At 72.5% G+C, this 56,930-nt stretch carries 53 protein-coding genes, 1 pseudogene and 1 riboswitch (1 of these 55 cut by a window edge); of the genes and pseudogenes, 34 read left to right on the top strand and 20 right to left on the bottom strand.

The window, feature by feature from the left end:
- The 3 genes from ABZ858_RS32980 to ftsH form a co-directional block, all read left to right on the top strand.
- Positions 1-9 carry the 3' end of a [protein-PII] uridylyltransferase gene (locus ABZ858_RS32980; RefSeq protein ID WP_361387119.1) on the top strand. 2,454 nt of this gene lie to the left of the window's left edge, so only the last 9 of its 2,463 coding nucleotides appear in the window; its start codon lies beyond the left edge, outside the window; its stop codon occupies positions 7-9.
- A gap of 75 nt (positions 10-84) precedes the next feature.
- Entirely contained in the window at positions 85-1,632 is a 1,548-nt protein-coding gene (gene ffh, locus ABZ858_RS32975; protein ID WP_361387116.1) for a signal recognition particle protein, read from the top strand.
- A 140-nt stretch (positions 1,633-1,772) separates the two neighbouring features.
- On the top strand, positions 1,773-3,752 hold the full coding sequence (gene ftsH, locus ABZ858_RS32970) for an ATP-dependent zinc metalloprotease FtsH (RefSeq protein ID WP_361387113.1): 1,980 nt from the start codon (positions 1,773-1,775) through the stop codon (positions 3,750-3,752).
- Between the two features lie 17 nt (positions 3,753-3,769).
- Here ftsH and ABZ858_RS32965 read toward each other — a convergent pair whose 3' ends face one another.
- Positions 3,770-4,606, bottom strand: coding sequence for a methyltransferase domain-containing protein (locus ABZ858_RS32965; RefSeq protein WP_361387110.1), 837 nt, complete (start codon positions 4,604-4,606; stop codon positions 3,770-3,772).
- Positions 4,607-5,139: 533 nt separating this feature from the next.
- Between ABZ858_RS32965 and ABZ858_RS32960 the strand changes: the two genes are divergently transcribed.
- From ABZ858_RS32960 to ABZ858_RS32880, 17 genes are all read left to right on the top strand, one after another.
- The gene (locus ABZ858_RS32960; RefSeq protein WP_361387106.1) at positions 5,140-5,742 is read left to right on the top strand and encodes a hypothetical protein; all 603 of its coding nucleotides are present in this window, start codon (positions 5,140-5,142) and stop codon (positions 5,740-5,742) included.
- A 276-nt stretch (positions 5,743-6,018) separates the two neighbouring features.
- A complete protein-coding gene (rpsP, locus tag ABZ858_RS32955) occupies positions 6,019-6,432 on the top strand; it encodes a 30S ribosomal protein S16 (protein ID WP_361387103.1) in 414 nt (137 codons plus the stop codon).
- Between the two features lie 5 nt (positions 6,433-6,437).
- Positions 6,438-6,677, top strand: a complete 240-nt coding sequence (locus tag ABZ858_RS32950) for an RNA-binding protein (RefSeq protein ID WP_161180513.1) — start codon at positions 6,438-6,440, stop codon at positions 6,675-6,677.
- A 193-nt stretch (positions 6,678-6,870) separates the two neighbouring features.
- Positions 6,871-7,425 carry a ribosome maturation factor RimM gene (rimM, locus tag ABZ858_RS32945; RefSeq protein ID WP_361387100.1) on the top strand — a complete coding sequence of 185 codons (555 nt, stop codon included), beginning with the start codon at positions 6,871-6,873 and terminating at the stop codon, positions 7,423-7,425.
- On the top strand, positions 7,422-8,255 hold the full coding sequence (trmD, locus tag ABZ858_RS32940) for a tRNA (guanosine(37)-N1)-methyltransferase TrmD (protein WP_361387097.1): 834 nt from the start codon (positions 7,422-7,424) through the stop codon (positions 8,253-8,255). The genes rimM and trmD overlap by 4 nt, the downstream gene beginning before the upstream one ends.
- A gap of 134 nt (positions 8,256-8,389) precedes the next feature.
- A complete protein-coding gene (gene rplS / locus ABZ858_RS32935) occupies positions 8,390-8,740 on the top strand; it encodes a 50S ribosomal protein L19 (RefSeq protein ID WP_361387094.1) in 351 nt (116 codons plus the stop codon).
- A gap of 45 nt (positions 8,741-8,785) precedes the next feature.
- Positions 8,786-9,517, top strand: coding sequence for a signal peptidase I (lepB, locus tag ABZ858_RS32930; RefSeq protein ID WP_361387091.1), 732 nt, complete (start codon positions 8,786-8,788; stop codon positions 9,515-9,517).
- Positions 9,510-10,655: a signal peptidase I gene (gene lepB / locus ABZ858_RS32925; protein WP_361387088.1), complete on the top strand. Its 1,146-nt coding sequence runs from the start codon at positions 9,510-9,512 to the stop codon at positions 10,653-10,655. Before lepB (ABZ858_RS32930) ends, lepB (ABZ858_RS32925) begins: the two co-directional genes overlap by 8 nt.
- Complete coding sequence (gene lepB, locus ABZ858_RS32920) at positions 10,555-11,508, top strand: signal peptidase I (protein WP_361387085.1); 954 nt, start codon at positions 10,555-10,557, stop codon at positions 11,506-11,508. The genes lepB (ABZ858_RS32925) and lepB (ABZ858_RS32920) overlap by 101 nt, the downstream gene beginning before the upstream one ends.
- Positions 11,509-11,691: 183 nt before the next feature.
- On the top strand, positions 11,692-12,468 hold the full coding sequence (lepB, locus tag ABZ858_RS32915; protein WP_361387082.1) for a signal peptidase I: 777 nt from the start codon (positions 11,692-11,694) through the stop codon (positions 12,466-12,468).
- Entirely contained in the window at positions 12,458-12,952 is a 495-nt protein-coding gene (locus tag ABZ858_RS32910) for an NUDIX hydrolase (protein WP_361387079.1), read from the top strand. Before lepB (ABZ858_RS32915) ends, ABZ858_RS32910 begins: the two co-directional genes overlap by 11 nt.
- Before the next feature lie 56 nt (positions 12,953-13,008).
- On the top strand, positions 13,009-13,317 hold the full coding sequence (locus tag ABZ858_RS32905; protein WP_014675276.1) for a DUF2469 domain-containing protein: 309 nt from the start codon (positions 13,009-13,011) through the stop codon (positions 13,315-13,317).
- Positions 13,318-13,435: 118 nt separating this feature from the next.
- Positions 13,436-13,870, top strand: coding sequence for a YraN family protein (locus ABZ858_RS32900; protein WP_361387075.1), 435 nt, complete (start codon positions 13,436-13,438; stop codon positions 13,868-13,870).
- Positions 13,870-15,495: a YifB family Mg chelatase-like AAA ATPase gene (locus ABZ858_RS32895; protein ID WP_361387072.1), complete on the top strand. Its 1,626-nt coding sequence runs from the start codon at positions 13,870-13,872 to the stop codon at positions 15,493-15,495. The genes ABZ858_RS32900 and ABZ858_RS32895 overlap by 1 nt, the downstream gene beginning before the upstream one ends.
- A gap of 281 nt (positions 15,496-15,776) precedes the next feature.
- Positions 15,777-16,880: a DNA-processing protein DprA gene (dprA, locus tag ABZ858_RS32890; RefSeq protein ID WP_361387069.1), complete on the top strand. Its 1,104-nt coding sequence runs from the start codon at positions 15,777-15,779 to the stop codon at positions 16,878-16,880.
- Between the two features lie 270 nt (positions 16,881-17,150).
- Positions 17,151-17,993, top strand: a complete 843-nt coding sequence (whiG, locus tag ABZ858_RS32885) for an RNA polymerase sigma factor WhiG (RefSeq protein ID WP_361387066.1) — start codon at positions 17,151-17,153, stop codon at positions 17,991-17,993.
- Positions 17,994-18,093: 100 nt separating this feature from the next.
- Positions 18,094-18,648, top strand: coding sequence for a helix-turn-helix domain-containing protein (locus ABZ858_RS32880; protein ID WP_361387155.1), 555 nt, complete (start codon positions 18,094-18,096; stop codon positions 18,646-18,648).
- Positions 18,649-18,773: 125 nt separating this feature from the next.
- Here ABZ858_RS32880 and ABZ858_RS32875 read toward each other — a convergent pair whose 3' ends face one another.
- A complete protein-coding gene (locus ABZ858_RS32875; RefSeq protein ID WP_361387152.1) occupies positions 18,774-19,244 on the bottom strand; it encodes a M23 family metallopeptidase in 471 nt (156 codons plus the stop codon).
- 592 nt (positions 19,245-19,836) lie between these two features.
- Here ABZ858_RS32875 and rpsB point away from each other — a divergent pair.
- From rpsB to ABZ858_RS32830, 9 genes are all read left to right on the top strand, one after another.
- Positions 19,837-20,778 carry a 30S ribosomal protein S2 gene (gene rpsB, locus ABZ858_RS32870; protein ID WP_361387063.1) on the top strand — a complete coding sequence of 314 codons (942 nt, stop codon included), beginning with the start codon at positions 19,837-19,839 and terminating at the stop codon, positions 20,776-20,778.
- 178 nt (positions 20,779-20,956) lie between these two features.
- Entirely contained in the window at positions 20,957-21,793 is an 837-nt protein-coding gene (gene tsf / locus ABZ858_RS32865; RefSeq protein ID WP_361387060.1) for a translation elongation factor Ts, read from the top strand.
- A gap of 203 nt (positions 21,794-21,996) precedes the next feature.
- Positions 21,997-22,755 (top strand): UMP kinase, encoded by a 759-nt coding sequence (gene pyrH, locus ABZ858_RS32860; RefSeq protein WP_361387057.1) that lies wholly within the window; start codon positions 21,997-21,999, stop codon positions 22,753-22,755.
- Positions 22,756-22,979: 224 nt separating this feature from the next.
- Positions 22,980-23,537 (top strand): ribosome recycling factor, encoded by a 558-nt coding sequence (gene frr, locus ABZ858_RS32855; protein WP_361387054.1) that lies wholly within the window; start codon positions 22,980-22,982, stop codon positions 23,535-23,537.
- Between the two features lie 122 nt (positions 23,538-23,659).
- The gene (locus ABZ858_RS32850) at positions 23,660-24,883 is read left to right on the top strand and encodes a phosphatidate cytidylyltransferase (RefSeq protein WP_361387149.1); all 1,224 of its coding nucleotides are present in this window, start codon (positions 23,660-23,662) and stop codon (positions 24,881-24,883) included.
- A 92-nt stretch (positions 24,884-24,975) separates the two neighbouring features.
- Positions 24,976-26,082, top strand: a complete 1,107-nt coding sequence (rlmN, locus tag ABZ858_RS32845) for a 23S rRNA (adenine(2503)-C(2))-methyltransferase RlmN (protein ID WP_361387051.1) — start codon at positions 24,976-24,978, stop codon at positions 26,080-26,082.
- 83 nt (positions 26,083-26,165) lie between these two features.
- A riboswitch (TPP riboswitch) is annotated at positions 26,166-26,271 on the top strand.
- An 80-nt stretch (positions 26,272-26,351) separates the two neighbouring features.
- Positions 26,352-27,428, top strand: coding sequence for a thiamine ABC transporter substrate-binding protein (locus ABZ858_RS32840; protein ID WP_361387048.1), 1,077 nt, complete (start codon positions 26,352-26,354; stop codon positions 27,426-27,428).
- A gap of 65 nt (positions 27,429-27,493) precedes the next feature.
- The gene (locus ABZ858_RS32835; protein ID WP_361387045.1) at positions 27,494-29,095 is read left to right on the top strand and encodes an iron ABC transporter permease; all 1,602 of its coding nucleotides are present in this window, start codon (positions 27,494-27,496) and stop codon (positions 29,093-29,095) included.
- On the top strand, positions 29,096-30,115 hold the full coding sequence (locus tag ABZ858_RS32830; RefSeq protein WP_361387042.1) for an ABC transporter ATP-binding protein: 1,020 nt from the start codon (positions 29,096-29,098) through the stop codon (positions 30,113-30,115).
- Positions 30,116-30,245: 130 nt separating this feature from the next.
- Here ABZ858_RS32830 and ABZ858_RS32825 read toward each other — a convergent pair whose 3' ends face one another.
- From ABZ858_RS32825 to ABZ858_RS32800, 6 genes are all read right to left on the bottom strand, one after another.
- On the bottom strand, positions 30,246-30,998 hold the full coding sequence (locus ABZ858_RS32825; protein WP_361387146.1) for an LAETG motif-containing sortase-dependent surface protein: 753 nt from the start codon (positions 30,996-30,998) through the stop codon (positions 30,246-30,248).
- A gap of 198 nt (positions 30,999-31,196) precedes the next feature.
- Complete coding sequence (locus ABZ858_RS32820; protein WP_361387039.1) at positions 31,197-31,622, bottom strand: VOC family protein; 426 nt, start codon at positions 31,620-31,622, stop codon at positions 31,197-31,199.
- A 172-nt stretch (positions 31,623-31,794) separates the two neighbouring features.
- Complete coding sequence (locus ABZ858_RS32815) at positions 31,795-33,195, bottom strand: hypothetical protein (RefSeq protein ID WP_361387037.1); 1,401 nt, start codon at positions 33,193-33,195, stop codon at positions 31,795-31,797.
- The gene (locus tag ABZ858_RS32810) at positions 33,177-33,920 is read right to left on the bottom strand and encodes an ATP-binding cassette domain-containing protein (protein WP_361387034.1); all 744 of its coding nucleotides are present in this window, start codon (positions 33,918-33,920) and stop codon (positions 33,177-33,179) included. The genes ABZ858_RS32815 and ABZ858_RS32810 overlap by 19 nt, the downstream gene beginning before the upstream one ends.
- 258 nt (positions 33,921-34,178) lie before the next feature.
- Positions 34,179-35,558 (bottom strand): aspartate aminotransferase family protein, encoded by a 1,380-nt coding sequence (locus tag ABZ858_RS32805; RefSeq protein ID WP_361387031.1) that lies wholly within the window; start codon positions 35,556-35,558, stop codon positions 34,179-34,181.
- A complete protein-coding gene (locus ABZ858_RS32800; RefSeq protein WP_018567992.1) occupies positions 35,543-36,067 on the bottom strand; it encodes an Lrp/AsnC family transcriptional regulator in 525 nt (174 codons plus the stop codon). Before ABZ858_RS32800 ends, ABZ858_RS32805 begins: the two co-directional genes overlap by 16 nt.
- 174 nt (positions 36,068-36,241) lie before the next feature.
- Here ABZ858_RS32800 and ABZ858_RS32795 point away from each other — a divergent pair, with 174 nt between their 5' ends.
- From ABZ858_RS32795 to ABZ858_RS32780, 4 genes are all read left to right on the top strand, one after another.
- The gene (locus ABZ858_RS32795) at positions 36,242-37,681 is read left to right on the top strand and encodes a gamma-aminobutyraldehyde dehydrogenase (protein ID WP_361387028.1); all 1,440 of its coding nucleotides are present in this window, start codon (positions 36,242-36,244) and stop codon (positions 37,679-37,681) included.
- A 220-nt stretch (positions 37,682-37,901) separates the two neighbouring features.
- The gene (locus ABZ858_RS32790; protein ID WP_361387025.1) at positions 37,902-39,104 is read left to right on the top strand and encodes an extracellular solute-binding protein; all 1,203 of its coding nucleotides are present in this window, start codon (positions 37,902-37,904) and stop codon (positions 39,102-39,104) included.
- A gap of 288 nt (positions 39,105-39,392) precedes the next feature.
- A complete protein-coding gene (locus tag ABZ858_RS32785; RefSeq protein WP_361387022.1) occupies positions 39,393-40,169 on the top strand; it encodes a TauD/TfdA family dioxygenase in 777 nt (258 codons plus the stop codon).
- A gap of 88 nt (positions 40,170-40,257) precedes the next feature.
- A complete protein-coding gene (locus tag ABZ858_RS32780; protein ID WP_361387019.1) occupies positions 40,258-41,538 on the top strand; it encodes a hypothetical protein in 1,281 nt (426 codons plus the stop codon).
- A 68-nt stretch (positions 41,539-41,606) separates the two neighbouring features.
- Here ABZ858_RS32780 and ABZ858_RS32775 read toward each other — a convergent pair whose 3' ends face one another.
- The 12 genes from ABZ858_RS32775 to ABZ858_RS32720 form a co-directional block, all read right to left on the bottom strand.
- Entirely contained in the window at positions 41,607-43,130 is a 1,524-nt protein-coding gene (locus ABZ858_RS32775) for a zinc ribbon domain-containing protein (protein WP_361387016.1), read from the bottom strand.
- Positions 43,127-43,702: a phage tail protein gene (locus ABZ858_RS32770; protein ID WP_361387013.1), complete on the bottom strand. Its 576-nt coding sequence runs from the start codon at positions 43,700-43,702 to the stop codon at positions 43,127-43,129. Before ABZ858_RS32770 ends, ABZ858_RS32775 begins: the two co-directional genes overlap by 4 nt.
- Positions 43,702-45,663 (bottom strand): putative baseplate assembly protein, encoded by a 1,962-nt coding sequence (locus ABZ858_RS32765; protein WP_361387010.1) that lies wholly within the window; start codon positions 45,661-45,663, stop codon positions 43,702-43,704. The genes ABZ858_RS32770 and ABZ858_RS32765 overlap by 1 nt, the downstream gene beginning before the upstream one ends.
- On the bottom strand, positions 45,663-46,097 hold the full coding sequence (locus ABZ858_RS32760; RefSeq protein ID WP_361387007.1) for a GPW/gp25 family protein: 435 nt from the start codon (positions 46,095-46,097) through the stop codon (positions 45,663-45,665). The genes ABZ858_RS32765 and ABZ858_RS32760 overlap by 1 nt, the downstream gene beginning before the upstream one ends.
- Positions 46,098-46,158: 61 nt before the next feature.
- Positions 46,159-48,066: a VgrG-related protein gene (locus ABZ858_RS32755; protein WP_361387004.1), complete on the bottom strand. Its 1,908-nt coding sequence runs from the start codon at positions 48,064-48,066 to the stop codon at positions 46,159-46,161.
- Positions 48,066-48,791: a tail protein X gene (locus tag ABZ858_RS32750; protein WP_361387001.1), complete on the bottom strand. Its 726-nt coding sequence runs from the start codon at positions 48,789-48,791 to the stop codon at positions 48,066-48,068. The genes ABZ858_RS32755 and ABZ858_RS32750 overlap by 1 nt, the downstream gene beginning before the upstream one ends.
- A gap of 14 nt (positions 48,792-48,805) precedes the next feature.
- The gene (locus ABZ858_RS32745; RefSeq protein WP_361386998.1) at positions 48,806-49,228 is read right to left on the bottom strand and encodes a phage tail protein; all 423 of its coding nucleotides are present in this window, start codon (positions 49,226-49,228) and stop codon (positions 48,806-48,808) included.
- Positions 49,229-49,290: 62 nt separating this feature from the next.
- Positions 49,291-49,896 carry an extensin gene (locus ABZ858_RS32740; protein WP_361386995.1) on the bottom strand — a complete coding sequence of 202 codons (606 nt, stop codon included), beginning with the start codon at positions 49,894-49,896 and terminating at the stop codon, positions 49,291-49,293.
- A 3,276-nt stretch (positions 49,897-53,172) separates the two neighbouring features.
- The gene (locus ABZ858_RS32735; RefSeq protein WP_361386992.1) at positions 53,173-53,331 is read right to left on the bottom strand and encodes a DUF6760 family protein; all 159 of its coding nucleotides are present in this window, start codon (positions 53,329-53,331) and stop codon (positions 53,173-53,175) included.
- Positions 53,328-53,825, bottom strand: coding sequence for a hypothetical protein (locus ABZ858_RS32730; protein ID WP_361386989.1), 498 nt, complete (start codon positions 53,823-53,825; stop codon positions 53,328-53,330). Before ABZ858_RS32730 ends, ABZ858_RS32735 begins: the two co-directional genes overlap by 4 nt.
- Positions 53,825-54,268, bottom strand: coding sequence for a phage tail protein (locus ABZ858_RS32725; protein ID WP_037862822.1), 444 nt, complete (start codon positions 54,266-54,268; stop codon positions 53,825-53,827). The genes ABZ858_RS32730 and ABZ858_RS32725 overlap by 1 nt, the downstream gene beginning before the upstream one ends.
- A 66-nt stretch (positions 54,269-54,334) precedes the next feature.
- A complete protein-coding gene (locus ABZ858_RS32720; RefSeq protein WP_361386986.1) occupies positions 54,335-55,948 on the bottom strand; it encodes a phage tail sheath subtilisin-like domain-containing protein in 1,614 nt (537 codons plus the stop codon).
- A gap of 369 nt (positions 55,949-56,317) precedes the next feature.
- Here ABZ858_RS32720 and ABZ858_RS32715 point away from each other — a divergent pair.
- Positions 56,318-56,930: pseudogene (locus tag ABZ858_RS32715) on the top strand (peptidoglycan-binding protein); the annotation flags it as partial.

Here is a 56,930-nt window from a genome sequence, read left to right as displayed (position 1 = left end):
GGACCGTGACCCGCTCTTGCCCGGCCGGGATACTCTGGAGGGCGATTCCCACAGCCATCCCCGACCCCGAGGACCGCGAGCGCCGTGTTCGACACTCTCTCCGATCGCCTGTCAGCGACCTTCAAGAGCCTGCGCGGCAAGGGGCGCCTGAGCGAGGCGGACATCGACGCCACCGCGCGCGAGATCCGCATCGCCCTGCTCGAAGCGGACGTGGCCCTGCCGGTCGTCCGGACGTTCATCAAGAACGTCAAGGAGCGCGCCCTCGGTGCCGAGGTCTCCCGGGCCCTGAACCCGGCCCAGCAGGTTCTCAAGATCGTCAATGACGAACTCGTGACGGTGTTGGGCGGCGAGACCCGTCGGCTCCGCTTCGCCAAGCAGCCGCCGACCGTGATCATGCTGGCCGGTCTACAGGGTGCGGGCAAGACCACCCTCGCGGGCAAGCTGGGCAGCTGGCTCAAGGAGCAGGGCCACTCGCCGCTGCTGGTCGCCTGTGACCTCCAGCGGCCGAACGCCGTCAACCAGCTCAGCGTCGTCGCCGAGCGCGCCGGAGTCGCGGTCTACGCGCCCGAGCCGGGCAACGGCGTCGGCGACCCGGTCAAGGTCGCCAAGGACTCCATCGACTTCGCCCGGACCAAGGTCCACGACATCGTGATCGTGGACACCGCCGGCCGCCTCGGCATCGACACCGAGATGATGCGGCAGGCCGCGGACATCCGGGACGCCGTCTCGCCCGACGAGATCCTCTTCGTCGTCGACGCGATGATCGGCCAGGACGCGGTGAACACCGCGGAGGCGTTCCGCGACGGCGTCGGCTTCGACGGCGTGGTGCTCTCCAAGCTCGACGGCGACGCCCGCGGCGGCGCGGCCCTGTCGGTCCGGCAGATCACCGGCAAGCCGATCATGTTCGCCTCCAACGGCGAGAAGCTCGACGACTTCGACGCCTTCCACCCGGACCGGATGGCCTCCCGCATCCTCGACATGGGTGACCTGCTCACCCTGATCGAGCAGGCGGAGAAGACGTTCAGCCAGGAAGAGGCCGAGAAGATGGCCTCCAAGCTGGCGTCGAAGAAGGGTCAGGACTTCACCTTCGACGACTTCCTGTCCCAGATGGAGCAGGTCAGGAAGATGGGCAGCATCAGCAAGCTGCTCGGCATGCTGCCCGGCATGGGACAGATCAAGGACCAGATCAACAACATCGACGAGCGCGACGTGGACCGCACCGCCGCGATCATCAAGTCGATGACCCCGGCCGAGCGCCAGGAACCGACGATCATCAACGGCTCCCGCCGCGCCCGGATCGCCAAGGGCTCCGGCGTCGAGGTCAGCGCCGTCAAGAACCTGGTCGAGCGGTTCTTCGAGGCCCGCAAGATGATGTCCCGCATGGCCCAGGGCGGCATGCCCGGGATGCCGGGGCTGCCGGGCATGGGCGGCGGCGCGGGCCGCACCAAGAAGCAGCCGAAGAAGGCCAAGGGCAAGCAGCGCTCGGGCAACCCGATGAAGCGCAAGCAGCAGGAGCTGGAGGAGGTCGCGCGCCGCGCCGCCGCCGCCCAGAACGGCGGCGCCCCGGGCCTGCCGCAGCAGGGCGCCCAGGACTTCGAGCTGCCGGACGAGTTCAAGAAGTTCATGGGCTGACCCACCGCGCCCCGGACCCCGGACCGCAGGTCACTGCCCGGCCCCCGGGCCGCAGCTCACCGAGACGCCGAGGGCGCTCCCGATCACCGGGGGCGCCCTCAGCGCGTGCCGGGTTGCTCCATGTGCCGTAACGTCCAGATATGAGCAATGCCGCGCCACCACGCAAGGCCCCTGACCAGCCGTGGCGCACCGAGGGCACGCCGGACGAGCCGCCCAGGCGGCCCGGTGGCCGGCGGCCGCGCGGACGGTGGTGGGGGCTGCTCGTCACCGCGGTGGTCGTCTTCCTGCTGGCCTACGGCGGGCTGAGCTACTACAGCTCGGGCAGCGAGCCGGTCATCTCGTACACGGAGTTCAGCAGGCAGGTCGACGCCGGCAACGTCAGCAAGATCTACGCCAAGGGCGACGCCATCCAGGGGCAGCTCAAGAGCGCCCGCGACCGGCCGAGCGGCGGTGGCACGTACACCAAGTTCAAGACCCAGCGCCCGTCCTTCGCGGACGACAGGCTGTGGCAGAGCCTGAGCGGCCACCACGTCACGGTGACCGCGCAGCCGGTCGTACAGGAGCGCGGTTTCCTGGCCAACCTGCTGCTGTCGCTGCTGCCGATCCTGGTCCTGGCGGCGCTGTGGATCTTCTTCGCGCGGCGGATCGGCTCGGGTCTCGGTCCCGGCGGCCTGCTGGGCCGCAAGACACCGCCCCGGCCGGTCGAACTCCAGCCGGGCACCCAGCGCACGACCTTCGCCGACGTGGCCGGCATCGACGAGGTCAAGGGCGAGCTGGACGACGTCGTCGACTTCCTCAAGCACCCCGACGACTACCGGCGCATGGGCGCCAAGATGCCCCGCGGCGTGCTGCTCACCGGCCCGCCCGGCACCGGCAAGACCCTGCTCGCCCGGGCGGTGGCCGGCGAGGCGGGCGTGCCGTTCTTCTCCGCGTCGGCGTCCGAGTTCATCGAGATGATCGTGGGCGTGGGCGCCTCCCGGGTGCGCGAGCTGTTCGCGGAGGCCCGCAAGGTGGCCCCGTCGATCGTCTTCATCGACGAGATCGACACCATCGGCCGGGCGCGCGGCGGCGGCGCCTCGATGGGCGGGCACGACGAGCGCGAGCAGACGCTGAACCAGATCCTGACCGAGATGGACGGCTTCTCCGGCTCCGAGGGCGTGATCGTGCTGGCCGCGACCAACCGCGCCGACGTCCTGGACCCGGCCCTGACCCGGCCCGGCCGGTTCGACCGGGTGGTGAGCGTGGCGCCGCCCGACCGCGGCGGGCGCGAGGCGATCCTGCGCATCCACACCCGCCAGATCCCGCTGGCCCCCGGCGTGGACCTGACCCGGGTGGCCCGTACCACTCCGGGCATGACCGGTGCCGAACTGGCCAATCTCGCCAACGAGGCCGCCCTGCTCGCGGTCAAGCGGCGCCAGCGCGAGGTCACCCAGCTCGACTTCTCCGAGGCGCTGGAGAAGGTCCAGCTCGGCGCGGAACGCGCCCTGGTGATGCCCGAGGAGGAACGCCGGCGCACCGCGTACCACGAGAGCGGGCACGCCCTGCTCGGCATGTTGCAGCCCGGCGCCGACCCGGTCCGCAAGATCACCATCGTGCCGCGCGGCAGGGCGCTCGGCGTGACGCTGTCCACGCCGGAGTCCGACAAGTACGCGTACACCGAGGAGTACCTGCGCGGCCGGATCATCGGCGCGCTCGGCGGCATGGCGGCCGAGCACGTCGTCTACGACGTCATCACCACCGGTTCGGAGAGCGACCTGGAGCAGGTCACCAACATCGCGCGCGGGATGGTGGCCCGCTGGGGGATGAGCGAGCACCTGGGCCGGCTGTCCGCGCTGCCGAACGACGCCCAGCAGGCGTACGGGCTGTCCGCCGCGCCGCAGACCCTGGACGCCATCGACACCGAGATGCGCCGGATCGTCGACGAGTGCTACGAGGAGGCGTGCCGCAAGCTGCGCGACCACCGCCCCCAGCTGGACGCGCTGGCCGGGGCGCTGCTGGAGAACGAGACGCTGGAGGAGGCCGACGCCTACCGGGTCGCCGGCATCACCCGGCTGAAGAAGGATCTGGACGCGGCGGCCCGCGAGGCGGCCGAGGCGGCGGACCCGGGCCGGGACGGCTGACCCGGACCGCCGCCGGATCAGGGGGTGCGCGCGATCAGGTAGCGGAACACGTTGGGCATCCACACCGTGCCGTCGCGCCGCTGGTGGGCGTGGAGGGCCTCGGCCAGCTCCTTGTCCACCTGCTGCGGGTCGGTGGCGGCGATCGCCGCGTCGAACAGTCCGGTGGAGAGCATGCCGCGCACCGCGCTGTCCAGGCCGGCGTAGCCGAAGGGGCACGCCACCCGTCCCGAGCCGTCCGGGCGCAGCCCGGCGCGCCGGGCCACCTCCTCCAGGCCGTCGCGCGGGGCGGGCGGCGGCGGATCGTCGGACCGGGTCGCCACCCGCAGCACGGACGCGGCCGCGCAGCGCTCCGGCGGCCCCCAGCCGGCCAGTACCACGGGCGCCCCGCGCTCGGCCAGCGCCGCCGCCGCGGCGAGTGCCCCGGCCGCCTCCTCCGTGTCGTCCCCCAGGCCCCCGAGCGGTTCGAAGGCGGTCACCAGGGTGTACGGGGGCGTGCCCTGGCCGGCCGCGTCGCGCGGCGCGCCCTGGACGAGCCGGGCCTCGGCCCGCGCGCGGGTGTCCCACGCCTCGGGCAGCAGCCGCCGCCGGGCGAGGGCGAGCCGTTCGGGGCAGGAGTCGACACCGGTGACCGCCGCCCCCCTGGCGGCCGCCATGAGCAGGGCGAGCCCGGAGCCGCAGCCCAGGGCGAGCAGCCGGGTGCCCGGGCCCGCGTCCAGTCGCTCGTGGACGGCCTCGTAGAGCGGCACCAGCATCCGCTCCTGGATCTCGGACCAGTCACGCGCGCGTGCACGCCGGTCCACCCGGGGCGCCGGCCCCGCGTGAGACGCGTGCCGGCGCACGAGCGTAGGTGTCATGGATAAGCGCCCCAATCCGCCGAGAGTTGCCGCTGTGCCGATTCCGTGACCCCCGTGGCCGTGCGCGCGCACTTCCGTATGCCAGGTAACTCCCCGCTCCCCATCGCGTCCAGGGGTCGTGGGGGCCTGTTCGTCCGTTCCGGGTGAATCGGGGCCGGATTTCACCTGCGTGAAACCCGGCCGCGTCAGGAGGGCGCCGCCGCCGGGGCGGGGCGGTGCGGGACACCGGTGACGCGCCCGGTAACGTCACGGTCGTCGCACCCGCTCGCCGAGGGGAAGTCTTCCGCCGGGCAAGCGGCCGAAACGTCTCCTGTACACCGCGCGCACTCATGTGAACCGGCGCGCGTGAAGGGCGTACACGCCGGGGCGTACGCGGGGCTACGCACCACCTTGGTACGAGCTGTGAGGACTTTTCCGCAGATCAGCGCACCCGCCCTCGTCAGGACGCATCAGCGGCAACTGACGGGTACGTGCAAATTATTTGGGATGCCCCGGAATAGGAACACAGGGGCACCCCCGCTCGTTGTCATTACGTGAGCACGACACAGACACCTCCTGTACTCGCCGCGGAGCTGGCGCAGGCGTGGGCCGACATTCAGCGGTACCACCCCGAGCTGCCGGACCTCGCCGCCCCCGAGTCCCTGATCGGGGAGTCGTCGTCCGCGTGCGGACACGAACTCTCCTTCGAGCGACTGCTGCACGAGGCAGTCCATGGCATCGCCGCCGCGCGCGGGGTGCGCGACACCTCCCGCGCCGGCCGCTACCACAACCGCCGGTTCCTCGCGATCGCCGAGGAGCTGGGCCTGGACCATCCCGAGGAGCCGCACCCGAGCAGCGGTTTCTCCCTGGTCACGCTCAGCCCCGAGGCCAAGCGGCGCTACCGCCCGACCATCGAGCACCTGCAACGCGCCCTGAAGGCCCACCTGGCCGCCACCGCCGCCGACACCAGCCGCACCTTCCGCGGCCCGGCCGCCCGCCACGGCTCGTCCGGCGGCGGCGTACGCGTCAAGGCCGTCTGCGACTGCGGACGCAACGTCCGGGTCGTCCCCTCGGTCCTGGCCCAGGCCCCGATCGTGTGCGGCGGCTGCGGCAAGCCGTTCCGCATCCCGGAGGTCGTGGGCGCGGCGGCGAGCTGAGGCCGCGGCTGCTCGTGGCAGCCGCGGCCCCACCGCCGGCCGGTACCGCCCGCGCGACGGCACCCGCGCGCCGGGTGCCCCCGCGGTGTGCCCGCGCGCACCCACCCGCCGCCGGAAGGGGTCCGACGGGTATGGCACAATGACTAGCTGTACTCGACAGCCGCACAGGACCCCTCTCTCCTCCGGCTGACGCGTCCGTCGGGCACTCGGGTACCGCAACCCCACGCGGCGACCGAGCCGTGCCCCACCACGTCAAAACCAGGAGAATCCACTCCCGTGGCAGTCAAGATCAAGCTGAAGCGTCTGGGCAAGATCCGTTCGCCTCACTACCGCATCGTCGTCGCCGACTCCCGTACCCGCCGTGACGGCCGGGCCATCGAGGAGATCGGCCTGTACCACCCGGTGCAGAACCCCTCGCGCATCGAGGTCGACGCCGACCGTGTCGCGTACTGGCTCTCCGTCGGCGCCCAGCCGACCGAGCCCGTGCTCGCCATCCTGAAGAAGACCGGCGACTGGCAGAAGTTCAAGGGCGAGCCCGCCCCGGCGCCGCTGCTGCAGCTGGCCGAGAAGGCCGCGCGTCCGTCGTTCGAGTCCCTCGGCGGCGACGACGAGGGCAAGGGTGAGGCCATCACCCAGAAGAAGAAGGCCGAGAAGAAGGACGAGGCCGCCGCCGAGTCCTCCGAGGCCTGAGCAACATGCTCGAAGAGGCGCTTGAGCACCTCGTGAAGGGCATCGTCGACAACCCCGACGATGTGCAGGTCGCCTCGCGCGACCTGCGCCGCGGACGCGTGCTCGAGGTCCGGGTGCACCCCGAGGACCTCGGCAAGGTGATCGGCCGCAACGGCCGTACCGCGCGTGCTCTGCGCACCGTCGTGGGCGCCATCGGCGGCCGGGGCGTCCGCGTCGACCTCGTCGACGTGGACCACGTCCGCTGACGCTTTTCGCAACCGGCTCGGGCCGGGGAGGGCCACTGGGCCGTCCCCGGCCCGCAGTCGTTGGGGCGGCCGCGCGGGCCGTACCCGGCCCGCAGTCGTTGGGGCGGCCGTGCGGGCCGTACCCGGCCGCAGTCGTTGGGGCGGCCGTGCGGGCCGTACCCGGCCGCAGTCGCAGGACAGGAGATGTGGACACGTGCAGCTGGTAGTCGCACGGATCGGCCGCGCCCATGGCATCAAGGGCGAGGTCACCGTCGAGGTACGCACCGACGAGCCGGAACTCAGGCTCGCGCCCGGTGCCGTCCTCACCACCGATCCCGCCGCCGCGGGCCCGCTCACCATCGAGACCGGCCGGGTGCACAGCGGCCGCCTGCTGCTGCGCTTCGCGGGCGTGAGCGACCGCACCGGCGCCGAGGCCCTGCGCAACACCCTCCTCATCGCCGACGTCGACCCCGACGAGCTGCCCGAGGAGGAGGACGAGTACTACGACCACCAGCTGATCGACCTCGACGTGGTCACCGCGGACGGCACCGAGGTCGGCCGGATCACCGAGATCTCGCACCTGCCCTCGCAGGACCTGTTCATCGTCGAACGCCCCGACGGCAGCGAGGTGATGATCCCCTTCGTCGAGGAGATCGTCACCGAGATCGACCTGGAGGAGCAGCGGGCCGTCATCACCCCGCCGCCCGGCCTGATCGACGACCGGGCCGAGATCGCCTCCGCGCGCGAGTCCGGGGACGAGCCCCGATGAGGCTCGACGTCGTCACGATCTTCCCCGAGTACCTGGAACCGCTGAACGTCTCCCTGGTCGGCAAGGCCCGCGCGCGCGGACTGCTGGACGTGCGGGTGCACGACCTGCGCGCGTGGACGTACGACCGGCACAACACGGTCGACGACACGCCCTACGGCGGCGGCCCCGGCATGGTCATGAAGACCGGGCCCTGGGGCGACGCCCTGGACCGCGTCCTGGCCGACGGCTACGAGACGGGCGCCCACGCGCCGGCCCTGATCGTGCCCACCCCCAGCGGCCGGCCGTTCACCCAGGAACTCGCCGTCGAACTCTCCGAACGCCCCTGGCTGATCTTCACCCCGGCCCGCTACGAGGGCATCGACCGCCGGGTCATGGACGAGTACGCCACCCGGATGCCGGTCTACGAGGTGTCCATCGGCGACTACGTGCTGGCCGGCGGCGAGGCGGCCGTCCTGGTCGTCACCGAGGCCGTCGCCCGGCTGCTGCCCGGCGTCCTGGGCAACGCCGAGTCCCACCGGGACGACTCCTTCGCACCCGGCGCCATGGCGAGCCTGCTGGAGGGCCCCGTCTACACCAAGCCGCCCGTCTGGCGCGGCCGGGACATCCCGGAGACGCTGCTCAGCGGCCACCACGGGAAGATCGCCCGCTGGCGCCGCGACGAGGCCCTGCGCCGCACCACGGCCCACCGGCCCGACCTCATCGAGCGCTGCGCGCCGGGCGCCTTCGACAAGAAGGACCGCGAGATGCTGTCCATCCTGGGCTGGTCCCCGGACCCCGAGGGCGAGCCGTACGGCCGATTTTGGCGCAGGACCGACGGCGTGGAAGAATAGGCCGCTGCCGTGCGCCGTCCGGTGGGCGCCCCTGCCACAGGGGGACACGACGACCGCCCCGACCGCCCGGCAGCCTCATGGAAAATCCTAGTTCCCGTTGATGACCTGTGGCATCAGCGAAGAAAGCAGACGACATGTCTCACCTGCTCGACACCGTCGACGCCGCATCGCTGCGCGAGGACGTCCCGGCCTTCCGCCCGGGTGACACCGTCAACGTGCACGTCCGCGTCATCGAGGGCAACCGCTCCCGTGTGCAGCAGTTCAAGGGTGTGGTGATCCGCCGCCAGGGTTCCGGCGTGCGCGAGACCTTCACGGTCCGCAAGGTCTCCTTCTCCGTCGGCGTCGAGCGCACCTTCCCGGTGCACACCCCGATCGTGGAGAAGATCGAGCTCGTCACCCGCGGTGACGTGCGCCGCGCCAAGCTGTACTACCTCCGTGAGCTGCGCGGCAAGGCCGCGAAGATCAAGGAGAAGCGCGAGAACTGAGCGCGCTGCGGGGTTCATGGCCGGGCGGGATAGCATTCCGCCCCGATGGACACCGAAGCACAGCCGACCGAGCGCGACCGCTCCTCAAGCCCTTCCGGGGCCGGGCCCGAACAGGACCCGGACCCGCGAGGGCCCGAGGGACGGTCGCGTTCGTCGTTGGCGGCGCGCCTCACCGACTGGGTCCCCGGCGGCCGCGTCACCCTCTCCGTGCTGCTCTGCCTGGTCCTCCTGCTGCTCCTGAACGTGTTCGTGGCCCAGCCGTTCCAGATCCCGAGCGGGTCCATGGAGCAGGGGCTGCGGATCGGGGACCGCGTCCTCGTGAACAAGCTGGCCTACCGCTTCGGGGCCGGCCCCCGGCGCGGCGATGTCGTCGTGTTCGACGGCACCGGCTACTTCGGGGACGCCGACTACATCAAACGCGTTGTGGGTGTGGGGGGAGACCATGTGGTCTGCTGCGACAAGGGAGGCCGGATCGCGGTGAACGGCCTGCCGGTCGACGAGTCGTCGTTCCTGCACCCCGGGGACAGCCCCTCGGCGGTGCCCTTCGACGTCGTCGTGCCCGACGGCACCCTGTTCGTCCTCGGTGACCACCGCGGCGACTCCAGCGACTCGCGCGACCACCTGGGCTCCCCGGGCGGCGGCATGATCCCGGTCGGTGACGTGATCGGCCGGGCCGACTGGATCGTCTGGCCCTACGCCCACTGGACCCGGCTGACCCGGCCGGGTGCCTACGCGCGCGTGCCCGCCGCCGGTGACAGGGGCGGCGCCCATGGGTAGCCGCGGCAAACCGCGCGGCGCGCCGGTCAGCGCGGCCGACGAACTGCTGCCCACCGGGGTCCGGCGCGCGGCGGCGGGCCCATCCGGCGGCCGCACCCGCGCGGAGCGGCGCAAGCTCCAGCGCAAGGTCAAGCGCAAGCGCAGACGCTCGGCCGTGCGGGAGGTCCCGCTCCTCGTCGGGGTGGCCGTGCTCATAGCGCTGGTGCTGAAGACCTTCCTGGTGCAGGCGTTCGTGATCCCCTCGGGCTCCATGGAGCAGACGATCCGCATCGGCGACCGGGTCCTGGTCGACAAGTTCACCCCGTGGTTCGGCTCCGAGCCGCACCGCGGTGACGTCGTGGTCTTCCGCGACCCGGGCGGCTGGCTGACGGACGAGGAGAGCACCAAGAAGCACGATCCCGTCGTCGTCAAGCAGGTCAAGGAAGGACTCACCTTCATCGGCCTGCTGCCCTCCGACAACGAGAAGGACCTGATCAAACGGGTCGTCGGGGTCGGCGGGGACCACGTCAAGTGCTGCGACAAGCAGGGGCGGGTGACCGTCAACGGCGTTGCCCTGAACGAGCGGGACTACCTCTACCCGGGCAACGCGCCCTCCGACACCCCGTTCGACATCACCGTCCCCCGGGGCAGGCTGTGGGTGATGGGGGACCACCGGGGCAACTCGGCGGACTCGCGCGCGCACCGGGACACCGCCTACGGCGGCACCGTCTCCGAGGAGTCCGTGGTGGGCCGGGCCCTGGTCATCGGCTGGCCGTTCGGGCACTGGGCCACGCTCAAGGAACCGCAAACATTCGCCTCGGTGCCCGACGCGGCGGCCGGGTCGGCCCCCGCCGCCGGGCTGTCGCATAGGGTTGCCCTCTACGATCCCAACAGATCGGTTCGACTCCCGACCCCTGCGGAACTCCCGCTCGTTATGGGAGTGGTGGGCCTGCACCGTGCACGGGGCGGGCGGCGGCACGGAGTGAGGAGTTGGCGTGGGGGATGTGGCGCTTGGCGCACGGTCCGGAAGCGACGGCGAGGAGCACCGCGGACACCCCGTGGAAGCGGCCGACCCCGCTGCGGACAGCGCCGTGACCTCCGGGAACAAGAGCGAAACAGCCGAGGACAGCACGGTGACAGAGCACAGTCAGAGCGATGAGCGGGCGACGGACGGCAGCACCCCGGAGGCGAAGAAGCCGCGTTCCTTCTGGAAGGAACTGCCGATCCTCGTCGTCATCGCGCTGGTGCTGGCCCTGCTGATCAAGACGTTCCTGGTCCAGGCGTTCTCCATCCCGTCCGACTCGATGCAGGACACCCTGCAGCGCGGCGACCGGGTCCTGGTCGACAAGCTGACCCCCTGGTTCGGCTCCGAGCCCGACCGCGGCGAGGTCGTCGTCTTCCACGACCCGGACGACTGGCTGGCCGGCGAGCCCACGGCCAAGCCCAACGCCCTGCAGACGGTGCTCAGCTGGATCGGCCTGATGCCGTCCGCCGAGGAGAAGGACCTCATCAAGCGCGTCATCGGCGTCGGCGGCGACACCGTCGAGTGCAAGGGCAGCGGCCCGCTCAAGGTCAACGGCAAGGCGCTGGACGAGGCGTCCTACGTCTACCCGGGCAACACGCCGTGCAGCATCGACGACCAGGGCGGCCAGTTCAAGGTCAAGGTGCCCAAGGGCTACATCTGGGTCATGGGCGACCACCGGCAGAACTCCCGGGACTCGCGCTACAACCAGGCCGACAAGAACCACGGCATGGTCCCGGTCAAGGACGTCGTGGGCCGCGCGATCGTGCGGGCCTGGCCGGTCAACCGCTGGGGCACCCTGCCCGTGCCCGACACCTTCGACCAGAAGGGCATCGGCGCGCAGCAGTCCTCGGCGGCGGGCGCGCTGACGGTGGCGCCGGGCGGGGTGGCCCTGAGCGCGGCCGTGCCGCTGGTGGTGTGGCGCCGCAGGCGCGTGCTGAAGTCCGAGTCCGGCACGGGTACGGCCACCACGGCCACCGGGAGCCGCTGACCATACGCAGCTGATACGTACGTCGCTGATACGTACGCCGCTGATCCGCACGGAGGCCCGGGGCGGTGCGGACGGAGACATTCCGTTCGTGCCGCCCACCTCTGTGAAGTCCCCGTGGAGCTGTCGCCGCGCTCGCGGAAGGGGACTGCCCGGGCTCGGTACCGCCGGGTAGGGTGCGGGTCCATGGGTGGCGAGAGCACGACACGTACGGCCCCGCGCGGCGGCGGCACAGGCAGGGCCCCGGCCGGTGGCAGGACGGGACAGCGGCTGTCCGGCCTCGCCGTGGCACTGGGCCTGGTGCTGTTCCTCGGCGGCTTCGGCTGGGCGGCGGTGGCCTACCGGCCGTACACCGTGCCCACCTCCTCCATGACGCCGACGATCGGCGTCGGCGACCGGGTGCTGGCCCAGCGGGTCGACGGCGACCAGGTGCGCCGCGGTGACGTCGTCGTCTTCCACGACCGCAGCTGGGTGGCGAACGCGCCGGTGGTCAAGCGCGTGGTGGCCGTCGGCGGCGACACGGTCTCCTGCTGCACGCGGGGCAGGCTGACCGTCGACGGCAAGGAGATCGACGAGCCGTATCTCAAGGGCGGCCCCGCCGAGATCGTGAACTTCCCGACGGTGAAGGTGCCCGCGGGCCGGCTGTTCCTGCTCGGCGACGAACGCCAGGGCTCGCTGGACTCCACCGCCCATCTCACCGACGCAGCCAGGGGCACCGTGGCGAGCAGCGACGTGACCGCCCGGGTCGACGCCGTGATCTGGCCCGCCAAGGGCATGCTGGAGCGCCCCACCGGCTTCGAGCGGCTGGGCGCCCTGTCCCGGCCGGGCCCGCTGCGCGTGATCGTCTGGCTGATCGCCGGCGGCGCCGTGCTGGTGCTGGTCGGCGGCGCCTACGGGCCGGTCGCCAAGCGGCTGGGCCGCTCCCGTGTGCGTGCCCGGACGGAGCCGGCCGGTGCCCGCTGAGGCCGCGCCGCGCAAGGTGGCCCGCGTGGTGCTGCTCGATCCGGCGGACCGCGTCCTGCTGCTGCACGGCCACGAGCCGGACGACCCGGCCGACGACTGGTGGTTCACGCCCGGCGGCGGCCTGGAGGGCGACGAGACCCGCGAGCAGGCCGCGCTGCGCGAACTCGCGGAGGAGACCGGCATCACCGAGGTCGAGCTGGGCCCGGTGCTGTGGCGGCGCAGGTGCTCCTTCCCGTTCGCGGGCCGCCGCTGGGACCAGGACGAGTGGTACTTCCTGGCCCGCACCAGCCAGACGGCGACCGCCGCCACCGCCCTGACCGAACTGGAGCGGCGCAGCGTCGTCGGAGCGCGCTGGTGGACGTGTCGGGAACTGGCCCTGGCCCATGAGACCGTGTATCCGACCAGACTCGCCGGGCTGCTGCGCACACTGCTCGACGAAGGTCCCCCGGCCGCGCCCGTGACCCTGGACACCGAAATCGTCTAGGGGCTCACGACCCTGGCGCACAATGGGGGGACCGTACGGCTGAAGGGGAACATGCCATGAGCGCCGAGGACCTCGAGAAGTACGAGACCGAGATGGAGCTGAAGCTCTACCGGGAGTACCGCGATGTCGTCGGTCTGTTCAAATACGTGATCGAGACCGAGCGGCGTTTCTACCTCACCAACGACTATGAGATGCAGGTGCACTCGGTCCAGGGCGAGGTGTTCTTCGAGGTGACGATGGCCGACGCCTGGGTGTGGGACATGTACCGGCCGGCCCGGTTCGTGAAGCAGGTGCGTGTCCTCACGTTCAAGGACGTGAACATCGAAGAGCTGAACAAGAGCGATCTGGAGCTGCCCGGCGGCTGATCCGGGACGCGGGATCACTCGTGCGGGTGATGGAGTTGTCCACAACCGACGAGTAACCCACCAAGATCCACTCGGTCGGCCCGGATGCGTGACCGTTGGCGCCGGAGGTGGTGCCGACATGAGCACACATCAGGCACAGGGCAGCGCGGACCGGGCGCGGAGCGACGCGGACCGGGCGCGGGACGGCGCCGATCGGGCGCGTGGCGCGCTCGGCAGGTACGGGGAGGACCTGGCCGCGCGCCGGCTGGTCCAGGGCGGCCTGGCCGTCCTGGAGCGCAACTGGCGCGGCGGCCGGACCGGTGAGATCGACATCGTGGCCCGGGACGGCGACGTCCTGGTCGTCTGCGAGGTGAAGACCCGCAGGGCGGGCGCCTTCCAGCACCCGCTGGCCGCCCTCACCCCGCGCAAGGCCGAGCGGCTGCGCGGCCTCGCCCAGCGCTGGATCCAGTCCCACGGCGGAGCGCCCCCGGGAGGCGTCCGCATCGATCTGGTCGCCGTCCTGCTGCCCCGGCGCGGCGCGCCCGTCGTCGAGCACGTACGGGGGGCGGTCTGATGGGATTCGCACGTACGTGCTCCGTGGCCCTCGTCGGAGTGGAAGGCGTGGTCGTCGAGGTACAGGCCGACCTCGAACCGGGCGTCGCCGCCTTCACCCTGGTGGGACTGCCCGACAAGAGCCTGACCGAGAGCCGCGACCGGGTGCGGGCCGCCGTGGTCAACTCCGGCGCCGACTGGCCGCAGAAGAAACTCACGGTGGGCCTCAGCCCGGCCTCGGTGCCCAAGGCGGGCAGCGGCTTCGACCTGGCCGTGGCCTGCGCGGTGCTCGGCGCCGCCGAGCGGATCGACCCCCGGGTCCTCGCCGACCTCGTGATGATCGGCGAGCTGGGCCTGGACGGCCGGGTGCGCCCGGTGCGCGGCATCCTGCCGGCGGTGCTGGCCGCCGCCGACGCCGGGTACGAACAGGTCGTCGTACCGGAGTGCGCCGCGGCCGAGGCCAGCCTCGTGCCCGGGGTCTCGGTGCTCGGCGTACGCAGCCTGCGGCAGCTGATCGCCGTGCTGACCGACGAACCCGTGCCCGAGGAGGACCCGGACGACCAGGGCCGCCCGGACCCGCTGCTGGCCGGGCTGCGGCTGCCCGGCACCGGCGCGGCCACCGGCATGCACAGCCTGGGCGCCGCCCAGCAGGACCAGGGGCACGACCTCGCCGACGTCGTCGGCCAGATCTCCGCGCGCACCGCCGTGGAGGTCGCCGCGGCCGGTGGACACCACCTGTTCCTGGAGGGGCCGCCGGGCGCCGGCAAGACCATGCTCGCCGAGCGGCTCCCCGCCGTCCTGCCCCCGCTCGTCCGCCAGGAGTCCCTGGAGGTCACGGCGGTCCACTCGGTGGCCGGACTGCTCCCGCCCGGCAAACCGCTGATCGACCTCGCCCCCTACTGCGCCCCGCACCACTCGGCGACCATGCAGGCCCTCGTCGGCGGCGGCCCCGGCATCGCCCGCCCGGGAGCCGTCTCCCTCGCCCACCGCGGAGTGCTCTTCCTCGACGAGACCCCCGAGTTCAGCAGCCACGCACTGGACGCCCTGCGCCAGCCCCTGGAGGCCGGCCATGTGGTGATCGCGCGCAGCGCGGGGGTGGTGCGGTTCCCGGCGAGGTTCCTGATGGTGCTCGCGGCCAACCCGTGCCCCTGCGGCCGGTTCTCGCAGCGCGACACCCTGTGCGAGTGCTCCCCCTCCGCGATCCGCCGCTACCAGGCCCGGCTCTCCGGGCCGCTCCTCGACCGCGTCGACCTGCGGGTCGAGGTGGACCCGGTGACCCGGGCCGAGCTGACGCGGCGCGATGCCCGCGGCGAGTCCACGGCGACGGTGGCCGACCGGGTCCGGGCCGCCCGGGAACGCGCGGCGGCCCGGCTCGCGGACACACCGTGGCGGACCAACAGCGAGGTGCCCGGCCGTGAGCTGCGCAGCCGCTGGTACGCCGCCTCCGGCGCCATGGACGAGGCCGAACGCGGCCTGGAGCGCGGTGTCCTCACGGCCCGGGGACTCGACCGCGTCCTGCGCGTCGCCTGGACGGTCGCGGACCTCGTCGGCCACGACCGCCCCGACGCCTCCGACGTCGCCCTCGCGCTGCAACTGCGCACGGGGGTGCCGCGCGGGGTGCCGATGGCTCTGGGGGCGGCGGTATGAGCGCGGTGGGTGGGTCGGGCGGCCCGGGAGGGCTGAATGGATCGGGCGGGCTGGGCGAGTCGGACGCGGCGGGCGGGTGGGACGTGTCTGACGGGTGGGACGTGTGTGACGGGCCGGGCGCCCCGGATGCGCTGTCCGACTCGGACCGGCTGAGCGCCCGGGACGCCGGTGGTGGCGGCGATCCGCTTCCGGGCCCTCCGGGCCCCCAGAGCCGCCAGAGCCCTTCCGGTCTCGCGGATTCTCCGGACCGTGAGTCGGCCGCGCGGGTCTTCCTCACCCGGGTGCTCGAACCCGGGGACCGGGCCGGTGGGCGGTGGTTGCGGGAACTGGGGGCCCGGGCCCTGGTCCGGCGGCTGCTGGACGGCGGGCCACCGCTGCCCGGGGTGTCGGACAAGCGGTGGGCGGGGCTGTGCGCGCGGGCCGCCCGGGCCGATCCCGGGCGGGATCTCGACGCCGCGCGGGAGGCCGGGATGCGGTTCGTGTGCCCCGGTGACGCCGAGTGGCCGGCCCAGCTCGACGACCTCGGGGACGCCCGGCCCACCGGACTGTGGGTGCGCGGCCGGGCCGGGCTGCGGCTGTGGGCCCTGCGCTCGGTCGCCCTGGTCGGCGCCCGGGCCTGCACCGAGTACGGCGCCCACATGGCCGCCACGCTCGCCGCCGGCCTCGCCGAACGCGGCTGGGTGGTGGTCTCCGGCGGCGCCTACGGGGTCGACGGCGCCGCCCACCGCGGCGCGCTGGCCAGCGGCGGCGCCACCGTCGCCGTGCTGGCCTGCGGCCTGGACCGGCCCTATCCGAGCGGCCACGCCCGCCTGATCGACCGGATCGCGGCACAGGGCCTGGTGGTCGGTGAGCTGCCGCCCGGCGACCATCCGACGCCGGGCAGGTTCATCGTCCGCAACCGGGTCATCGCGGCGCTCACCCGCGGCACCGTGGTCGTGGAGGCCGCCTACCGCAGCGGCTCGCTGGTCACCGCGCGGGCCGCCCAGCGACTGGGCCGCCACACCATGGGCGTGCCCGGCCCGGCCACCAGCGCCCGGTCGGCGGGCGTCCACGAACTGCTGCGCGGCGGGGCGGCGCTGGTCACCGATGCCGCGGAGGTCGTGGAACTGGTCGGCGCCATCGGCGAACTGGCCCCGCGGCGCAGCGGACCCGTGCTCCCGCGCGATCTGCTGGAGCCGGCGGCCCGGCAGGTCCTGGCCGCGCTGCCCGCGCGCGGCGCGCCGTCCGCGGCGGAGATCGCCCGCGGCGCCCGGACGGCACCCGACGACGCGATCGCGAGACTGTACGAACTCCGCTCGCTCGGCTACGTCGAACGACACGGCGACGGATGGAAGTTGACACGCCAGACGATGATCTCCGTCCGAGCGGACCGGGACGGGTGTTGACCGAGCGTGTTCGGCCGTCCGGGGGAACGCCGACACCTGCGTGGATTCCCGCAGTTGAGCGACGCATTCGTCACCGAGGGTGATGTGTGTGACGCGGCGGGGCGCCCTGCGAAACGTATCTGCGCACGCCCCGCGCCCCGCCGTTCGCGCACCGCGACGTCCCAGTCACGCTACGCTCACGTGGTTCCGACGCGGACACCCCGATACCGAACCCAGACCGACAGCTCACCCAGAAAGCCGCATCCACGGCAGAACGGCACAAGGCGACGAATGCCCCAGCACACCTCCGGGTCCGACCGGGCGGCGATCCCCCCAGCCGCCCGCGACGGTGGCAGCGTGCGGCCGCCGGCTCCCTCGACACTCGACGAGCTGTGGCGGTCGTACAAGGCGACGGGGGACGACCGGCTGCGGGAGCAGCTGATCCTGCACTACTCGCCGCTGGTCAAGTACGTGGCGGGACGGGTGAGCGTCGGGCTGCCGCCCAATGTGGACCAGGCCGACTTCGTGTCCTCGGGGGTCTTCGGGCTCATCGACGCGATCGAGAAGTTCGACATCGACCGGGAGATCAAGTTCGAGACCTACGCGATCACCCGGATCCGGGGCGCGATGATCGACGAACTGCGCGCGCTGGACTGGATCCCGCGTTCCGTACGGCAGAAGGCGCGCAACGTCGAGCGGGCCTACGCCACCCTGGAGGCCCGGCTGCGGCGTACGCCGTCGGAGGGCGAGGTGGCCGCCGAGATGGGCATCGCGGTCGACGAACTGCACGCGGTTTTCAGCCAGTTGTCGCTGGCCAACGTGGTGGCGCTGGAGGAGCTGCTGCATGTGGGCGGCGAGGGCGGCGACCGGCTGAGCCTCATGGACACCCTGGAGGACACCGCCGCCGACAACCCGGTGGAGGTGGCCGAGGACCGGGAGCTGCGCCGGTTCCTGGCCCGGGCGATCAACACGCTGCCCGAGCGGGAGAAGACCGTGGTCACGCTGTACTACTACGAGGGCCTCACGCTCGCCGAGATCGGCAATGTCCTCGGGGTGACCGAGAGCAGGGTCAGCCAGATCCACACCAAGTCGGTGCTCCAGCTGCGGGCCAAGCTCGCGGGGTTCGGCCGGTGAGTTCGGGCGGTGCCGTGGGCGGTGGCCCGGCCGGGCTCACTCCCGTCGCGGCGGGCGCGTCCGTACAGTGGTCGACGTGCCAAGGATTCGAGCGGCCTCCGTGGCCGAGCACCGGTCGATGCAGCGAGCCGCCCTGCTGGACGCGGCGCGCACCCTGCTGTCCGAGGGCGGGACGGAGGCGCTGACCTTCCCCGCTCTGGCCGAGCGGACGGGGCTCGCGCGGTCGTCGGTCTACGAGTACTTCCGGTCACGGGCCGCCGTGGTCGAGGAGCTGTGCGCGGCCGACTTCCCGGTGTGGGCGGCGGAGGTCTCGGCGGCGATGGCGGCCGCGGACGGGCCCCGGGCCAAGGTCGAGGCGTACGTCCGCACCCAGCTGGAACTGGTCGGGGACCGCCGGCACCGGGCCGTCGTGGCGATCTCGGCGAGCGAGCTGGACGCGGGGGCGCGGGAGAAGATCCGGGCCGCACACGGCGGCCTGATCGCCATGATCGTCGACGCGCTGGAGGAACTGGGCCACGGGCAGCCCCGGCTGGCGGCGATGCTGCTGCAGGGCGTGGTCGACGCGGCGGTACGCCGGATCGAACTGGGGGCCGAGGAGTCGTCGGCCGTCGCCGAGGCGGCGGTGGGGATGGCCCTGCGGGGTGTGTGCGGCTGAGCCCCAGGAGCGTTGGCCGCCCACCGCGCGGCCACCGTCCGTAGTGCGGCCCGCGCGGCCCGTGCCCACCGTGCTGCCCGCATGCGCTTCGCCGGTGCCGGGCGCGTCCCGTCCGGTGCCGGACCCTAGGGCGGCGACGGCACCCCCAGGACCGGTAGCAGTCTCGGTGGGGCCTGGTTCAGGAGGTACGGGGGAAGCAGGAGCAAGGGGTTCAGGTAGGTCTCGTTTCTGCGCAGGCCCCAGTGCAGGCAGCCGGTGCCGCAGTGCGAGCCCGTGGGCTCCAAGGTGCCGACGATGTCACCGGCCTTCACCTCGGCGCCCTCGCGTACCGACGCCCGGACCGGCTCGTACGTCGTCCGCAGGGACGGGTGACCCGTACCCGACAGCTCCACCGAGACCACGCCCCGCCCCGCCACCACCCCCGCGAAGGACACCCGGCCCGCCGCCACCGCCCGGACGGGGGCGCCCGGCGGTGCCCCCAGGTCCACACCCCGGTGCCCGGGGCCGTACACCGTCACCGGCGGCTGCCACCCGCGCAGGACCGGCGGACGGCTCCCCACCGGCCACACCCGCCCCACCGCCGGCACGGCCGCCACCGGAGAGCCCGTAGAACCCGTGGAGTCCGGGGTGTCCGTGGCGTCCGTGGTGTTCGGGATGTCCGGACCGTCCCGCGCGGGCCCCGGGTCGGCCGCTGCCGCCGGTGGAGCCCAGCCGCCCGCCCACGCCGCCGAGGCCAGCAGCACCGCCGCCGGCCCCAACAGCAACCCCAGCGGCAGCCGGAGCCGCAACCCCAGCCGGAGCCGCAGCGGCAGCCGCAACCCCAGCCGCAGCGGCAGCCGGAGTCGCAGGTGCGGTCCGAGCGGCCGCCCGGGCCGTCCGTCCACACCTCGCATCGCACACGCACGCATCCAGGACATGCCCCCACGCTCCCGCAGCCCCGCCCGGAGGGGCCGGGCCCTGTGGACAACCCGCCGGTTGTGGACAGGGGCGTCACCCGGCGCCTTCCGGGTCCCGTACACTTCTGGTGGCGATCCGGGTCACCGGGTCGACTTCGCACGCCCCGACACACAGCCGGCAACGGTCGTGTCAGCGCCCCTCGGTCCTTCGTGGCACGGCGCGCCGCGGGCGTCAGGCGCGGGAGCCGTCCGGCACCCGCGGCACAACCGAGAAATTCAAGGAGATACGGCCATGGCCGTCGTCACGATGCGGGAGCTGCTGGAGAGCGGCGTCCACTTCGGTCACCAGACCCGTCGCTGGAACCCGAAGATGAAGCGCTTCATCTTCACCGAGCGCAACGGCATCTACATCATCGACCTGCTCCAGTCGCTGTCGTACATCGACCGCGCCTACGAGTTCGTCAAGGAGACCGTCGCCCACGGCGGCACGGTCATGTTCGTCGGCACGAAGAAGCAGGCGCAGGAGGCCATCGCCGAGCAGGCCACCCGCGTCGGCATGCCCTACGTCAACCAGCGCTGGCTGGGCGGCATGCTCACCAACTTCTCGACCGTCTACAAGCGTCTGCAGCGCCTCAAGGAGCTTGAGCAGATCGACTTCGAGGACGTGGCCGCCTCCGGCCTCACCAAGAAGGAGCTGCTGGTCCTCTCCCGCGAGAAGGCCAAGCTGGAGAAGACCCTCGGCGGTATCCGCGAGATGCAGAAGGTGCCCAGCGCCGTCTGGATCGTGGACACCAAGAAGGAGCACATCGCCGTCGGTGAGGCCCGGAAGCTCAACATTCCGGTCGTCGCGATCCTCGACACCAACTGCGACCCCGACGAGGTCGACTACAAGATCCCGGGCAACGACGACGCGATCCGCTCCGTCACCCTGCTCACCCGCGTGATCGCCGACGCCGTCGCCGAGGGCCTCATCTCCCGCTCGCGCGTCGCCACCGGTGACAAGGGCGAGAAGGCCGCGGGCGAGCCGCTCGCCGAGTGGGAGCGCGACCTGCTCGAGGGTGAGAAGAAGGCCGACGAGGCGCCGGCCGCCGAGGCTGAGGCTGAGGCCGAGAAGCCGGCCGAGGCCCCCGCCGAGGCTGCTGAGGCTCCGGCCGCCGAGGCCACCGAGGCTCCGGCCGCCGAGGCCACCGAGGCCGAGGCTCCGGCCGCCGCCGAGGGCGAGCAGTCCGCCTGACCCGTCAGTCAGTGTCGACGGCGGGAGCGGGCGCATGAAGTCCGCTCCCGCCGTTCACCCGTAGGTCAGCGGCGCGTCGGCGGGACCGGCCCCGAGAGCGGCAGGCTCAAGGGGTGACGGGGCTCCGCGGACCCCCTGATCTTCGATCTTCCAGACTTCGAGAAAGATTCACAGACTCATGGCGAACTACACCGCCGCCGACGTCAAGAAGCTTCGTGAGCTCACGGGCGCCGGCATGATGGACTGCAAGAAGGCGCTGGACGAGGCCGAGGGCAACGTCGAGAAGGCCGTCGAGGCGCTGCGCATCAAGGGCCAGAAGGGCGTCGCCAAGCGCGAGGGCCGCTCCGCCGAGAACGGCGCCGTGGTCTCGATCCTCGCCGACGACAACTCCTCCGGTGTCCTCGTCGAGCTGAAGTGCGAGACGGACTTCGTCGCCAAGGGCGAGAAGTTCCAGGCCGTGGCCAAGGCCATCGCCGAGCACGTCGCCAAGACCGCCCCGGCCGACCTGGAGGCCCTGCTCGCCTCCGAGATCGAGGCCGGCAAGACCGTCCAGGCGTTCGTGGACGAGGCCAACGCCAACCTCGGCGAGAAGATCGTCCTGGACCGCTTCGCGCAGTTCACCGACGGTTACGTCACCGCGTACATGCACCGCACGATGCCCGACCTGCCCCCGCAGATCGGTGTCCTCGTCGAGCTGGACAAGCCGAACGCCGAGGTCGCCAAGGGCATCGCCCAGCACATCGCCGCCTTCGCGCCGAAGTACCTCTCCAAGGAGGACGTGCCGGCCGAGGTCATCGAGTCCGAGCGCCGTATCGCCGAGGAGACCACCCGCGCCGAGGGCAAGCCCGAGGCCGCGATCGCCAAGATCGTCGACGGTCGCGTCAACGGCTTCTTCAAGGACGCCACGCTGCTCGGCCAGCCCTACGCGCTGGACAACAAGAAGTCGGTCCAGAAGGTCCTGGACGAGGCCGGTGTCACCCTGAAGCGCTTCTCGCGCATCAAGGTCGGCATCTGAGTCGTCCGTCCGTACCGCGACGGACACCCGACCCGGATAGGGTCGACAGCAGTCGTCCCCCTCGCGCGCAGGCCGGCACGCGGCCGCGGGTGAGGGACGACAGCAGATCTGACGAGGAGGCCATTGCCGCTGCATGGGATGCGAACCACCCCACCGGCAATGGCCTTCTTCGCATGTGCACCACGTAACAGAGGCGGGATCTCATGACCACCAAGGCCCAGAAGAGCGACGACGGCAAAGTGACCGGCCGGTTTCTGCTGAAGCTGTCCGGAGAGGCATTCTCCGGCGGCGGTGGCCTGGGCGTCGACCCGGACGTGGTGCACGCCATCGCCCGTGAGATCGCGGCCGTCGTCCGGGACGGCGCGCAGATCGCGATCGTGATCGGCGGCGGCAACTTCTTCCGCGGCGCCGAACTCCAGCAGCGCGGCATGGACCGCGCCCGCTCGGACTACATGGGCATGCTCGGCACCGTGATGAACTGCCTCGCCCTTCAGGACTTCATCCAGAAGGAAGGCATCGACAGCCGGGTCCAGACCGCCATCACCATGGGCCAGGTCGCCGAGCCGTACATCCCGCTGCGCGCCGTGCGCCACCTGGAGAAGGGCCGCGTGGTCATCTTCGGCGCCGGTATGGGCATGCCGTACTTCTCCACCGACACCACCGCCGCCCAGCGCGCCCTGGAGATCGACGCCGAGGCGCTGCTGATGGGCAAGAACGGGGTGGACGGGGTCTACGACTCCGACCCCAAGACCAACCCGGACGCGGTCAAGTTCGACTCCCTCGGCTACGGCGAGGTCATCACCCGGGACCTGAAGGTCGCCGACGCCACGGCGATCACGCTGTGCCGCGACAACCGCCTGCCGATCGTCGTCTTCGAGCTCCTGAAGGAGGGCAATATCGCCCGCGCCGTCAAGGGTGAGAAGATCGGCACGCTGGTGGGTGACCAGACCGGCCGGGCCTGACCGGCCGGCCGGCGCCCCCGGACCGCGACCGGCGCCCCCGGTGCGCGGGTTCACGGGTCCGCGGGGAAGCCACCTGTCCGGGGGACGGACGGGACGGACCCGGGCCGGGGGATGGACAATGTCCTGCCGGTCGGGAACCGTGCAGGAAGAAGACGCGACGCAGCCGGCGACGGCCCCGACCAGGAACCGCAGCCGGGCCTACTCAAGACACGCAGGAGCAAGTGGTGATCGAAGAGACCCTCCTCGAAGCCGAGGAGAAGATGGAGAAGGCCGTCGTGGTCGCCAAGGAGGACTTCGCCGCGATCCGTACCGGCCGTGCGCACCCGGCGATGTTCAACAAGATCGTCGCCGACTACTACGGCGCGCTGACGCCGATCAACCAACTGGCCTCGTTCTCCGTACCGGAGCCGCGCATGGCCGTCGTGACCCCGTTCGACAAGACCGCGCTGCGCAACATCGAGCAGGCGATCCGCGACTCGGACCTGGGCGTCAACCCGAGCAACGACGGCAACATCATCCGGGTGGTGTTCCCCGAGCTGACCGAGGAGCGCCGCCGCGACTACATCAAGGTCGCCAAGGGCAAGGCCGAGGACGCCAAGGTGTCCATCCGCTCGGTGCGCCGCAAGGCCAAGGACACCATCGACAAGCTGATCAAGGACGGCGAGGTCGGCGAGGACGAGGGCCGCCGTGCGGAGAAGGAGCTCGACGACACCACCGCGAAGTACGTCGCGCAGGTGGACGAGCTCCTGAAGCACAAGGAGTCGGAGCTGCTCGAAGTCTGATGAACGACTCTTCCTGGGGAGCGCCGCAGCCGGCCGGGTACTGGGGACCAGCGGACCAGGCCCAGGGGGCCGTCCCCGCGGGTCCCGCCCACGATGCGCCGGGCGGCCGGCAGATCCGCCCCCTGCCCATCGTGCCCGAGGTGCCCGCACACGGCGGAGACCAGGAGGACGACCGGGGGGCCGCTCGTACGATGAGCGGCCCCTTGTTCCCGGACGAGGCCGAGCTGCCGCAGTCCTACCCGGCGGCACAGCCGCAGCCCTACGGGGCGCCGCAGCCGCAGCCGCGGTCCTATGACGCCTCGCAGTCGCCGCCGCACTCCTATGGGGCGCCGCAGCCGCAGCCCCTCCCACAGCCACAGCCGCACCCGCAGTCGTACGCGCCGAGCCAGCCGCAGCCACAGCCGCAGCCGTACGGAGCGCCGCAGCCGCGGTCCTACGACACGCCGCGGACGCCGCCCGCCCACGGGCCGGCGCCGCAGAATCCGGAGCCCATGCCCGACGCCCCGCAGCCGGCGCCAGCCCCGCAGAAGAAGAGCGCGGGCCGGGACCTGGGCGCTGCCATAGGAGTCGGTCTCGGGCTCGGCGTGGTGATCATCGCGTCGCTGTTCGTGGTCAAGGCCGTGTTCGTGGGCGTCATCGCGGTCGCCGTCGTGGTCGGCCTGTGGGAGCTGACCTCGCGGCTCCAGGAACGCAAGGACATCAAGGCGCCGCTGGTGCCGCTGGCGGTCGGCGGCGCCGCGATGGTGGTCGCCGGGTACGTCCGGGACGCCGAGGGCGCCTGGGTGGCGATGGCGCTGACCGCGCTGGCGGTGCTGGTCTGGCGGATGACACAGCCGCCCGAGGGCTATCTCAAGGACGTCACGGCGGGCGTGTTCGCCGCGTTCTACGTGCCGTTCCTGGCCACCTTCGTGGCGATGATGCTCACCGCGGGCGACGGCCCGTTCCGGGTCCTGACCTTCCTGATCCTCACCGTGGTCAGCGACACCGGCGCGTACGCCGTCGGCTGGCGCTTCGGCAAGCACAAGCTCGCCCCGCGCATCAGCCCCGGCAAGACCCGCGAGGGCCTGGTCGGCGCGGTCACCTTCGCCATGGTGGCCGGCGCGCTGTGCATGCAGTTCCTGATCGACGACGGCGCCTGGTGGCAGGGCCTGCTCCTCGGCCTCGCGGTCGCGGCCAGCGCCACCCTCGGCGACCTGGGCGAGTCCATGATCAAGCGGGATCTGGGCATCAAGGACATGGGCACGCTGCTGCCCGGCCACGGCGGCATCATGGACCGCCTGGACTCCCTGCTGCCGACCGCCCCGGTGGTCTGGCTCCTGCTGGTGCTGTTCGTCGGCTCGGCCTGAGCCGGCCCCGGCGCCCTACCCCTGCCGCCTGCCGCCCTCGTGACCGGCGGCCCGCCGGGCCACCCGAGTCGATCTGCGACACTGGTACCACCATGCCCAAGCCCGGAGAACTCACTTTCGTCGCCCCCCGCGGAGCCAAGAAGCCGCCGCGGCACCTTGCCGATCTCTCGCCCGCCGAGCGCAAGGAGGCCGTGGCCGCGATCGGCGAGAAGCCGTTTCGCGCCAAGCAGCTCTCGCAGCACTACTTCGCGCGGTACGCGCACGACCCGGAGCAGTGGACCGACATCCCCGCCGGGTCGCGCGCCAAGCTGCGGGAGGCGCTGCTGCCCGACCTGATGACGGTCGTGCGGCACCTGTCCACCGACGAGGGCACCACCCGCAAGACGCTGTGGCGGCTGTTCGACGGCACGCTCGTCGAGTCGGTGCTCATGCGCTACCCGGACCGGGTGACCATGTGCATCAGCTCGCAGGCGGGCTGCGGGATGAACTGCCCGTTCTGCGCGACCGGCCAGGCCGGCCTCGACCGCAACCTGTCGACCGCCGAGATCGTGCACCAGATCGTGGACGGCATGCGGGCGCTGCGCGACGGCGAGGTGCCGGGCGGTCCGGCGCGGCTGTCCAACATCGTGTTCATGGGCATGGGCGAGCCGCTCGCCAACTACAACCGGGTGCTCCGCTCCATCCGTGCCCTGACCGACCCGGAGCCGGACGGGCTCGGCCTGTCCCAGCGCGGGATCACCGTGTCCACGGTGGGCCTGGTCCCGGCGATCCACCGGTTCGCCGACGAGGGCCTCAAGTGCCGTCTCGCCATCTCCCTGCACGCCCCCGACGACGAACTGCGCGACACCCTCGTGCCCGTCAACACGCGCTGGAAGGTGCGGGAGGTGCTGGACGCCGGGTTCGAGTACACCGCGCGCTCCGGGCGACGGCTGTCCATCGAGTACGCGCTGATCCGGGACATCAACGACCAGGCGTGGCGCGGCGACCGGCTGGGCCGGCTGCTCAAGGGCCGGCCCGTGCACGTCAACCTCATCCCGCTCAACCCGACCCCCGGCTCCAAGTGGACGGCGTCGCGGCCCGAGGACGAGAAGGCGTTCGTCGAGGCGATCGCGGCGCACGGTGTGCCGGTGACGGTCCGGGACACCCGTGGGCAGGAGATCGACGGGGCCTGCGGCCAGCTGGCGGCCACCGAGCGATAGGCGGGCGGCAGCCGGGTGCCAGCCCGGGTGCCGGCCGACGGTAGTCTGCCGGACGGTAGTCTGAGGGCCGTACACACATCTTCATATTCCGACAGGGGAGCGCCACAGCGCTGAGAGTGCGGCACCGGCCGCAGACCCTCTGAACCTCGCCCAGGTCATTCTGGGTAGGAAGTTCGGTCACCACTCAAGCTGTTGCGCCCTGCCCGGCGTCCCGCGCGGACCCGGGCGGGGCCGCGTCTCTTCCTGGCCAACCCCCAGGAGGACATCCAGTGCACACCAAGACGTTCGTCGCCGCGGCGGTCGGACTCGGCCTGGTCACGCTCTCCGCGTGCGGGTCGTCCAACGGCGGCTCGTCCGCTGCGGACACCAAGACCGTGACCCTGGTCAGCCACGACTCGTGGGCCGCCTCCAAGAGCGTCATCGCCGACTTCGAGAAGAAGTCCGGCTACAAGGTCCGCGTCCTCAAGGACGGCGACGCCGGCCAGGCCGTCAACAAGGCCGTCCTCACCAAGGACGACCCGCAGGGCGACGTCTTCTTCGGCGTCGACAACACCCTGCTCTCCCGCGCCCTGGACAACGGCCTCTTCCAGCCCTACCAGCCCAAGGACGCCGGGCTCGTGCTGCCGCGGTACCGGGTGGACCAGGCCAAGCACCGGGTCACGCCCGTCGACTCCGGCGACATCTGCGTCAACTACGACAAGAAGTACTTCGCCGACCACAAGCTGGCCCCGCCCGCCACCTTCGACGACCTCGCGAAGCCCCAGTACAAGAACCTCCTCGTCACCGAGAACCCCGCCACCGCCTCGCCCGGTCTCGGCTTCCTGCTCGGCACCGCCGCGAAGTACGGCGACGGGGGCTGGCCGGAGTACTGGAAGAAGCTCAAGGCCAACGGTGTCAAGGTCGTCGACGGCTGGGAGCAGGCGTACAACCAGGAGTTCTCCGGGTCCGCGGGCGGCAGGAAGGCCAAGGGCGACCGGCCCCTCGTCGTCTCCTACGCCTCCTCGCCGCCCGCCGAGGTCGTCTACGCCGAGCCGCGGCCGAAGACCGCCCCCACCGGCGTCGCCGACGGCACCTGCTTCCGCCAGACCGAGTACGCCGGCCTGCTCAGCAACGCGAGGAACACCAAGGGCGGCAAGGCCTTCCTCGACTTCCTGCTCAGCCAGGAGTTCCAGCAGGACATGCCGCTGAACATGTACGTCTACCCGGTGCGCCGGGGCGCCCAGGTGCCGCCGGAGTTCACGAAGTACGGACCGCAGGCCAAGGACCCCGAGACCATGGCACCGGAGAAGATCGCCGCCGACCGCGACCAGTGGGTCAAGACGTGGACCTCCCTCGTACTGAAGTAGCCCCCGCCTCCGCCCGCGACCGCGCCCGCGCCCGTCGTTCGGGGAACGCGGCGCGGCTCGGCCTGATGGCCGCGCCCGTCGCGTTCTTCGCGCTGTTCTTCGCCTACCCGGTGGCCGCGATCGTCCGGCGCGGGCTGCGGACCGGCGGGGCCTGGCACCCCGGGCGGATCGCGGACGTGCTCGGCCAGTCCGGCATCCGGCACGTGCTGTGGTTCACCACCTGGCAGGCGCTCGCCTCCACCGCGCTCACCCTGCTGATCGCGCTGCCCGGCGCCTACGTCCTCGCCCGCTACGACTTCCCCGGCCGCCATCTTCTGCGGGCCGTCGTCACCGTGCCGTTCGTGCTGCCCACCGTGGTCGTCGGCACCGCCTTCCTCGCCCTGGTCGGCCGCGGCGGCCTGCTCGACGAGCTGTGGGGGGTGCGCCTGGACACCACGGTGTGGGCGATCCTGCTCGCCCATGTCTTCTTCAACTACGCCGTGGTCGTCCGGACCGTGGGCGGCCTGTGGGCCCAGCTCGACCCGCGCCAGGAGGAGGCCGCCCGGATGCTCGGCGCCTCACCGCTGACCGCCTGGCGCAAGGTCACCCTGCCGGCTCTCGCGCCCGCGCTCGCCGCCGCCGCGCTCATGGTCTTCCTGTTCACCTTCACCTCCTTCGGCGTGGTGCAGATCCTCGGCGGTCCCACGTTCTCCACCCTGGAGGTGGAGATCTACCGGCAGACCTCGGAGATCTTCGACCTGTCCACCGCGGCGGTCCTGACGCTGGTGCAGTTCCTCGCGGTCGGCGCGATCCTCGCCGTGCACGCCTGGACCGTACGGCGCCGGGAGAGCGCGCTGCGGCTGGTGGACGCCGCCCGCACCGCCCGGCGGCCGCGCGGCGCCCGGCAGTGGGCGCTGCTGGCCGGTGTCCTCGCCTCCATCGCCGTGCTCCTGCTGCTGCCGCTGGCCGTGCTGGTGCAGCGCTCGCTCACCGCGCCCGGCCTCGGCTACTACCGGGCGCTGACGGACGCCGACGGCGGCACCTTCCTGGTCGCGCCGATCGACGCCGTCGGCACCTCCCTGGCCTACGCCGCCGCAGCGACCGCCATCGCGGTGGTGATCGGCGCGCTGGCCGCCGCCGCGCTCACCCGCCGCGACGCCGGCCGGCTGGTCCGCGGCTTCGACGCGCTGCTGATGCTGCCGCTCGGCGTGTCGGCGGTGACCGTCGGGTTCGGTTTCCTGATCGCCCTGGACAAGCCGCCGCTGGATCTGCGGCAGTCCTGGGTCCTGGTCCCGCTCGCGCAGGCCCTGGTCGGCGTGCCCTTCGTCGTACGGACCATGCTGCCGGTGCTGCGCGCCGTGGACGTACGGCTGCGGGAGGCGGCCGCCGTGCTCGGGGCGTCGCCGTGGCGGGTGTGGCGGGAGGTGGACCTGCCGCTGGTGCGGCGGGCGCTGCTGATCGCCGCCGGGTTCGCCTTCGCGGTGTCCCTGGGGGAGTTCGGCGCGACCGTGTTCATCGCCCGGCCCGACAACCCGACCCTGCCGGTCGCGGTGGCCCGGCTGCTGAGCCGTCCCGGCGACCTCAACTACGGCCAGGCGATGGCTTTGTCGACGATTCTCATGGTGGTGTGCGCGGTGGCGCTGCTGGTCCTGGAACGGCTGCGCACCGACCGGAGCGGGGAGTTCTAGATGCTGCTGAGCCTTCGGGCCGCGACCGTGCGCTTCGGCGGGCGGCCGGTGCTCGACGCCGTGGACCTGGCGGTCGCCGAGCACGAGACGGTGTGCGTGCTCGGCCCCAGCGGCAGCGGCAAGTCGACGCTGCTGCGCGCGGTCGCCGGACTCCAGCCGCTGGACGCCGGGCAGGTGCTGCTCGACGGGCGCGAACAGGCGGGTGTGCCGGTGCACCGCCGCGAGGTCGGCCTGATGTTCCAGGACCACCAGCTCTTCCCGCAGCGGGACGTGGCCGGGAACGTCGGCTTCGGGCTGCGGATGCGCGGTACGGTGCGCAGTGAACGGGATGCCCGGGTACGGGAGTTGCTGGAGCTGGTCGGGCTGCCGGGCGCCGGGCGGCGGGCCGTGGCGGCCCTGTCCGGCGGCGAGCAGCAGCGCGTCGCCCTCGCCCGGGCGCTCGCCCCGCGCCCGCGCCTGCTCATGCTCGACGAGCCGCTCGGCCAGCTCGACCGCTCGCTGCGCGAACGCCTCGTCGTCGAACTGCGCGAACTGTTCGGCCGGTTGGGCACCACCGTGCTCGCCGTCACCCACGACCAGGGCGAGGCGTTCGCGCTCGCCGACCGGGTCGTGGTGATGCGGGACGGCCGGATCGCCCAGTCCGGCACGCCTCTTGAGGTGTGGCAGCGCCCGGCGGACGCCTTCGTCGCCCGGTTCCTCGGCTTCGAGAACGTCGTCGAGGCGAGCGTCGACGGCGAGATGGCGCTCACGCCGTGGGGCAAGGTGCCCGTGCCCGAAGGGGCACCCCAGGGCGCGCACAGCCTCCTCGTACGTCCCGCCGGTGTCCGTCTGGTGCCCGCCGCCGAGGGCCTGCGCTGCACGGTGACCGCCCGCACCTTCAAGGGCACCCATGTCGCCGTCCACCTCCAGCCGCGGGACGCGCCGCGACTGGAGGCCGCCTGCCCGCTGCGGTCCGCGCCCGAGGTCGGGGACGAGACCGGGGTGGAGTTCGACCCGGCCGAGATCGTGGTGCTGGACTGATCCATCGTGGGGCTGGGCCGATCCGGCGTGATGCTGGGCTGATCCGGCGGGTGACCGGCAGCGGGCCGGCCGGTGCGGTCCGCTGCCGTAACGGGCCGGGCCGCTGCCGCTTGCCGGTGCGCGCCGGGGGTCAGCGGCCGCCGCCCGTACCCCGGCGGCGCAGGCCGTAGGCGACCGCGCCGCCGCCGACGACGACCAGGGCGACCGCGATGCCGGCGATCAGGGGGGTGTGCGAGTCCGACCCGGTCTCGGCCAGGTGCGAGTCACCGACCGCGGGGGAGGGCGCGCTGCCCGCGGCGCCCGCCGGGGCGGTACTGCTCACCGCCGGGGACGGTGTGGCGGGCGGCGGGGTGGGCTGCGCTGTCAGGGTGGCCGTCGGTGTCGGGATGCCGGGCCGGGACGGCGTGGGGGAGGGTCTCCGGGTGGCCGGCGCGCAGGGTGTGGACGGGGTGGTCAGCCCGGGTGTGATGTCCTTGTCGACGGCGGTGCCGCCGGCCTTCACATGGACGCGGTACGTGGTGTCCGGCCGCCAGTCCTCGGAGAAGGTGACCGTGGTGCCGGCGGCCGAGCCCCTGACCGTCCGCTCGCCGACCTTCTTCTCGTCGGCGCCGTGGTTCTCCAGGAACACGGAGACCACCGCCGCCGTCCCGGAGGCGTCCTTGTCGGTGACGACGATGGCGCCCTTGCCGCCGCTGCCGCAGGCCGCCACGGCGGAGAACTCACTGATGTCACAGGCGAGCGCGCCGCCCGCCGCGCCGAGGCCGAGCGCGGCGGTGACGGCGGCGACACCCAGGACGCGCCCGGGGCGCGCGGTACGACGGGATGTCCTGCGGAGGGATGTTGTCCTACGGCGGGATGACCTACGGCGGGAGATCCATGAGATCGACAAGGCGGCCACGGTGCCCTTCACGAGGTGCGAGTGCGGGGGGTCGACCGGGGCGCCGGAGCGGCCATGGCGCGGCCCCGGCGCCCCGTGCGGCTCACAGGTCTACAAGTGCTCCGTGAGAAGTGTCAACGCATCGGCACCGCAAGGGGGTCGGCTTTGCCCTCTCATGGGGAGGCCGGAGGTTTCGGCGCGGGCTCAGCCCTGCATGGCCGCCGGGTCCATCCACATGACCTCCCAGGAGTGGCCGTCGAGGTCGTCGAAGGCCCGGCCGTACATGTGCCCGTGGTCCTGGGGTTCGCCGCTCACCGCGCCGCCGGCCGCGACCGCCTTCTCGATCAGCTCGTCGACCTTCTCGCGGCTCTCCGCGCTCAGGCAGATCAGGACCTCGCTGGTCCGGGTGGAGTCCGCGATCTCCTTCCGGGTGAACTCGGCGTAGTGCTTCTTGCTGAGCAGCATCGCGAAGATCGTGTCGCTGATCACGACGCAGGCGCTGTCGTCGCCGGAGAACTGCGGGTTGATCGGGTAGCCGAGCGCGGCGTAGAACTCCTTGGCCGCGGCCACGTCGTCGGTCGCCAGGTTCACGAAGATCATCTGCTGGTACGTGGTGGACGTGGTGGACATATGGGCCTCTCCCCTTGTCGTGCTGCCGTTCGTGCCGTTCGCGGGGGTGGACCCGGGCGCCGCGCGGAACTCATCGGCGGGCACCGGATCTCTTTGCCTCGGCCGCTTTGGTGGTCCCGGCCGTTCCGGTTGTCCCGACCGTTCCGGTGGTCCCGGCCGTTCCGGACAGGTCCTAGCGCGCCAGCGGCAGCGCGGCCAGGTGGGCGATGGCCAGGGTCAGTGGGACGAACAGGGCCAGCAGCGCGCCGGCGCGCAGGGCCGCGGCGGTGCGCAGGACGGTCGCGGGGGCGCCGAGCCGGCGCAGCGCGGCGATGGTGCCCGACCGGTCCTGCCGCGCCTCCACGGCCGCGCTGAACAGGGCGGCCACGGCGCAGCCGGCCACCAGGAGCGCGCCCAGCACGGTCAGGGGGCCGGGCGAGGGCATCGGGCCCTGGTACGGCACGGCCACCGCGTACGCCCCGGACGCCACCGCGCAGGTGACGCCCAGCGGGCGGCCGACGCGGCCCGCCTCCTCCATCAGCACCCGGCCCGCGAGCAGGCGTACCGCGCCCGGCCGCACCGCCTGGAGCAGGCGGCCGCACAGGTGGGTGAGGCCGGGCCCGGCGAGGGCGAGGCCCAGCGCGGTCAGCAGCCAGCCCACCAGCACCGGCGCGGAGTCGGGGGCGAGGCCGCCGGGCAGGGTGACGCCGGGTGCGGTGGCGGCGCCGGGGGTACGGCCGGCGTACGCCTCGACGGTGAAACCGGCGGCGAGGACCGCGATGCCCCAGGGCAGCCCGGCGGGGGGCCGGCGGGGCGGGAGCGGGCGATGGGGGTCGGCGGCGTCCGGCTCGGTACCGGGATCGGCATCGCCGGCGGCGTCGGCGTCGGTGCCGGTGCCGGTGTCTGTGCCGTCCGGTCCGGTGGTGATGGTGCGTGGGGCGGGGGCGCCGTCGGTGACCTGTTCGTCACCGCCGCCACCGCCACTGCCGCCCACCGGCACGGAGGCGGAGGCGGGAACGGGCGCGGGCGCCGGCGCGGACCGGCGTGCGGGCCGGGTGCGCTCGCCTGCCGGGGCGCGCTGCTCGCGGGGGCGCAGCGCCAGGGCGACCGCCGCCGACGCGAGCACCGGTACGACGGCCAGCAGCGTCAGCGTGCCCGCCACCGGCAGCCGTTTGTGCCGGGCCAGGAACTCCGGCCCGGCGCCGGCGAACGGGGCGACGCCGGTGAGGTCGCCGCGCAGGTGGAGAAAGGCCAGCAGGGCGAGCAGGCAGCCGAACGCGCAGGTCAGGGCGGTGGTCGCCGCCGATACGGCCATCATCCGGGCGGGTCCGAGGCCGAGCGCGGACAGGCCGCCGCGGGGCCGGGTGCCGGGGTCGGTGCGGGCCACGGCGACCGCGAGGTGGAGGGTGGCGGCCAGCGGCAGCAGACACCAGGACAGCCGCAGCAGCGCGGCGGACGGGTCGTCGGCGTGGCCCAGCGCGTGGCCGAGACTGCTCAGCAGCAGGAAGCCGGTGCCCGCCGAGGCCGCCGTGACCGTCAGGCGGCGCAGCTGGACGGCGGGGTGGGCGACCCGGGTCAGACGGAGAGCGAGCACGCCGCCCGGCCTTCCGTCGTGTCACCGGCCGCGGGCAGCCGCACGCTCTTCACGCACCGCCCGTCCTGCAGTGCCACCGTGCGGTCGGCGAGCGCCGCGGTCTCCGCGTCGTGGGTGGCCAGGACGACCGTGATGCCGTGCGAGCGGGCGGCCGTGGTGAGGGTGCGCAGCACATGGGCGCGGTCGGCGCGGTGCAGCGGGGCGGCCGGCTCGTCGGCGAAGATCACCGTGGGCGCGGGGGCGAGCGCGCGGGCGATGCAGACGCGCTGGCGTTCGGCCTGGCGCAGCTGGTGGGGGCGCCGGTGGGCCAGCTCGCCGACGTCCAGGCGCTCCAGCCACTCCCGGGCGGCCACCTTGGCGCGGCGCCGGCCGGTGCCGCGCAGCATCAGCGGCAGGGCGGTGTTCTCCCAGACGTTCAGCTCCGGGACGAGCACCGGGGCCGGGTCGATCCAGCCGAACCGGTCGCGGCGCAGCCGTTCGCGCGCCAGCGGGCCGAGGGTGTGCACGGGGGCGCTGTTGAACCACACCTCGCCGTCGCGGACGCGTACCATCCCGGACAGGCAGCGCAGCAGGGTCGTCTTGCCGCTGCCGCGCGGTCCGGCGACGGCGAGGATCTCGCCCTGGCGCACGCCCAGCGAGACGCCGGCGAGGGCGGGGGAGCCGTCCTTGTGGGTGTAGTGCAGGGCGCGTGCCCAGAGCACGTCGTTGTCCGGCGGGGCCACCATGGCGTACACCTCGGTTCGGATCAGAAATGCCGCGCGGGTTGCCGTGCGGGTCCGTGGGATCCCTCGTACGAATCCCCCGTACGGGGGAACGAAGGCGGAGCCGATCGGTCACTGGCACGCTAGGCAGCCGACGCGGGGTGGCCGGACAGCACACGGCCCCGGGCCGCCGTTTCCCACTCGAACGGACGGCTCCGGGGCCGGTGATGATCATCTGATCGGAGGTACGCGCCTCAGTGGGCGCTCACCGTGACGCACAGGTCACAGCTTGGTCCACGCCTCCGTCAGCGTCGCACGCAGGATCTGCTCGATCTCGTCGAAGGTCTCCTGGTTGGAGATCAGCGGCGGGGCGAGCTGGACGACCGGGTCGCCGCGGTCGTCGGCACGGCAGTACAGGCCGTTGTCGTACAGCGCCTTGGAGAGGAAGCCGTACAGGACGCGCTCGGTCTCCTCGTCGTTGAAGGACTCCTTGGTGTGCTTGTCCTTCACCAGCTCGATGCCGTAGAAGAAGCCGTTGCCGCGGACGTCGCCGACGATCGGCAGGTCGTGCAGCTTCTCCAGGGTGGAGCGGAAGGCGCCCTCGTTGTCCAGCACGTGCTGGTTGAGGCCCTCGCGCTCGAACAGGTCGAGGTTGGCCAGGCCCACCGCGGCGGAGACCGGGTGGCCGCCGAAGGTGTAGCCGTGCAGGAAGGTGTTGTCGCCCTTGTAGAACGGCTCGGCCAGGCGGTCGGAGATGATGCAGGCGCCGATCGGGGAGTAGCCCGAGGTCATGCCCTTGGCGCAGGTGATCATGTCCGGCACGTAGTCGAACTTGTCGCAGGCGAACATCGTGCCCAGGCGGCCGAAGGCGCAGATGACCTCGTCCGAGACGAGCAGCACGTCGTACTGGTCGCAGATCTCGCGCACCCGCTGGAAGTACCCGGGCGGCGGCGGGAAGCAGCCGCCGGCGTTCTGCACCGGCTCCAGGAAGACGGCGGCGACCGTCTCCGGGCCCTCGAAGAGGATCTGCTGCTCGATCTGGTCGGCGGCCCAGCGGCCGAAGGCCTCGGGGTCGTCGCCGAAGATCGGGGCGCGGTAGATGTTGGTGTTCGGGACCTTGTGCGCGCCCGGCACCAGCGGCTCGAAGGGGGCCTTCAGGCTCGGCAGGCCGGTGATGGACAGGGCGCCCTGCGGGGTGCCGTGGTAGGCGACCGCGCGGGAGATGACCTTGTGCTTGGTGGGCTTGCCGACCAGCTTGAAGTACTGCTTGGCGAGCTTCCAGGCGGTCTCGACGGCCTCGCCGCCACCGGTGGTGAAGAAGACCTTGTTCAGGTCGCCCGGGGCGTGGTGGGCGAGACGCTCGGCCAGCTCGACGGCCTTGGGGTGGGCGTACGACCAGACCGGGAAGAAGGCCAGTTCCTGCGCCTGCTTGAAGGCGGTCTCGGCCAGCTCGGTACGGCCGTGGCCGGCCTGGACCACGAACAGGCCCGCGAGGCCGTCCAGGTAGCGCTTGCCCTTGTCGTCGTAGATGTAGGTGCCCTCGCCGCGCACGATGGTCGGCACGGGGGCGTTCTCGTACGAGGACATGCGGGTGAAGTGCATCCACAGGTGGTCGTACGCGGTTCGGCTGAGGTCCTTGCTCACGGTTATCGGGTTCCCCACATGTAGGTCTGCTTCTTGAGCTTCAGGTACACGAAGCTCTCGGTGGAGCGCACGCCGGGCAGGGCCCGGATGCGTTTGTTGATGACGTCCAGCAGGTGGTCGTCGTCCTCGCAGACGATCTCGGCGAGGATGTCGAACGAGCCCGCGGTCATCACCACGTACTCGACTTCCGACATGTCAGTCAGCGCGTCCGCTATGGCCTCGACATCGCCCTCGACGTTGACGCCGACCATCGCCTGCCGGCGGAAGCCCACGGTGAGCGGGTCCGTGACGGCGACGATCTGCATGACGCCCTGGTCCAGCAGCTTCTGCACGCGCTGGCGCACGGCTGCCTCGGAGAGGCCGACGGCCTTGCCGATCGCCGCGTAGGGACGGCGGCCGTCCTCCTGGAGCTGCTGGATGATGGCGAGGGAGACGGCGTCCAGCTGGGGGGTGCCGTTCCCGGTGCGGGACTCGCGGGACGAGTCCCTCTGCTCTGCGCTTCGACTGGCCACGTCTTCACTGTGCACGACGTCTCGACAGTTCCGCAAGCCCGAATCGATGAAATTCGTTGTTTACGGCGCTGACTCTTGCGGATTTCGCAGATGTGATGGGGGAGGGGGTGTTGAAAACGTCAGAACGGCGACTAGGGTGGGTGTCTCAACGAGTGGACACCTCGAACCAACCCACCAGGAGGGCCGGCAGTGAGCACCGAGCTGCGTCGTCTGCGCAACTACATCGACGGTGAGTTCCGCGACGCCGCCGACGGACGGACCACCGAGGTGGTCAATCCCGCGACCGGAGAGGCGTACGCGACCGCGCCGCTGTCCGGCGAGGCGGACGTCGACGCCGCCATGGCGGCCGCCGCCGCGGCCTTCCCGGCCTGGCGCGACACCACCCCGGCCGAGCGGCAGAAGGCGCTGCTGAAGATCGCGGACGCCTTCGAGGAGCGCGCCGAGGAACTGGTCGCGGCGGAGGTGGAGAACACGGGCAAGCCGACCGGGCTGACCCGCTCCGAGGAGATCCCGCCGATGGTCGACCAGATCCGCTTCTTCGCGGGCGCGGCGCGGATGCTGGAGGGCCGCTCGGCCGGCGAGTACATGGAGGGTCTGACCTCCATCGTCCGCCGCGAGCCGATCGGCGTCTGCGCGCAGGTCGCGCCGTGGAACTACCCGATGATGATGGCGGTGTGGAAGTTCGCCCCCGCGCTCGCGGCCGGCAACACCGTCGTCCTCAAGCCCTCGGACACCACCCCGGCCTCCACCGTCCTGATCGCCGACATCATCGGCTCGATCCTGCCCAAGGGCGTCTTCAACGTCGTCTGCGGCGACCGCGACACCGGCCGCGCGATGGTCGAGCACCCCACTCCGGCGATGGCCTCCATCACCGGCTCGGTGCGCGCCGGCATGTCGGTGGCCGAGTCCGCCTCCAAGGACCTCAAGCGCGTCCACCTGGAGCTGGGCGGCAAGGCCCCGGTCGTGGTCTTCGAGGACACCGACATCGACAACGCTGTCCAGGGCATCTCGGAGGCCGGCTTCTTCAACGCCGGCCAGGACTGTACGGCCGCCACCCGCGTGCTGGTCCACGAGTCCGTCCACGACGCGTTCGTCTCCGCGCTCGCCAAGGCCGCCGAGGACACCAAGACCGGGCAGCCCGACGACGAGGACGTGGCGTACGGGCCGCTGAACAACCCCAACCAGCTCAAGCAGGTCGCCGGCTTCATCGAGCGGCTGCCCGCCCACGCCAAGGTCGAGGCCGGCGGCCACCGGGTCGGCGACAAGGGCTACTTCTACGCCGCGACCGTCGTCTCGGGCCTCAAGCAGGACGACGAGATCATCCAGAACGAGGTCTTCGGCCCGGTCATCACCGTCCAGTCCTTCACCGACGAGGACCAGGCCGTCGAGTGGGCCAACGGCGTCGACTACGCGCTGGCCTCCTCCGTGTGGACCAAGGACCACTCCCGCGCCATGCGGATGTCCAAGAGGCTCGACTTCGGCTGCGTGTGGATCAACACCCACATCCCGCTGGCCGCCGAGATGCCGCACGGCGGGTTCAAGAAGTCCGGCTACGGCAAGGACCTGTCGGCGTACGGCTTCGAGGACTACACCCGCGTCAAGCACGTGATGACCTCGCTCGACGCGTGAGAAGCGCCTGACGCCCCGAAGGCGGGCGCACGAGCGCGCGCGACGCGCGGCTTGCGCAGGGTACTCGCGGCCCCGGACGGTGGACGGACCGTCCGGGGCCGCGGCATGCCCGGGGACCGGCATCCGGCGGCACGCTGATCGACAAGGTGTCGGGCAGGCACTCCGGCGCTCGACGGAGCGTCGATTGCCCCGCGGCGACGGCGGGCGCCATGCTGCGCCAATGCCCCGGACCACACTGCCGCCCCGCACGCCGCCCCTGCCCTCCCGCCGCTCCCTGCTGCGCGCGCTCGGCTCCACCGCCGCGCTCGGCGCGCTGGCCGGCTGCGGGGTCCCCGCCGCCTACGTCAGCCCCGGCGACCGCTCCGTCCCGGACTCCTCCGCCGGCGACAAGAAGCTCGTCTGGGCGAACTGGCCGCTCTACATCGACACCGACGACAAGCACCCCGACCGGCGCCCCACCCTGGAGGGGTTCGAGAAGCGCACCGGGATCTCCGTCGACTACGTCGAGGAGATCAACGACAACGACGAGTTCTTCGGCAAGATCAGCCCGTCCCTGATGAACCACCAGGACCCCGGCCGCGACCTCGTCGTCATGAGCGACTGGATGTGCGCGCGCTTCGTCCACCTGGGCTGGGTGCAAGAGATGGACCGGGCGGCCCAGCCGAACGTGGCGGAGCAGCTCGACCCGCTGCTGCGCTCGCCCGCCTTCGACCCCGGCCGCAAGTTCACCGTGCCCTACCAGTCGGGCATCACCGGAATCGCCTACAACCGCCGCAAGCTCGGCCGGGACGTCCACCGGGTCGCCGACCTGTGGGCGGGCGACCTGAAGGGCCGGGTCACCCTGCTCTCCGGCCTCGACGAGGCGTTCGCGCTGCTGATGCAGGGCGACGGCGTCGACATCACCCGGTGGACCGCGGACGACTTCCACCGGATGTGCGATCAGGTCGAGCGGCAGATCAAGCGCGGCCAGATCCGCCGCTTCACCGGCAACGACTACACCAAGGACCTCGTCAGCGGCGATGTGCTGGCCTGCCAGGCGTACTCGGGCGACGTGATCCAGCTCCAGGCGGACAACCCCGACATCCGCTTCGTCGTGCCCGAGGAGGGCGCCGAGCTGTGGTCGGACTCCCTCATGATCCCCGACCGGGCCCGGCACAAGGGCAACGCCGAGGCACTGATCGACTACTACTACGCCCCCGAGGTCGCCGCGGAACTCGCCGCCTGGGTGAGCTACGTCTGCCCCGTCCCCGCCGCCGAGGAGGTCCTGGCCGCGTCCAGGGACGAGGACACCGCCGCCCTGGCCGGCAACCCGCTGATCTTCCCCGACGACGCCATGCGCAAGCACCTGGCGATCGCCCGCGACATCACGTCCACGGAACGGGTGGAGTTCGCCAAGCGGTGGAACGAGATCGTGGGGTTGTAGGCAGGCTGGAACGGACCGGTGGCGAGGACGCCCACCAGATGCCGGACGCCCTGGCCGACTGACCTCGGTCTGCTGCGGCTTGGGGACGCGGGCATCAACATCGTCACCGATCACCGGCATGACGGCTTATGACTATCCGCCGAATACCACCTCCCTCCGGCCACAGCGATTGGGGTGAGCGTGCGCACGCCCTTCCTCTCCAAGGACGATGTGACAATTTGTCACATCGCTGGACGGGCAGGGGTCCCACGGTCCACTGTGGTGAGACACCTCGGAGGGAGCGGATTTATGGGTCCGTTTTTCGAAAATGTGCGTCCGGACAGCATTCCCGTAGAACGTCTGGTGCGACCTGGTGAGATTCTCGCTCGACTGGCTCAGTACGGAATCGCGATCTTTCACGGACTTGATAGTGCGCCCAGTCTGGTCGCGCTGGCCCGGACCCTTGGAACGGCCTTACCGCATCCTGACAGTGACGCGCACGCGGTAACCGTGATCACAGAACGCGAAGCAGTTGCCGGTCGTGCATTTGCGGATGGTTTCAGCCGGGCAGCGCTCGCGCCCCACACCGATCGCGCAGACATGCTGGTCCCGCCGGGACTACTGGTGAACCTATGCGTCGTGCAGGCGGAAACGGGCGGCGAGAGTGTTTTCGCTGACGGTGGCGCCATCTATCGCCTCCTCGCAGCGCGGGCGCCGGAGGCATTGCAGGCCCTGAGTCAACCGAATGCAGTCGCCTACGGAAGGAGCCACGTCTACGCGGGGCCGATATTCGAGCCGTCAGGCAGCGGTCGGCGTCTGAGAATTCGCGTTTGGCCGCCTGAGCAAGGGCGTTTCTCGCAGGCTGCTGAGGCGGCCCTCGGAGAATTGAAACTCGCTATCGATGCGCAGGCGCTGACGATAGGCCTGGCCGCAGGTCAAGGCTATGTGGTCGACAACCACCGCTGGTTGCACGGCCGCCGTGCCTATCTGGGAAACCGAGTGATGCTCCGCATCGGCGTCGAACCCCACCAGGGGGCTCTCCTGACCGGAATCCCTTCCGTGCTGCAACGAGGAGTTCAGGGATGACCATCATCATGCGTGCAAGGACACTGTTACAGATCCTCAGTACATTGTTCACGATCGGCTTCGTCCTCGGGATGATCGTGATGGGTCGATGAAGAGCTCCGGCGAGAAGGGCAATGAGACCGAACCGCAGGCAGAAAATGGTCCATCGGATCACATCGAGCGCACCGGTGAATCTGCCGGCCCGGCATCCGAACCCTGGGCGGTTCCCCCCAAACTCTCACTCAACTTTCCGTGGTACACGCCGCAGGGGAGCCGAGTCCTGCGCTCAGGCGACCTCGGCGCGATACTGCGCTACTACCGGAAATTCCGCAAGTGCACTCAGAGGCGGCTCAGCGAGATGGTTGGCGTCGATCGCACTCTCGTCTCGCTCTGGGAAACGGGGAGCCGGCGCCTCGATAGCATCCCAGACCGCATCACACTCGCTGATCGGTTAGGCATTCCGTACGCCTCCCTGGGGATCAGCGGTGTCGGTCAGCAGGACCACGCGGAAATGATCGCAAGTGGCGAGTCCGTCGTGCGTCTCGCTCGATTGGCACGCGAAGAAGGAAGAGCTGCCGATGCGCTCCGAGAACTCGGTCGACTGGTCAGAGCGCTGGAAGAACGTGCGCGCAGTAAGAAGGCCAGGCGTGCCGACGTGATGTTGCTCGCCGCCGCGCGTGCCGAGATAGGAGTAGCACTCGGAGACCTACTGCCCGAGGCTCACCTCGCCGCCGCCGTGCAGTGGGCAGGTTCGGGCGCGAACATGCTGAAAGAACTGAAAGGTGAGCCGCGCATGTGGGCTCACGCTCTCCGGATGCAAGGGAATGAGCTACGCAAAGCCGGGGATCTTCCGCAGGCCGTGAAGACTCTGCAGAGCGCGGTTGAAGTATCGCCTGATCTCGGAGGTCGAGCGACTGCCGGGCTGCTTCTGGCGCGCGCGGCAAGCGAGCAAGGAAACATCGGCATGCTCGATCGGTGCGTTGAGCAGTGCCGACACGCTCTTGAACAGGATCCATCGATCTCCGACTTCTTCATCAATCCATTCAGCCTCCGTGAGGTGGAGCTGCGCGGCTTCCTCCTCACCGGTCGGATCAAAGACGCAGAGCGTGTGGCGAGCCAGTCGAACACCACGAGTCCAGCGCCTCCTACCTGGGGAGTGATAGAGCGCGTGACCATGGCCCAGTTCCATCTGGCCACTGGCGAAGCGAAGGTCGCGGATTCAGAACTCCGTGCCGCGATTCTCGATGCTCAGACGCTGGCCTTGCCTCACCAAGTGGAACGCGCGATCCGGTTAGCCGGAAGTGCGAACCTGCACGATCTCGTCCGGATCGGAAGAGAAGTCGTCGAGGGAATGTCTGACCCGCTCATGGGCCCTGGCGACGTCGCCTAGCGTCAGCTGGGAAGGGTGGTCACGGGGCCCGGGCCGGCATCTGCCGGCCCGGGCCCCGCCTCACCGGGTCACTGGCCGTTCGCGTGCGACGGGCCGAAGAACTCGATCTCCGCGATGGCCACCTGCTTGGAGCCGGAGGTCTGGTAGGCGGTGTCGATGGTGAAGCGGACCGCCGTGACCTTGCCGACGCGGAAGGGGATGCGCTGGCCGCCCGCGCCCTGGTCGAGGGTGATCTCGCGGGTCGTGGTCTTCCCGTCGGCCAGCGTGATCGTGGCCGTGACGCGGTGCGGGAGCGCCGACTGGGTGAGCTGGTCGGGCCGGACCGAGACGCCCGGTGTGATGATCAGGTCGAGCAGCCGGGTCGGCTCGTCGAACTTGGCCTCGATCCACTGCCCCTGGCCGGACTCCGAGACGCCCGGCCCCCACCAGGTGTTGTTGAGCTTGTCGAAGGCCAGGTCCGGCTTGTGCCCGGGGTAGGAGCGGGACGCGGCGAACCGGTCCGGGGACACCGACGCCCGCTTGGCGAAGTGGTCGCGGGTCGCCTGGACGCCCTGCGGGATGTGCACGGCCGCCACGATCAGCGCGGTCACCACGATCGCCGCGCCCAGCCAGGTCAGCACCCGGTCGAACGCCCGGCGCAGGCGCGGCCGGTCGCCCGCCCACGGCGCCTCGCGCTGGCCGAACCGGCCCAGCCGCCGCCACCAGGGCAGCCGCGCCGCCCCCCGGCCCTCGCCCGCCATGGGCATCGCGCACCGCGTGCAGTAGTGCCGCTCGGGCCGGTTGCCCGTGCCGCACCAGGGGCACGGCGTCCCGCCGTGCAGGCCGAACTCCTCGCCCGGGGCCCGTACGGTCTGGGGCCGCTGCGGCACCGGACGGCCGGGCAGCACCGGGGCGACGGACGGGCCCGCCGCGGGGTGGGCCTCCGGGTCGGCCACCGGGACGAGCAGTTGGCGCGCCCGGTCGGTCATGCCGTCCGCGTCGCCGTGACCGCCGTGGCTGCCTTGGCCTCCGTAACCTCCCTGGTCACCCTGGCCGTTGTGGCCGTTGTGGCCGTCGGGTGCGGCGGTGGTGGTGGGCAGCGGTGTGGTGGGGTCCTCGCCGTCGTCCACGGCGCCAGGGGCAGCCGGTGCGGCCGGTGCCGGGGCGGCGGCCTGCGGTGCGGCCGGTGCCGGGGGAGTGGCCGGGGCGGTCGCCTGCCGGGGGAACGCGGCCGCCGGGGCCGGGTCCTGCGGAGCAGGAGCGGGGGCGGGGGCAGGGGCAGGCGCGGGGGGCGCCGGGGGCGTAGCGCCGTCTTCCTGGCGGGTGGCGGCCGGGGCCGGGGCGGAGACCGTGGCGGTCGGCGCGGTGGCGGCCGGCGCCGTGGCCGTGGCGGCGGCAGGGGCCGAAACCGAGGCGGCGGTGGCCGGCCGCGCGCGGTCGCCGGAGTCGGCGGCCGCGGGGGCGGCGGCCTGCGGTGCGGCCGGTGCCGGGGCGTCGGCGGGCCGGGCCGCCGCCCGGTCCGTCCAGCTCAGGACCGCCCCGCAGGCGTCACAGAACGACTGGCCCGGTTCCGCGCGGGTACCGCATTCGGCGCAGTGCTGGGTGGTCGTCATCTCTCGGGGGTCCTTTCGGCGGGTACGGCGGGTTCGGCTGCGGTCACCTGGACCGTGTACGGCATGTGGGCGGGGCGGGCCGCGGCGACCAGGGCGTCCAGGCGGTGCCGGTCCGCCGGGGACGGGTCGGGCAGTCTCAGGTGTACGTGCAGCCGGGGGCGCGCCTCGCCGGGCACCGCGCCCAGCGGGCGGGCGCTCCAGGCGGCGCCGCCGCTCTCGGTGATCTCCGGCTCGACGCCGAAGGCGAGCCGTACCGCCTCGGCCAGCCCGCGCCGGGTGCCGCGGATGCGGTGCAGCCGGGCGGCGGCGGCCACGGCGTCCCGCAGCAGCGGCTCCGGTTCGCCGCCGTCGGTCTCCGCGCCCACCCAGCCGCCCAGCCAGCGGGCGAAGTCCAGCGGCGCCAGGGACGGCCGGAAGTACGTGTCCAGACAGTCGAGCACGCTCAGGATCGGCGCGACCACGTCGTCCAGGCCGCCGACGAAACGCTGCGCGAGATCGTCGTCGGCGAAGACGGCGGGCAGCATCATGCCGATCGGCGCGGACGAGCCCAGACCGTCGATGGAGCCCCGCATCAGGCACCGTCCCCGATCACACGCACCCGGTGGTCGAAGGAGAAGACCAGCGAGGGCGGGGACAGGTCGATGCGGTCCGTGGCGTCGCCGCGCTTGCCGGTCAGCGGGTCGGCCGGGTGCAGCACCACCTGATCGACCAGCTCCACGCCCGGCACCCGCTGCAGCACCGCGAACACCTCACCGGACTGCACCGGACGCCCGAACGGCCAGCCGGTGCCGTCCGCGCCGCCGGTCAGCGGGTCCAGGTGCCGGTACAGCGCGTCGTGCGCCTGGCGCCGCACCCGGTCGGTGTCCACGCCCCGGAAGGCGTGCACCGTGGCCACCACCGTCACGCCCTGGTAGTACGGCGGCCCGACCGCGAGGCGGGTGCCGATCAGCCGCCGTTCGTCCAGGTGCCGGGTGATCCGGTCCAGCAGCGCGTCCCCGGGGACGAGCTGCTCGAAGCGGAGCCGGCCGCCCGGGTCCGGCACCGCCTGCGGCACCACGAGCACCCGTACGGCATACGCCCCGTGCTCGCCCTCCTTGCCCTCCAGGCAGGTGATGCGGGCGGTCTCCGGGGCGGCGCGGCGGGCCAGCTCCTCGTAGTCGCGCAGGGTCACCGCCCGCTCCTGGGCGCGCAGCGTGATCGGCGCGCGGACCTTGGCCTCCTCCACCGTCTCCCCGTCCACGCCGCCGCGCGCCGCCTCGCGGTTGACGACCTCGGAGACGTACGGGATGGAGGTGCGCAGGATCTGCACCGCGCCGCGGGCCACGTTGCCCGCCCGGCCGCCGCCGGTGCGGTAGCGGCGGGCGCGGATGGGCGAGCCCTTGGGGGCGGCGGCGCCGTACTGGCGCAGCGAGCCGTCCGGTTCGCGCACGGCGGGACCGAAGGCGATCTCACCGGTGGTGGCGTCCAGGGTGATGTGCCGGTCGTCCGGGCCGGAGGCCGCGAAGTTGGGCACGACCCGCCAGTCCGTCCACCCCTCGACCTCGGCGGTCTGCAGCAGCAGCGGCGGATCGTCGCCGACCACCGGCGCGTACGCCAGGCGCAGCCGCTGCCCCGGCAGCCCGGTGGACTCGCCGAGCGCCTCGTCGTACACCGTCTCGGCGTGCACGGCGGCCGTGGTGCCGCCGACGGTGAACGCCTCGGCGGAACGGACCGTGGGGGAGGTGGTGTAGAAGGGCTGGCCGGGGTGCGGTTCGGTGACCCGGCAGCGCAGCCAGCCCGCCTCCTGCCCGGCGTTGCGGGACAGCACGTGCCCGCCGGGGACGTGCAGCACCACCTCGCCCGGCCGGTTCAGGCCGCCGGTGCCGTCCCGGTCGACCTCGCAGGGCTGCCAGCCGTCCGCCGTCCACGCCTCCCACACCAGCGGCGGCTGGCGCGGGTCCACGCCGACGCCGTCCACCCGGCTGTCCAGGTCCAGGGCGAGCGCGCAGTGCGGCACGGCCGCCGACAGGCCGATCAGCATGCAGTCGCCCGGGTCGGGGGACTCGGCGAAGCAGAGCAGGTCCTTGTCGTCCTCGGCGAGGTCGTGGGTGCGGTCCACGGCCGCCTCGCCCCGGTGCTGCACCAGCAGATGCCGCAACTCGCACGGTACGACGCTCAGATCGCGCTCGGTGGCGAAGACGACCGCCTCCTCGCTCTCGGTGCGCACGGTGGCGACCTCGGTGCCCACCGGCACCGCCACCGCCTCCTCCTGCGGCGCCGACAGCCAGAACGTCACGTCGGTACGGGCCGCCGACGGCGGGAACAGGGTGATCCCGACCAGATCGAGGAAGGCCAGGTGGTTCTTCTCCGGCACCCGGTTGAGCCGGTAGACGATCTGGTCGGCCATGTGGGCGACCGTCTCGACGAGGGTGACGCCGGGGTCGGAGACGTTGTGATCCGTCCACTCCGGGGCGCGCTGCTGGATGTAGCGCTTGGCGTCGTCGACGAACTGCTGGAAGCGGCGGTCGTCGAGGTTGGGGGAGGGCAGTGCCATCAGCGGTCGCTTTCCGGAGCCGGGGAGGTGCCGCCCGGCTCGTCGTGGGACGGAATGACGTAGAAGGGGAAGACGAGGCTGCGCGGGTTGTTGGTGCCGCGGATGGAGTAGCGCACGTCGATGTAGAGCACGCTCTGGTCGGAGCCCGCCGTCACCTCGACGTCCTCCACGTCGATACGCGGCTCCCAGCGGTCCAGGCTGACGTACACCTCGTGCTGGATGCGGCCCGCGGTCTGCTCGTTGACCGGGGCGAACACCAGATCGTGGATCGCGCAGCCGAAGTCGGGCCGCATCGGCCGCTCGCCCGGCGAGGTGGACAGCACCAGCCGGATCGCCTCCTCGATCTCCCGCTCCCCGCTGACCAGGGCGATCCCGCCGGTCGGCCCGATACGCAGCGGGAACGACCAGCCGGACCCGACGAACTGCTCGGCCATCAGGGACACACCCGCCTTCCGGGGACACGACTACGGCAACGGACAGCGGGACGAGGCCGGTTCACGGGATCACCATCGGCACCGGGATCGTGGTGACCCCGAACACGGGCGAGGCGACCATGGTGGTCGGCGCCTTGATCGTCGTGTTGGCGGCCGAGGTGATCTGCACGGTGCCGCCGCCGGTGAGGTTGGCGATACCGCCCGCCGTCAGGTTCAGCGCGCCCCCGGTGACGACCCCGATCTCGCCCCCGGCCCGCATGTTGATCATGCTCGCGCTCTGGATGCTGAGCGGGCCGCCGCTCTTGAGGGTCAGGCTGCGTCCGGCACTCAGCGAGAGATCGGTGCCCGCCTCCACCGACACCGACCGGCTGCCCTTGATCGTCACCGAGCCCTTGCTGTCCACGGTGATCTCGGTCTTCGTCCGGTCCAGGTTGATGGTCAGCCGCTTGTCGCCGGAGATCAGCCGGACGCCCTGCTTGCGCAGGCCGGTCTTCTGGCTGAGCAGGTCCATGCGGTTGCCGTCCCGGTCGGAGACGGTGTGCCGGCTCGCCTTCTTGCGCACGGTGTCGTGCAGTGGCACGTCACTGACCACGGTCGGCTTGTCCCGGCCGTTGTAGAGCCCGCCGATGACGAACGGATGGTCCAGCGCGCCCCGGTCGAAGGCGACCAGGACCTCGTCGTTGACGTCCAGCGGGAAGATCCCGCCGCCGCCGAGACCGCCCAGCTGCACCGTCCGCGTCCAGTCGCTGACATAGGTGTCGTCCAGCCACGGGAACTGCAACCGCACCCGGCCCTGCTTCAGCGGGTCGTTCACATCCGTCACCAGCGCGTTGGCCACACTGGGCAGCCGGGGCGCGGTCTCCGAACCGCCCGAGGCCAGCCCGTACAGCGAACGCCACTGCCGGCCGCTCACCGTCACCCACACCTCGTAGTGCTTGCCGTCCCCGAACACGTGCCGCACCGAGGTGACCGTGTACTTGCCCTCGAAGGGTACGCCGACATCAGCGAGGGCCACCGGAACCCCCGGGCGCAGCAGGGGATTTCCGCGCGCGACGACCTCCAGCTCGCCGAACGAGCCGGTGACGTCGTCGGCGAGCGCGTCGGCCGCGAACTTCACCTCGTTCTGCTTGTCGTAGGGCGTGCCCGTCTCGACCAGCTTGGCCGTCTTGAACTTCCCGGCGGCGGCGCCCGGCGTGGTGCCGATGGTGATACCCGGGTTGGTGGTGGCGGGCGCGGTGGCCGTGAGCTTCTTCTTCGTCGTCACGTCCCAGCCGCGCGACTCGACCTTCCCCACCTGGTCGGCGGCGGTCACCGCGGCCCGCAGCCGCAGGATGTCGTGCCCGGCCTGGAGCACGAACGGGCTCTTCTCGCCGTCGGTGTTCGGCGAGGGCGCCCCCGAGGCCGACTTCGGCTTCACGAACTGGAACTTGCCCTTCGAGTCCACCGACATGACCATCTCGTTCTCGTCGGCGAGCCGCGCCAGGAAGTCCCAGTCGGTCACGTTGGACTGGCTGATGAACTCGTACACCGTCCGCGTCGACTCGATCCGCCCGACCGGCACCCCGTCCTGGGCGGCCAGCTTGCGCGCGATGTCGGAGGCGCTCTGGTTGCGGTACGCGGCCACCCGGCGCTGGCGCAGCAGCCGGTGCCCGGAGTCGTAGCCGCGGATCACGGTGAAGGTGCCGGTGCCGTCGTAGTCGGCCTCCAGGCCGGTGACCTCGCCGGTCAGCAGCGGATCGCCGGACCCGTCGCCGTCGGCGACCGGCGCGAGCACCACCTTGGTGCCGAAGGTGATGCCCAGCTCGCCCAGGAGCAGCCGGTAGGGGTCGCGGAAGGTCAGCCGGAACGCCGCCGGGACGCCCACGCCCTGGTCGACCTGGCAGTCCACCAGGTCCGCGGCGTACTCGGGGGGCAGCTTGGCCCCGCCGACCTTGACGTCGATGACATTGGAGTACGCGGACTGCACCATCAGCCACGCACCTCCTCGGCGGCCGGCAGCACCAGCTCGACACCGGCCGGGAGATACGTCGGGTCGTCGATGCCGTTGGCCTCGGCGATGGACCGCCAGGCCGCCGCGTTGCCGTACTCCCGCCAGGCCAGCGACTGCAGCGAGTCACCCGCCACGACCCGGTGCACGCGCTGCGCGGTGAGCGCGCCGGAGGTCGGGTTCTGGCCCTTGGTCCGGCTCGGGATCTCGTGCAGCTGGAGCCGGCAGGTGGCGCGGATCGGCACACCGGTCGTCCCGAACAGCGTGTAACTCGCCTCCACCGCGCTGACGTACGCCGTGAACCGGGCCGTCGAGAACGACCCCCACTGGAAGACCACCCACGGCGGCGACGGCTGCTTGGCGGCGATGCTCTGGGTCGTCACCTGGCAGCAGGCCAGCAGCGACTCGACCTTCTTCAGCACGGTGTTGCTGGTCGGCTCGTCGGAGGAGTCGAGGAAGATCTCGACGCCCATCTCACGGGGCTCGGAACCCATGAACTCCGGGAGCGGGCCGGTGCGTTCGATCTGGGTGGGGGTGACCTTCCAGTTGGCCCGGCGGGACAGCGAGAGCTGCGCCGGGTTGAAGTCGAAGCCGAACGTCTTGATGATCCCGCCGGGCGTCCTGCTCTTGCCCTTGGGCGGCTCGTGGATCGCGAGCGTGGCCCGCACCAGGCTCTTGCCCGCGCCGCCCCTGCTGCCCTTCGCCATGTCCGGTACTCCCCTCAGTCCGTGAACCCGTGGTGGGCGATCTCCAGCACCTCGGTCGCCACGGCCGGGCTGGCCGGGTCGAGGGTCGGTCCGGTCCAGCTCACCGGCAGCACGTCGATGAGCCCCCACCGGGCGACCTCGGAACCGTCCGCGCGCAGCGCCGCGATCTGGGCCGTGGGCCGCTTGATGCCCGTCTGCACGGACGAGATCCACTTGGCGACCTTGGCGGTGTCGGGCGTGAGCGGGCGGGTCAGTCGGATGGTGGAGAACGTGACGCGCGTCGGCAGCTGCCACACGAAGCCGTTGTTGCCGCCCTCCTGGTGGTGCTCGACCTCCACCTGGGACGCCAGCCCTTCGCAGCCGTTGAAGTAGCCGAGGCTCTCGCCGTCGATGCTGAGGGTGAACCAGATGGTGGAGCCCGGGTCCTGGCGGGACATCGAGGGTGGGCCTTTCTTTCGTTTCCGTCGTCGTTCCGGTCGGTGGCGTCCGGTGCCGTCGCTCAGTGGCGGGGGTCGCGGAGCTTGCCGATCCGCTCGCGGTCCAGGCGGAGTTCGGTGCGGATCAGCCGCGTGATGCGGCCGATGATCCGGTGCACCAGCTCGTCGAGCTGGAAGTCGGTCAGCTCCCTCGGGTCGAACGCGCCCGGCGGCAGCTCGGACTGCTCCTGCTCCGCCTGGACGGGCCGGCGCGGGGGCGGTGGCGGGGGTGGCGGCGCGGGGCTCGGCGCGGCGGGCGGCGCGGGCGGCGGCACGGCCGCTCGCGCGGTGGTGACCGGGGGCGTCGCCGGGCCGCCGGTGGGCGGCTTGGCGAGGGGCGGGGCGCCGGCGGGCTTGGTCAGGGAACGGCGCTGGAGGACCGGGAGGGGAGGCAGCGCCGGAGTCGGGGCCGGTGCGGCGGTGGGGGTTGGGGGCGGGGGTGGCGATGTGGTCGGCGGCGTGGCCGGGGCCGGGGCCGGGGCCGGAAGAGTGGTGGCGGGTGGCGGGGACGATAGGCGGACCGGGGGCGTGGTGAGGGGCGGGGTGGCCGCGGGGCGCGCCTGGGCGGGGGGCTGGGGGGTGGAAGGGGCGCCGGTGAGGGGCGCGGTGTCGACGGGGGGCGCGGTCATGGGCGCCCCCAGCGGGGAGCGGCGTACGGGGGAGACCGGGGTGGCCGGGGTCGCCGGCGTACGCCTGCGCTGTACGACGGGCGGCACTGCCGCCGCCGTGCCACCGGCGGAGGCAAGGGGTTCCTGCCGCACCGAGGGGGCGACGGGAGCGGCCGGCTCCGGCGGGGGTGCGGCCGGGGATGCCGGTGCGGCCGGGGTGCTCGGCAGCGGACTCGGGCTCGCGGGGGCCGCGGGGCTCGCGGGAGTCGCGGGACGTGAGGAGACGGGGGCTCCGAGGCCGGGGCGGGAAGCGCGGCGTACGGCGCTTCGCTGGACGGCGGGGGGAGCTGCGGAGGGAGAGGGGCCGGGGGTGGAGCCGGGGGTGGTCGTCGTGGTGGCCCGCTGTACGGGGGTGGCGGTGGGGAGTGGGGTGGTGTGCGTTGCGGGCGGGGGCGCCGGTGAGGGCGCGGACGAGGGCAGGGGTAGGGGGGTGGTCGGTGCCGGGGCCGCTTCGGCGGGAGGGGTGGTCGGCGCGGGGCGGTCCGGGGTGCCGGGGGCCGGTGCCGGGCTGGACGGCGTACGGCTGCTCCCGCTCCCGCTCCCGCTCTCGGACGCGGTACGGGGTGCCGTGGACGACGACATACGCCGCTGTACGGCGGGCCGCGCCCCACCGGAAGCCGGGCGGGCCACCGGGCCCGGGGCGGAGCCCGCGACCGGACCGGCACCGGAGGCCGGCGCCGGACCCGAGCCCGAGCCCGGGGTCGGGTCCGCGGCCGAGCGGGACACGGAGACCGGGCCGCTGTCCGAACCGGAAGCGGAAGCCGGACGGGAGACGGGCGTAGCACCTGCGGCCGGACCGGTGCCCGGGCTGGCGGGCCGGCCCGAGGTCGAACGGGAGACCGTGACCGGGCCGTTGCCCGCACTGGAAGCGGAAGCTGAACGGGAGACCGGGGCCGCGCCGGACACGGGAGCACGTCCGCCGCCCGAACCGGAGGCTGTACCCGAGGCAGGAGTGGAGCCCTTGACGGGACCGGTCCCCGAGCCGGAGGCCGAGCGGGAGACCGGAACCGCGCCCGTGGCCGGACCGGACGCGGGGGCACGACCGCCGCCCGAGCCGGACGCCGTACCCGAGGCCGGAGCAGGGCTCGAAGCCGGACCGGCAACAGAACGAGAGATCGTGACCGGGCCGTTGCCCGAGCCGGAAGCCGAAACCGGGCCCTTGGCCGGACCGGAGGCAGACGAAGCCGGAGCGGAGACCGAAGCCGGAGCAGAGACCGAAGGGGAACCGGAGACCGAGGCAGGACCGGAGGCCGAAGGGGAACCGGAGGCCGAGGCAGGGCCGGAGGCCGACCCCGCAGCCGTGCCCGTGCCCGTACCCGTACCCGTACCCGAACCGGAACCCGACACCGGCTTCGAAGCCGACGCCCCGCCGGAGGCCGACGCCCCACCCGAGGCGGAGGACCGACCGGAACCCGTGGCCGCACTCGAAACCGAGCGGGACACGGGAAGCGGACCGCTGCCCGAGCCGGACGCCCGGCTCGGCGCACCGCCCGCGGCTCGCACCGCCGGAGTCGAAGGAGCCGGCGAACCGCTCGCCGCCCCGCCGCCCGGCACGGGCGGTATGCCCGCGGCGGCGGACCGCCCCGAGGCACCGGCCGCCGGAGTGCCGCCGCCGCTCGTCGCCCGCTGGACTGCGGGCACCTGCCCCGCACCGGCCGCCGCCGCGCTCTTCGCAGGCGCCGGCGAGGGACCGGACGAAGCCGCCTCAGCCGTGCGACCCGGGCTCACCTGCCCCGGCGTACCCGCAACCGGAACGGGAACGGGAATCGGAGCCGTGTCCCGTACGCCGGAACCCGCCTCCGTGTCACCGCCGCCGGACGCGACCCGCTGTACAGGCGCGGGCGCGGGCGCGGGCACAAGCGCGGGCGCGGGCGTCGACGAGGCCACCGCGGGCGCGGATTCCTTACCGTTCCCGGCAGTTGACGTCCGTCCCCCGGACGCGCCGTCGCCCGGCGGAGTCGGATTCCGCCGGGCCACCGGGAGCGAACGCCGTTGCACCGCCGGCGCTCCCCGCCGGGCGTGCGTCAGTGACGCGGGCCGGGACGAGGAGTCCGTGGGCGCGACGGGGGACAGCCGCGGGCCGGAGGCCGGCAGCGGAGGGGGCACCGGCGCGGTGGACGGCGGCTGCGGAGTCACCACCGGGGTGCTCCGCACGGCGGCCACGGAACCGGCCGACCCGGCCCGTGCGGCCGGAGCGGAGGGCGGTGACCCACCGCCGTTCGCCGCAGGAGACGGGGAGGGAGCAGGAGAAGAGGAAGCAGCGGAGTGGGCACCGGAGGCGGTGGAACCGCCGCCCGTGTCCGCCCCCGCGGACCGCACCGCGGACGCCGCCGCCCGCGGGCCGGCACCAGGGGACGCCTGCCCGGGCGCAGCGGCGGACCGCTGCACGGAGGCGGCCCCCGCCGGGGCCGCAGACGCTCCCGAAGGACCGGAGCGCGCCCCCGCCGAGGCCGCGGACGGCCCCGGCTGCCCGGAACCGGAACGTGCCCCCGCCGGACCGGCGGACGCATCCGCCGGGCCGGAACCGGAACCTGCCCCCGCCGGAGTCACGGACGCTCCCGGCTGCCCGGAGCGAGTCGCCGCCGCGGCGGCGGACGGCCCAGGCCGCCCGGAACCGGAACGCGCCCCCGCCGGACCGGCGGACGCACCCGGCTGACCGGGCCGCGCCCCCGCCGGGCTACCGCCCGGAGTGAGCGCCGGGCCCTGGCCCGGCCGCACCGCGCCGGAGGACCGGGCAGGCCCGTCCGGCGGTGCGGCCGGGGACCGGGGCGGCAGGAAGCGCAGCGGCACCGCGGGTGCCCGCTGTACCGCCGGTCCGGCCGGGCCCTGGCCGGAGGCCGGGGACAGGGTGGTGGCGGGGAGTTCGAGACCCGTCACGGGACGGCCCGGCGTCGGGTGCGCCGCGCCGCCGAGCACGGCGCTGCCGCGTCCGTCCAGCACGGCGTGCGAGGCCGTGCTCGCGAACGTCGGGTTCTGCCAGGTGGGCAGCCGGCCGCCGAAACCGGCGTCGGCGACCCCGGCCGGGTCCGGGCCCAGGGCGCGCTGGATCGGCGGCAGCCCCGGCCAGGACACGGGCACGGCCGCCCGCCCACCGGGGACCGGCGCCGGCTCACCGGCCGTACCCGCTGAGCCGGCCGTGCCGGATGCTCCGGCCGCACCGGATGCTCCGGCCGCGGCGACCGCACCGGTGCCCTCGTCGTACGTACCCTTGCGGAAGCGGTCCAGGAGACCCACCGTTCAGCCCTCCGTCCCGGCCCGTGTCACCAGGGACGCGATCTCGCCCGTGTAGCGGCGGCGATCGTGGTGTTCCAGGTCCAGGATCTCCTCCAGGCTCCAGTGGAAGTGGTAGGCCACGTACGCGATCTCCTCGTGCAGCCGGTCGGTCGCGTACGTCACGATTCCCCCAGGCGGCTCCCGCCGAGTTCCACCTCGAACGGCTCCGCGCAGTGCGGGCACCGCACGGCCGCGCGGGTGTGGCCCTCGGCGTTGATCTGACGGTAGAAGTCCTGCAGGAACGCCAGGTCCGAGGCGAACATGTTCTCCACGATCCCGTCGTGGACCAGGGGCAGCGTGCCGAGCCGGGTGATGACCCGGCCCAGCAGGACGACCGACAGGTACGCCGGGTTCTCCTGCACGCGCACGTCCCGCAGCGGGACCAGCTCGTCCCGGGCCGTCGACAGCCGCATGGTGCCGTCCCGGTGGACGGTGCCCGACTCGTCGACGTAACCGCGGGGCAGTTGGAAGGGGAACTCGGTGCGCAGCGGCTCCTGCGGGAGGGGCTGCTGCGCCGGCGGTGCCTGGACGGGCGCCGCCGGCTCCGGTGCGGTCTCCGCCGCCTCCGGACCGGCGTACGCCACGGCGCCGCCGGTCCGGCCAGCCGTACGCCGCATTACTCGATGACCAGTTCTTCGAACGCGATCGTCACGGTCTCGGTCAGCGCGGCGGCCTCGCCCGCCTTGACCGTGCTCGCGTCGATCTTGCTGCACCAGGCGTTGCGCAGGTGGTAGCGCTTCACCGGGTTGTTCTGGAAGTCCATCATGATGATGGACGCGTTCTTGCGGGCCGTGGTCATCTGCCCGCTGATGGACTGGTTGATCCACTGCGTGAACGAGGCCGACTGGGTCATGCCGCGCACGACCGTGCAGGTGCCGTTCTTCTTCACGCCCGGCAGGTTCTTGACGACGTTCTGGCCGCCCGGGGTGTTCTGCTGGTACGTGATGACGTCCTGCTCGATGCTGAGGCCGCTGACCTCGGCCAGGTACTCGACCATCACGCCGTCGATCTGCAGGCCGAAATTATGCGAGGTGAGGGCGTCACCCGGCTGGAGACTCATGTGTTCGCTGTCCTTCTAGAAGACCTGGCTGGGGGAGGGGAGAGGAGCGGAAGGCGGGCGCGCGGCCTACTCCTCCAGCTCACCGCTGCCGCTGGAGAACTGCGCCAGCCGGAAGATCACGAACTCGGCCGGCTTGACCGGCGCGATGCCGATCTCGCAGACGACCCGGCCGACGTCGACCGACTCCGGCGGGTTGGTCTCCTCGTCACACTTGACGTAGTACGCCTCCTCGGGACGCTGGCCGAACAGGGCGCCGCTGCGCCACTCGTTGACCAGGAACGCCGAGATGTTACGGCGGATACGGGCCCACAGCGCGTGGTCGTTCGGCTCGAACACCACCCACTGGGTGCCGATCAGGATCGACTCCTCCAGGTAGTTGAAGTACCGGCGGATGTTCAGGTAGCGCCAGGCCGGGTCGGAGGAGAGGGTGCGCGCACCCCAGACGCGGATGCCGCGGCCCGGGAAGGCGCGGATGCAGTTGACGCCGATCGGGTTGAGCAGGTCCTGCTCACCGCGGGTGATCTGGTTCTCCAGGTCGACCGCGCCGCGCACGACCTCGTTGGCGGGCGCCTTGTGGACACCGCGCTCGGCGTCGTTGCGGGCCCACACACCGGCGACGTGGCCGCTCGGCGGGATCATCCGGGTCTGCCCGGTGCTCGGGTCGAAGGTCTTGATCCACGGGTAGTACAGGGCCGCGTACTTGGAGTCGTAACCGGCCGTCTCCTGGCGCCACACCCGGATCTGACGGGCGTTCAGGCCGGGCGGCGGGTCGATGACGGCCACCCGGTCGCCCATCAGCTCGCAGTGCGCGATCAGGCCGAGCTGGACCGCCTTGACGGCCTCCAGGTCGATCGCGCCGCGCTGGTAGGCGGCCATCAGGTCGGGCACCGCGACCATGGAGATCTCGTCCACGGCCTCCAGGCCGCCGAAGCCGGTGCGGTCGGCCGAGTCGCCGAGGTAGTCGCCGGGGCCGGGGTGCGAGTCCTGGGCCTCCACGGGCGCGGGCGCGCCGGGGGCGGCCGCGGGCGGGGCCGGCAGGGTCACCGTCTGGTTGTCCGGGCGCACCAGCTGTGCGGCCGGCACGGCCTCGGTCACGGTGATGAGCTTGGAACGCTCCTTCACCTGCGTGACGACGTAGTTGCGGCCGCCCTTCTTGGCGGTCACGTCGAAGGTCTCGACGGCCTTGTCGCCGTCCTTGACGACCAGCCGGAACCGCTCGGCCGGGCCCTCGCCCTCGGCGTCGGCGACCTCGACGCTCAGCGGGCCCTTGCCGCCGGAGGCGAGCGCGGTGACCGAGAACGTGCCGAGCTGGCGGGGCTCGCCCGGCGGCAGCGCGGCGACGGCGGCGGAGCCGGCCACCGCGGCGGGGGCCGTACCGGCGCGGCCCGCGGCCTCGTCGGACCCGGCGTCATCGGTGGAGCCGCCGACGCGGACCACGTACGCGGCGGTGCCGCCGTTCTGGAAGAACCCGTAGACCGAGTGCGCGAGGTAGTAGCCGTCGGTGAACGCCCCGAAGGACGCAACGTACTGGCTCCAGTTGGTGACCAGCGTCGGCTCGTTCAGGGGTCCGGTCGGGGCGAGGCCCACGAAGGCCGCGACCGACGTGCCCACCCCTTCGATGGGGCGCGAGCCGCTGGCCACCTCCTCGACGTAGACGCCGGGCGACAGGTAGGACGGCATGCTCTGCTCTCCTCGGGGTACGAGACATGAACAGGTCCACCCTCGCGCGCGACGCGCGTTGTCGAAACGTCCTGGGGTACCTCACCGCGGGCACTGTGATTGCCCCGACGGGCAGGGCGGCTTCCCTCTCTGCCCGCTCGGCCGGGCGCCGGTGCCCGTGTGTCTGCCCCCGTGCCCCTTCCCTTCCCCCGCGCGCGCGGGTGACGCTGGTACGGCAACCGTGGAGGGGAGCGCCGTTGCCCGTACGCGAAGCACGCGACGGCAGGCAGGCGCCGGCCCGCCCGGTGTACGACGCTACGACGCACACGGCACCGGGCTGCCCGACGAGCCCCGGGCCGTCCACAACGAGGAGCGGTGACCCGGCCGGCCATGACTCTCTGGACCTCTCTCGAACCCGCGTCCGCCACCGTGGACCCGGGCAGCAGTACCCGGGTGCGGCTTCGGCTGCGCAACACCGGTGACGTCGTCGACGAGTACCGCTTCGAACCGGTGGGGGCGGTCTCGCCCTGGACGACGGTGGAGCCGCAGTCGCTGCGGCTGTACCCGGGCACGACGGGGACCGTGGAGCTGACCTTCGCCCCGCCCCGCACCCCGGACGCCACGGCGGGCCCGAACCCGTACGCCGTCCGGATCATCCCGACCGAGCACCCCGAGGCCGTCACGGTCCCCGAGGGCAACCTCACCATCACCCCGTTCACCGAGGTGCGCGCCGAACTGGTGCCGCCCACCGTCAAGGGCCGGTTCCGCGGGCGCCCCCGGCTGGCCGTCGACAACCTGGGCAACACCAAGGTCACCGCCTCGGTCAGCGGCAGTGACAACGGGGATCAGCTCTCCTACGACGTGCATCCGGGCAATGTGCAGATCGAGCCGGGCCGGGCGGCCTTTGTGCGGGCGACGCTGAAGCCGCGGAAGATCATCTGGTTCGGGTCGAAGGAGCAGCGGCCGTACACCCTGGCGGTGCAGCGGTCGGGTGCGACGGCCT

This window comes from Streptomyces sp. NPDC047017 (assembly GCF_040644175.1).
Lineage (GTDB): Bacteria > Actinomycetota > Actinomycetes > Streptomycetales > Streptomycetaceae > Streptomyces.
Note: the sequence above shows the minus strand (reverse complement) of the source record. Positions and strands in the feature narration are given on the sequence as shown.

Coding starts and splice junctions, on each gene's coding strand:
- ftsH (WP_361387113.1), top strand. CDS start 1,773: ATGAGCAATGCCGCGCCACCACGCAAGGCCCCTGACCAGCCGTGGCGC.
- ABZ858_RS32965 (WP_361387110.1), bottom strand. CDS start 4,606: ATGACACCTACGCTCGTGCGCCGGCACGCGTCTCACGCGGGGCCGGCG.
- ABZ858_RS32950 (WP_161180513.1), top strand. CDS start 6,438: ATGCTCGAAGAGGCGCTTGAGCACCTCGTGAAGGGCATCGTCGACAAC.
- trmD (WP_361387097.1), top strand. CDS start 7,422: ATGAGGCTCGACGTCGTCACGATCTTCCCCGAGTACCTGGAACCGCTG.
- rplS (WP_361387094.1), top strand. CDS start 8,390: ATGTCTCACCTGCTCGACACCGTCGACGCCGCATCGCTGCGCGAGGAC.
- lepB (WP_361387091.1), top strand. CDS start 8,786: ATGGACACCGAAGCACAGCCGACCGAGCGCGACCGCTCCTCAAGCCCT.
- lepB (WP_361387088.1), top strand. CDS start 9,510: ATGGGTAGCCGCGGCAAACCGCGCGGCGCGCCGGTCAGCGCGGCCGAC.
- lepB (WP_361387082.1), top strand. CDS start 11,692: ATGGGTGGCGAGAGCACGACACGTACGGCCCCGCGCGGCGGCGGCACA.
- ABZ858_RS32905 (WP_014675276.1), top strand. CDS start 13,009: ATGAGCGCCGAGGACCTCGAGAAGTACGAGACCGAGATGGAGCTGAAG.
- ABZ858_RS32900 (WP_361387075.1), top strand. CDS start 13,436: ATGAGCACACATCAGGCACAGGGCAGCGCGGACCGGGCGCGGAGCGAC.
- ABZ858_RS32895 (WP_361387072.1), top strand. CDS start 13,870: ATGGGATTCGCACGTACGTGCTCCGTGGCCCTCGTCGGAGTGGAAGGC.
- whiG (WP_361387066.1), top strand. CDS start 17,151: ATGCCCCAGCACACCTCCGGGTCCGACCGGGCGGCGATCCCCCCAGCC.
- rpsB (WP_361387063.1), top strand. CDS start 19,837: ATGGCCGTCGTCACGATGCGGGAGCTGCTGGAGAGCGGCGTCCACTTC.
- tsf (WP_361387060.1), top strand. CDS start 20,957: ATGGCGAACTACACCGCCGCCGACGTCAAGAAGCTTCGTGAGCTCACG.
- pyrH (WP_361387057.1), top strand. CDS start 21,997: ATGACCACCAAGGCCCAGAAGAGCGACGACGGCAAAGTGACCGGCCGG.
- rlmN (WP_361387051.1), top strand. CDS start 24,976: ATGCCCAAGCCCGGAGAACTCACTTTCGTCGCCCCCCGCGGAGCCAAG.
- ABZ858_RS32835 (WP_361387045.1), top strand. CDS start 27,494: ATGGCCGCGCCCGTCGCGTTCTTCGCGCTGTTCTTCGCCTACCCGGTG.
- ABZ858_RS32830 (WP_361387042.1), top strand. CDS start 29,096: ATGCTGCTGAGCCTTCGGGCCGCGACCGTGCGCTTCGGCGGGCGGCCG.
- ABZ858_RS32820 (WP_361387039.1), bottom strand. CDS start 31,622: ATGTCCACCACGTCCACCACGTACCAGCAGATGATCTTCGTGAACCTG.
- ABZ858_RS32810 (WP_361387034.1), bottom strand. CDS start 33,920: ATGGTGGCCCCGCCGGACAACGACGTGCTCTGGGCACGCGCCCTGCAC.
- ABZ858_RS32790 (WP_361387025.1), top strand. CDS start 37,902: ATGCCCCGGACCACACTGCCGCCCCGCACGCCGCCCCTGCCCTCCCGC.
- ABZ858_RS32785 (WP_361387022.1), top strand. CDS start 39,393: ATGGGTCCGTTTTTCGAAAATGTGCGTCCGGACAGCATTCCCGTAGAA.
- ABZ858_RS32780 (WP_361387019.1), top strand. CDS start 40,258: ATGAAGAGCTCCGGCGAGAAGGGCAATGAGACCGAACCGCAGGCAGAA.
- ABZ858_RS32775 (WP_361387016.1), bottom strand. CDS start 43,130: ATGACGACCACCCAGCACTGCGCCGAATGCGGTACCCGCGCGGAACCG.
- ABZ858_RS32770 (WP_361387013.1), bottom strand. CDS start 43,702: ATGCGGGGCTCCATCGACGGTCTGGGCTCGTCCGCGCCGATCGGCATG.
- ABZ858_RS32765 (WP_361387010.1), bottom strand. CDS start 45,663: ATGGCACTGCCCTCCCCCAACCTCGACGACCGCCGCTTCCAGCAGTTC.
- ABZ858_RS32760 (WP_361387007.1), bottom strand. CDS start 46,097: ATGGCCGAGCAGTTCGTCGGGTCCGGCTGGTCGTTCCCGCTGCGTATC.
- ABZ858_RS32755 (WP_361387004.1), bottom strand. CDS start 48,066: ATGGTGCAGTCCGCGTACTCCAATGTCATCGACGTCAAGGTCGGCGGG.
- ABZ858_RS32750 (WP_361387001.1), bottom strand. CDS start 48,791: ATGGCGAAGGGCAGCAGGGGCGGCGCGGGCAAGAGCCTGGTGCGGGCC.
- ABZ858_RS32745 (WP_361386998.1), bottom strand. CDS start 49,228: ATGTCCCGCCAGGACCCGGGCTCCACCATCTGGTTCACCCTCAGCATC.
- ABZ858_RS32740 (WP_361386995.1), bottom strand. CDS start 49,896: ATGACCGCGCCCCCCGTCGACACCGCGCCCCTCACCGGCGCCCCTTCC.
- ABZ858_RS32730 (WP_361386989.1), bottom strand. CDS start 53,825: ATGCGGCGTACGGCTGGCCGGACCGGCGGCGCCGTGGCGTACGCCGGT.
- ABZ858_RS32725 (WP_037862822.1), bottom strand. CDS start 54,268: ATGAGTCTCCAGCCGGGTGACGCCCTCACCTCGCATAATTTCGGCCTG.
- ABZ858_RS32720 (WP_361386986.1), bottom strand. CDS start 55,948: ATGCCGTCCTACCTGTCGCCCGGCGTCTACGTCGAGGAGGTGGCCAGC.